The 57671-nt window shown below is 70.1% G+C and carries 47 protein-coding genes, 3 pseudogenes and 1 riboswitch (2 of these 51 cut by a window edge); of the genes and pseudogenes, 27 read left to right on the forward strand and 23 right to left on the reverse strand.

The genetic code is table 11. The annotated features are described in order from the left end of the window. Both ACQPZW_RS15680 and ACQPZW_RS15685 read left to right on the forward strand, forming a co-directional pair. Positions 1-148, forward strand: the final stretch of a protein-coding gene (locus ACQPZW_RS15680) for a M56 family metallopeptidase (RefSeq protein WP_433795606.1). It extends 761 nt beyond the left edge of the window; the window shows 148 of its 909 coding nt (coding positions 762-909); its start codon lies beyond the left edge, outside the window; the stop codon is at positions 146-148. A gap of 123 nt (positions 149-271) precedes the next feature. Continuing rightward, positions 272-418: riboswitch (cyclic di-AMP (ydaO/yuaA leader) on the forward strand. A 16-nt stretch (positions 419-434) separates the two neighbouring features. Beyond that, complete coding sequence (locus tag ACQPZW_RS15685; RefSeq protein ID WP_433795607.1) at positions 435-1424, forward strand: NlpC/P60 family protein; 990 nt, start codon at positions 435-437, stop codon at positions 1422-1424. A gap of 89 nt (positions 1425-1513) precedes the next feature. Here the strand turns inward: ACQPZW_RS15685 and ACQPZW_RS15690 are convergent, their stop codons facing one another. Next, entirely contained in the window at positions 1514-2161 is a 648-nt protein-coding gene (locus tag ACQPZW_RS15690) for a DivIVA domain-containing protein (protein ID WP_433795608.1), read from the reverse strand. A 280-nt stretch (positions 2162-2441) separates the two neighbouring features. On the opposite strand from ACQPZW_RS15690, the gene ACQPZW_RS15695 reads away from it, so the two are divergent. The 3 genes from ACQPZW_RS15695 (at position 2442) to ACQPZW_RS15705 (ending at position 5552) form a co-directional block, all read left to right on the forward strand. After that, a complete protein-coding gene (locus ACQPZW_RS15695; RefSeq protein WP_433795609.1) occupies positions 2442-3782 on the forward strand; it encodes an AAA family ATPase in 1341 nt (446 codons plus the stop codon). Next, positions 3779-4798 carry a tetratricopeptide repeat protein gene (locus tag ACQPZW_RS15700; RefSeq protein ID WP_433795610.1) on the forward strand — a complete coding sequence of 340 codons (1020 nt, stop codon included), beginning with the start codon at positions 3779-3781 and terminating at the stop codon, positions 4796-4798. Before ACQPZW_RS15695 ends, ACQPZW_RS15700 begins: the two co-directional genes overlap by 4 nt. A 67-nt stretch (positions 4799-4865) precedes the next feature. Next, positions 4866-5552, forward strand: coding sequence for an HAD family hydrolase (locus tag ACQPZW_RS15705; protein ID WP_433797549.1), 687 nt, complete (start codon positions 4866-4868; stop codon positions 5550-5552). An 86-nt stretch (positions 5553-5638) separates the two neighbouring features. Here ACQPZW_RS15705 and ACQPZW_RS15710 read toward each other — a convergent pair. After that, positions 5639-6825, reverse strand: a pseudogene (locus ACQPZW_RS15710) (LolA family protein). Positions 6826-6944: 119 nt separating this feature from the next. Here ACQPZW_RS15710 and ACQPZW_RS15715 point away from each other — a divergent pair. The 4 genes and pseudogenes from ACQPZW_RS15715 to ACQPZW_RS15730 all read left to right on the forward strand — a co-directional run bounded on the left by ACQPZW_RS15715 (position 6945) and on the right by ACQPZW_RS15730 (position 10936). Further along, a complete protein-coding gene (locus tag ACQPZW_RS15715; protein WP_433795611.1) occupies positions 6945-7898 on the forward strand; it encodes a 3,4-dioxygenase subunit beta in 954 nt (317 codons plus the stop codon). Positions 7899-7952: 54 nt separating this feature from the next. Beyond that, positions 7953-8633 carry a response regulator transcription factor gene (locus ACQPZW_RS15720; protein ID WP_093615998.1) on the forward strand — a complete coding sequence of 227 codons (681 nt, stop codon included), beginning with the start codon at positions 7953-7955 and terminating at the stop codon, positions 8631-8633. A gap of 41 nt (positions 8634-8674) precedes the next feature. Beyond that, positions 8675-9978, forward strand: a pseudogene (locus ACQPZW_RS15725) (sensor histidine kinase). A gap of 253 nt (positions 9979-10231) precedes the next feature. After that, positions 10232-10936 (forward strand): Pr6Pr family membrane protein, encoded by a 705-nt coding sequence (locus ACQPZW_RS15730; RefSeq protein ID WP_433795612.1) that lies wholly within the window; start codon positions 10232-10234, stop codon positions 10934-10936. A gap of 166 nt (positions 10937-11102) precedes the next feature. Here ACQPZW_RS15730 and ACQPZW_RS15735 read toward each other — a convergent pair whose 3' ends face one another. Next, on the reverse strand, positions 11103-11459 hold the full coding sequence (locus ACQPZW_RS15735; protein WP_433795613.1) for a hypothetical protein: 357 nt from the start codon (positions 11457-11459) through the stop codon (positions 11103-11105). A 225-nt stretch (positions 11460-11684) separates the two neighbouring features. On the opposite strand from ACQPZW_RS15735, the gene ACQPZW_RS15740 reads away from it, so the two are divergent. Next, entirely contained in the window at positions 11685-12380 is a 696-nt protein-coding gene (locus tag ACQPZW_RS15740) for a helix-turn-helix domain-containing protein (protein WP_433795614.1), read from the forward strand. On the opposite strand, the gene ACQPZW_RS15745 is transcribed toward ACQPZW_RS15740, so the two are convergent. Together ACQPZW_RS15745 and ACQPZW_RS15750 are read right to left on the reverse strand one after the other, a co-directional pair. Further along, positions 12354-13037, reverse strand: a complete 684-nt coding sequence (locus ACQPZW_RS15745) for a CHAT domain-containing protein (RefSeq protein WP_433795615.1) — start codon at positions 13035-13037, stop codon at positions 12354-12356. The genes ACQPZW_RS15740 and ACQPZW_RS15745 overlap by 27 nt on opposite strands. Beyond that, the gene (locus ACQPZW_RS15750) at positions 13034-14872 is read right to left on the reverse strand and encodes a tetratricopeptide repeat protein (RefSeq protein ID WP_433795616.1); all 1839 of its coding nucleotides are present in this window, start codon (positions 14870-14872) and stop codon (positions 13034-13036) included. Before ACQPZW_RS15750 ends, ACQPZW_RS15745 begins: the two co-directional genes overlap by 4 nt. A gap of 171 nt (positions 14873-15043) precedes the next feature. Between ACQPZW_RS15750 and ACQPZW_RS15755 the strand changes: the two are divergent. From ACQPZW_RS15755 to ACQPZW_RS15775, 5 genes and pseudogenes are all read left to right on the forward strand, one after another. Then, positions 15044-16521, forward strand: a pseudogene (locus ACQPZW_RS15755) (glycosyltransferase family 4 protein). Between the two features lie 184 nt (positions 16522-16705). After that, on the forward strand, positions 16706-17509 hold the full coding sequence (locus ACQPZW_RS15760) for a 2OG-Fe(II)-dependent halogenase WelO5 family protein (protein WP_433795617.1): 804 nt from the start codon (positions 16706-16708) through the stop codon (positions 17507-17509). Next, on the forward strand, positions 17506-19086 hold the full coding sequence (locus ACQPZW_RS15765; protein ID WP_433795618.1) for a CHAT domain-containing protein: 1581 nt from the start codon (positions 17506-17508) through the stop codon (positions 19084-19086). Before ACQPZW_RS15760 ends, ACQPZW_RS15765 begins: the two co-directional genes overlap by 4 nt. A gap of 9 nt (positions 19087-19095) precedes the next feature. Further along, on the forward strand, positions 19096-19818 hold the full coding sequence (locus ACQPZW_RS15770) for an alanine--tRNA ligase-related protein (RefSeq protein WP_433795619.1): 723 nt from the start codon (positions 19096-19098) through the stop codon (positions 19816-19818). Positions 19819-21004: 1186 nt separating this feature from the next. Continuing rightward, entirely contained in the window at positions 21005-21538 is a 534-nt protein-coding gene (locus ACQPZW_RS15775) for a nuclear transport factor 2 family protein (RefSeq protein WP_433795620.1), read from the forward strand. Between the two features lie 42 nt (positions 21539-21580). On the opposite strand, the gene ACQPZW_RS15780 is transcribed toward ACQPZW_RS15775, so the two are convergent. The 5 genes from ACQPZW_RS15780 to ACQPZW_RS15800 all read right to left on the reverse strand — a co-directional run bounded on the left by ACQPZW_RS15780 (position 21581) and on the right by ACQPZW_RS15800 (position 24426). Then, positions 21581-21868, reverse strand: coding sequence for a YciI family protein (locus ACQPZW_RS15780; RefSeq protein WP_433795621.1), 288 nt, complete (start codon positions 21866-21868; stop codon positions 21581-21583). Positions 21869-22064: 196 nt separating this feature from the next. Continuing rightward, positions 22065-22595 (reverse strand): hypothetical protein, encoded by a 531-nt coding sequence (locus tag ACQPZW_RS15785; RefSeq protein WP_433795622.1) that lies wholly within the window; start codon positions 22593-22595, stop codon positions 22065-22067. Then, on the reverse strand, positions 22592-22828 hold the full coding sequence (locus ACQPZW_RS15790; RefSeq protein ID WP_433795623.1) for a hypothetical protein: 237 nt from the start codon (positions 22826-22828) through the stop codon (positions 22592-22594). Before ACQPZW_RS15790 ends, ACQPZW_RS15785 begins: the two co-directional genes overlap by 4 nt. Positions 22829-22900: 72 nt before the next feature. Further along, on the reverse strand, positions 22901-23164 hold the full coding sequence (locus ACQPZW_RS15795; protein WP_433795624.1) for a hypothetical protein: 264 nt from the start codon (positions 23162-23164) through the stop codon (positions 22901-22903). 173 nt (positions 23165-23337) lie between these two features. Next, positions 23338-24426, reverse strand: coding sequence for a M35 family metallo-endopeptidase (locus ACQPZW_RS15800; RefSeq protein ID WP_433795625.1), 1089 nt, complete (start codon positions 24424-24426; stop codon positions 23338-23340). Positions 24427-24896: 470 nt separating this feature from the next. On the opposite strand from ACQPZW_RS15800, the gene ACQPZW_RS15805 reads away from it, so the two are divergent. From ACQPZW_RS15805 to ACQPZW_RS15825, 5 genes are all read left to right on the forward strand, one after another. Then, positions 24897-26969, forward strand: a complete 2073-nt coding sequence (locus ACQPZW_RS15805) for a BTAD domain-containing putative transcriptional regulator (protein ID WP_433795626.1) — start codon at positions 24897-24899, stop codon at positions 26967-26969. Next, positions 26966-27157 carry an AfsR/SARP family transcriptional regulator gene (locus ACQPZW_RS15810; RefSeq protein WP_433795627.1) on the forward strand — a complete coding sequence of 64 codons (192 nt, stop codon included), beginning with the start codon at positions 26966-26968 and terminating at the stop codon, positions 27155-27157. The genes ACQPZW_RS15805 and ACQPZW_RS15810 overlap by 4 nt, the downstream gene beginning before the upstream one ends. A 141-nt stretch (positions 27158-27298) precedes the next feature. Then, a complete protein-coding gene (locus ACQPZW_RS15815) occupies positions 27299-29764 on the forward strand; it encodes an ATP-binding protein (RefSeq protein ID WP_433795628.1) in 2466 nt (821 codons plus the stop codon). A gap of 194 nt (positions 29765-29958) precedes the next feature. After that, on the forward strand, positions 29959-32436 hold the full coding sequence (locus tag ACQPZW_RS15820) for an AAA family ATPase (protein WP_433795629.1): 2478 nt from the start codon (positions 29959-29961) through the stop codon (positions 32434-32436). A gap of 82 nt (positions 32437-32518) precedes the next feature. Beyond that, positions 32519-33775: an McrC family protein gene (locus ACQPZW_RS15825; RefSeq protein WP_433795630.1), complete on the forward strand. Its 1257-nt coding sequence runs from the start codon at positions 32519-32521 to the stop codon at positions 33773-33775. A 59-nt stretch (positions 33776-33834) separates the two neighbouring features. On the opposite strand, the gene ACQPZW_RS15830 is transcribed toward ACQPZW_RS15825, so the two are convergent. The 4 genes from ACQPZW_RS15830 to ACQPZW_RS15845 all read right to left on the reverse strand — a co-directional run bounded on the left by ACQPZW_RS15830 (position 33835) and on the right by ACQPZW_RS15845 (position 42199). Beyond that, positions 33835-35319, reverse strand: coding sequence for a GGDEF domain-containing protein (locus ACQPZW_RS15830; RefSeq protein WP_433795631.1), 1485 nt, complete (start codon positions 35317-35319; stop codon positions 33835-33837). Positions 35320-35471: 152 nt separating this feature from the next. After that, positions 35472-36944 carry a ricin-type beta-trefoil lectin domain protein gene (locus tag ACQPZW_RS15835; protein ID WP_433795632.1) on the reverse strand — a complete coding sequence of 491 codons (1473 nt, stop codon included), beginning with the start codon at positions 36942-36944 and terminating at the stop codon, positions 35472-35474. A 298-nt stretch (positions 36945-37242) separates the two neighbouring features. After that, on the reverse strand, positions 37243-38586 hold the full coding sequence (locus ACQPZW_RS15840) for a ricin-type beta-trefoil lectin domain protein (RefSeq protein WP_433795633.1): 1344 nt from the start codon (positions 38584-38586) through the stop codon (positions 37243-37245). Positions 38587-38644: 58 nt separating this feature from the next. Further along, complete coding sequence (locus tag ACQPZW_RS15845) at positions 38645-42199, reverse strand: ThuA domain-containing protein (protein ID WP_433795634.1); 3555 nt, start codon at positions 42197-42199, stop codon at positions 38645-38647. Positions 42200-42691: 492 nt separating this feature from the next. Between ACQPZW_RS15845 and ACQPZW_RS15850 the strand changes: the two genes are divergently transcribed. The 5 genes from ACQPZW_RS15850 to ACQPZW_RS15870 are packed head-to-tail and all read left to right on the forward strand — an operon-like array spanning position 42692 to position 48254. Next, entirely contained in the window at positions 42692-44200 is a 1509-nt protein-coding gene (locus ACQPZW_RS15850; RefSeq protein ID WP_433795635.1) for a sugar ABC transporter ATP-binding protein, read from the forward strand. Further along, entirely contained in the window at positions 44200-45174 is a 975-nt protein-coding gene (locus ACQPZW_RS15855; protein ID WP_433795636.1) for an ABC transporter permease, read from the forward strand. The genes ACQPZW_RS15850 and ACQPZW_RS15855 overlap by 1 nt, the downstream gene beginning before the upstream one ends. A gap of 2 nt (positions 45175-45176) precedes the next feature. Next, entirely contained in the window at positions 45177-46160 is a 984-nt protein-coding gene (locus ACQPZW_RS15860; protein WP_433795637.1) for an ABC transporter permease, read from the forward strand. Positions 46161-46169: 9 nt separating this feature from the next. Continuing rightward, a complete protein-coding gene (locus ACQPZW_RS15865) occupies positions 46170-47354 on the forward strand; it encodes a substrate-binding domain-containing protein (RefSeq protein ID WP_433795638.1) in 1185 nt (394 codons plus the stop codon). 3 nt (positions 47355-47357) lie between these two features. After that, a complete protein-coding gene (locus ACQPZW_RS15870; protein ID WP_433795639.1) occupies positions 47358-48254 on the forward strand; it encodes a sugar phosphate isomerase/epimerase family protein in 897 nt (298 codons plus the stop codon). A gap of 319 nt (positions 48255-48573) precedes the next feature. Here the strand turns inward: ACQPZW_RS15870 and ACQPZW_RS15875 are convergent, their stop codons facing one another. Continuing rightward, positions 48574-49344: a FadR/GntR family transcriptional regulator gene (locus ACQPZW_RS15875; RefSeq protein ID WP_433795640.1), complete on the reverse strand. Its 771-nt coding sequence runs from the start codon at positions 49342-49344 to the stop codon at positions 48574-48576. A 128-nt stretch (positions 49345-49472) separates the two neighbouring features. On the opposite strand from ACQPZW_RS15875, the gene ACQPZW_RS15880 reads away from it, so the two are divergent. After that, entirely contained in the window at positions 49473-50225 is a 753-nt protein-coding gene (locus ACQPZW_RS15880) for an RNA polymerase sigma factor (RefSeq protein WP_433795641.1), read from the forward strand. 53 nt (positions 50226-50278) lie between these two features. Here ACQPZW_RS15880 and ACQPZW_RS15885 read toward each other — a convergent pair whose 3' ends face one another. Beyond that, entirely contained in the window at positions 50279-50599 is a 321-nt protein-coding gene (locus tag ACQPZW_RS15885) for a hypothetical protein (protein ID WP_433795642.1), read from the reverse strand. A gap of 206 nt (positions 50600-50805) precedes the next feature. Then, on the reverse strand, positions 50806-51867 hold the full coding sequence (locus ACQPZW_RS15890; RefSeq protein ID WP_433795643.1) for a PQQ-dependent sugar dehydrogenase: 1062 nt from the start codon (positions 51865-51867) through the stop codon (positions 50806-50808). A gap of 288 nt (positions 51868-52155) precedes the next feature. Between ACQPZW_RS15890 and ACQPZW_RS15895 the strand changes: the two genes are divergently transcribed. Then, on the forward strand, positions 52156-53142 hold the full coding sequence (locus ACQPZW_RS15895; protein ID WP_433795644.1) for an SEC-C domain-containing protein: 987 nt from the start codon (positions 52156-52158) through the stop codon (positions 53140-53142). Between the two features lie 68 nt (positions 53143-53210). Here the strand turns inward: ACQPZW_RS15895 and ACQPZW_RS15900 are convergent, their stop codons facing one another. The 6 genes from ACQPZW_RS15900 to ACQPZW_RS15925 form a co-directional block, all read right to left on the reverse strand. Continuing rightward, positions 53211-54185 (reverse strand): Clp protease N-terminal domain-containing protein, encoded by a 975-nt coding sequence (locus ACQPZW_RS15900; protein ID WP_433795645.1) that lies wholly within the window; start codon positions 54183-54185, stop codon positions 53211-53213. Positions 54186-54268: 83 nt separating this feature from the next. Beyond that, the gene (locus ACQPZW_RS15905) at positions 54269-54454 is read right to left on the reverse strand and encodes a hypothetical protein (protein WP_433795646.1); all 186 of its coding nucleotides are present in this window, start codon (positions 54452-54454) and stop codon (positions 54269-54271) included. 117 nt (positions 54455-54571) lie between these two features. Continuing rightward, positions 54572-55045, reverse strand: a complete 474-nt coding sequence (locus ACQPZW_RS15910; RefSeq protein WP_433795647.1) for a hypothetical protein — start codon at positions 55043-55045, stop codon at positions 54572-54574. 359 nt (positions 55046-55404) lie between these two features. Then, the gene (locus tag ACQPZW_RS15915) at positions 55405-57081 is read right to left on the reverse strand and encodes a serine/threonine-protein kinase (RefSeq protein WP_433795648.1); all 1677 of its coding nucleotides are present in this window, start codon (positions 57079-57081) and stop codon (positions 55405-55407) included. 109 nt (positions 57082-57190) lie between these two features. Next, on the reverse strand, positions 57191-57559 hold the full coding sequence (locus ACQPZW_RS15920; RefSeq protein WP_433797551.1) for a CBM35 domain-containing protein: 369 nt from the start codon (positions 57557-57559) through the stop codon (positions 57191-57193). Next, positions 57445-57671, reverse strand: the final stretch of a protein-coding gene (locus tag ACQPZW_RS15925) for a glycoside hydrolase family 43 protein (protein WP_433795650.1). 862 nt of this gene lie beyond the right edge of the window; 227 of the gene's 1089 nt are visible here — the last part of the coding sequence; its start codon lies off the right edge, out of view; the stop codon is at positions 57445-57447. The genes ACQPZW_RS15920 and ACQPZW_RS15925 overlap by 115 nt, the downstream gene beginning before the upstream one ends.

Raw genomic sequence — 57671 nt, forward strand, 5'->3', positions numbered from 1 at the left:
CCGCCTGACCCGTCTGGACGGTCCCGAACGGAGCTCCGCGGTCCTCACCGCGGTCGGGGTGACCGCCGCCGCCGGCCTTCTGGTGCTACCCACCGTGATCGTGGTCGTCCCCTGGTTGGCGCGGGCTCTGCGCAGCTGGCCGTTTTAGACACTGTGCGTATCGGTGACGGTGCGTACAGTTCGGCTGGCTGTGCGACCTTCATTTGCCGTCTTGATCCGAGTACGGTGGTCCCCGGTCCAGCCAGCCCCCCATCGGCCACCCGGCCGATCTGACGGACCACCGCCTAATCGTGTCCGGCCGAACAGCCGGGGGCGAGCCGGGGAACCGAGCACCTGGGGTGAAGCCGCGGCGACGCGGCCGGGCAGACTTCCCGCCCGAACCCGTCAGCTAACCCGGTCGGCGGCTGAACGGGAAGAAAGGACAACGCACCAGCGTGAAACGGATTGGCGCGCGTCGCGCCGGCCTCATGCGCACCCTGCTGTGCGCGGTGGCCGCGACCGGAATCCTGGTCACGGGTCCGACCGTCGCTCATGCCGAGCCCACCCCCGCGCAGATCGAGAAACAGATCGACGAGGAGTGGAACCAGCTCGAGCCGGTCATCGAGGACTACAACGGCACCCACACCAAGCTGGTCAAGCTGCGTAAGCAGCAGACGGAGCTGGCGAAGACGCTGGCCCCGCTGCAGAAGCAGGTGGACGCCGCGATGGTGGAGGTGCGGGGTCTCGCCGTCGACGCGTACATGCAGGGCTCACCGAGCCTGGTGAACGCGATGGTCCTGACCGGTTCGCCGACGGGCATGGTGGACAAGCTCACGCTTCTCGACCAGCTCGCCGTCAACCGGAAGGCGTCGATCGTGGAGGTCGCCAGACTCCGCGACAAGTACGCCGCCGACAAGGCCAAGGTCGACCAGCTCGAGGCGGAGATCGCGGTCCGCGACACCGATCTCGGGACGAAGAAGGTCGCCATCGAGAAGGAGATCACGAAGCTCCAGAAGCTCCGGATCACGGCCTACGGCAAGGCGAACGCCGACGACGGTGAGCTGCGCACCGGCCCGTGCCCGGTCGACTACACGAACGACAAGGGCGGCCGTGCCGCTCAGCGGGCGTGTGACCTGATCGGCAAGCCCTACGTCTTCGGCTCGGACGGCCCGAACAGCTACGACTGCTCGGGTCTGACGCAGGCGGCGTGGGCGTCGGTCGGCGTGCATCTCGAGCACTACACGAAGGATCAGTGGGGCTCCACCAAGGCGGTGAGCCGGAGCGATCTGAAGCCGGGTGACCTGGTCTTCTATTACTCCGACGTGCACCATGTCTCCATCTACATCGGTGGCGGCAAGGTGGTCCACGCGCCGAGCACCGGCGACCACGTGCGAATGGCGACCATCGACCGAGGTCCCATCGCCGGCTATCGCCGCCCGGCTTAGCGAACCCCCGCGGAAGGGTCGCCGTCTCCTCGACGGCGGCCCTTTCTCACTTCGTACGGTCGACGTGACCGCCCCTCCTCCGGCGCTGATCAGGCCGGTGGCAGGGCGGGCGTGCCACCCTCCAGGTCCTGCAGCTGACGGACGACGTGCTCGCCCAGCGCGGACCGGTAGTCCTGGGCCAGTTCGTCGAGCCGCTCGATCTCGGCGACCATCGCGGCCCGGTCACGGGCCACCTCGTCGAGAGCCTCGGCATGCTGCCGGCGCGCGTCGGCCTCGATCGAGTCGGCCGTCCGGACCGCGTCCCCGGTCAGCTGATCGGCCTGGGCCCGTGCGCTGACCAGCAGGTCGTCCGACTCGCGCTGGGCGTCGCGGACGTGCTCGTCGGCCGTCCGGTGAGCCATCCGCAGCACCCGGTCGTCGATCACGGCGCCCGGCCGGGGCTGGACCGCGGAACGGACCTCGTCGTGCGCCCGCTCCAACTGGACCTGCATCTCCCGGGCGTCGTGCTCGGCCCGGGCCAGCCCCTCGCGCATGAACTGCAGGTGAGCGGCCAGCTCGGCCACCTCGGCGGTCATCGTCTCCTCGGCCGCGCCGTTGGAGACCTCACGCAATCGGGCGGTCAACGCCCCGTTCTCGTCGAGCAGGCGCAGCATCTCCTGGCCGGCTTCCTCCAGGAGGGCATTGACCTCCTCCTCGTCGTAGCCGCGCTTGCCGATCGGCGGCTTCTTGAAATCCACGTTATGAATATCTGCGGGAGTGATCGGCATCCTTACCTCGCTTCCCGGCGTCCCTGACGACAGCTCAACGCCCGGGGAACCGGTTTCGGCACGGCGGCACGGAGGTCCGGCGTGGACGGGCGCTGGCGAATCGTATCCGCCGACCGCCACTTCGGCAGGCGGAAGGCGACCCCGGTCACCCTCCCGCGCGCACATAAGACCAGGTGGGGAGCGACTGTGTGGAATTCTCGGTCGATGGCCCCGGCCGGGTGGCGACGCGCGCCGGGCATAATCGCTTGTCATGAGCGATGCCTTGATCAACAGCCTGGTGGCCGCCGTCGAGGCGCGGCCCGACGACCTGACGCTGCGGCTGCACCTGGCCGAGCTGCTCGTCGCGGCCGGCCGTGGCCCGGAGGCGATCGGGCACGCCGCTCAGATCCTGGCCCGCGAGCCGGGCAACGCGGCGGCCCAGCAGCTCATGGCCCGTGCCCTGGGCGGCCCGGCCACCACCGGCGGGGCGACGGGCGCGGACGGGCACGGCGACGGGGCGGCTGCGGGTGGGGGCAGTGCTCCGGGCGTACCGCCGCAGGGATCTCCGGGGGAGACGCCGGCCGATCCTGCGGCAGCCACGCCGGCCGCCGGAGACGCCGTGGGCCGGAGCGGGATCGACTGGGCGGCCATGGAGGAGCAGTTCGGCGATGTGGTGCCGCCGCGATTCGCCCGTGCCGACGGCGAGCCGGACCCGGTGCGGGGCCACGCCGACCGGGCGTTCGACGTCGAGCGCTCCACCGTGACGCTCGCCGACGTCGGTGGCATGACCGACGTCAAGAAGCGGCTCGAGGTGTCGTTCCTCGGTCCGCTGCGCAACCCGAAGCTGCGCACCCTGTTCGGAAAGAGCCTGCGCGGGGGCCTGCTGCTCTACGGTCCGCCCGGCTGCGGCAAGACGTTCCTGGCGCGTGCGGTCGCCGGGGAGATGGGCGCCGCGTTCATCAGCCTCAGCATCACCGACGTGCTGAACATGTGGATCGGCAGCTCCGAGCGCAACCTGCACGACCTGTTCGAGTCGGCCCGCGGGCACGCGCCGTGCGTGCTGTTCCTGGACGAGATCGACGCGCTCGGCCACAAGCGCAGCCAACTGCAGTCGTCCATGCGGACCGTGGTGAACCAGCTGCTGACCGAGCTCGACGGTGTCGACGGCGGTAACGACGGGGTGTTCGTGCTGGCCGCCACGAACGCCCCCTGGGACGTCGACGCGGCGCTGCGCCGGCCCGGGCGCCTGGACCGGACCGTGCTGGTGCTGCCGCCGGACACCCCGGCCCGTGCCGCGATCCTCGAATACCACCTCCGGGACCGTCCGGTAGCCGGCATCGATCTGGACGCCGTCGCCGCCGCCACCGATCACTACTCCGGCGCGGACCTGGCGCATCTGTGCGAGACCGCCGCCGAGTACGCGATGCGTGACTCCATCGACACCGGCGAGATCCGCATGATCAACCAGGCGGACATGCTGGCCGCCGCCCGTGAGGTCCGCCCGTCCACCGACGCCTGGTTCGCCACCGCCCGCAACGTCGCGATGTTCGCCAACGAGAGCGGCGCCTACGACGACCTGGCCGCCTACCTCAAGAAGCGCAAGATCCGATGAGCCCCGCCGCCGCCCGCGCGCGGGCGCTGGCCGGCGTCGGCCGCCTGGAGATGGCCGAGACCGCGGTCCGCGAGGGCCTCGCCGAGACACCCGCCGACGCGGAGCTGCTCGGCCTGCTCGCCGGTCTGCGCCGGCTCCAGGGCCACCACACCGACGCCCTGGAGTTCGCCGAGGCCGCGGTGGCCGCCGCACCCGGTCAGGCCGTGGTCCACATCGAGCGTGCCGAGTGCCTGCTGCTGCTGAACCGCTCCGAGGACGCGCGGGCCGCGGCCACCGAGGCGGTGCGCCTGGCCCCGAACCGCCCGGAGCCGCACCGCGCCCTGGCCCGCTGCCTGGTCCTGCGCCGCGATTTCGGCGGTGCCCGGTCCGCGGCCATCCGGGCGGTGACGCTCGCCCCGCACTCGGTGCCCGACCTGATGACCCTGGCCGAGGTGGAACGCAACGCCGGCGACCGCGACGCCGCCCGCGCGGCCGCGGCCCGGGCGCTGGCCGAGGATCCGGAGGACGCCGAGGGCCGCTGGATGATCGCCCTGCTGGACGCCGAGAAGCTGCGGGTCCGGGAGGCGATGCTCGGGCTGCGGCAGCTGGCCGCCGACCACCCGGACCGGTATGGTGCCCCCGCTCTGACCTGGCCCATCCGGGGCCTGCTGGCCGGACTGCGCCGCGGGCTGCTCGCCGGCGTCCCGCTGGTGGTCGTGCTCACGCTGGGCGGTCGCTGGTGGGCGCCGTCACTGCTGCTGGCCCGCGGTGCCGCCGTCGTGATGGCCCTGGTCACGGTGGGCCTGGCGATTCGGGTACTGACCCCGGCCGGCCGCCTGCCGTGGCTCTGCCTGGGGCTGCTGCCGCAGCGCACCCGCCGGGCGATCGGGACCGGGCTGGTCGCCGCGAGCGGTGCGGTCCATCTCCTTCTCTGGTACGCCATGAGCCCGCACTGGTTGACGTTGACGCTGGTGGCCGCCTCCGTGGCCGTGCTGTTGACCGCCGGAGCCGTCGAGCGGGCCCGGCCGGCGGACTGACCGCCCCCGCTGTGGCCATCCCGCGGCCCCGCGCGGGGACCGCGCCCGGTAGGGTCGCTGATCGATGATGAGTGCGGTGATCTTCGACCTGGACGACACCCTCGTCGACCAGGTGACCGCCTCCGGCGCGGCGGTCGTCGCCTGGGCCGCGACTGTCGGTGTGACCGATCCGGGGGTGCCGGCGCGCTGGGCCGCGGTGTCCGAGCGGCATTACGCGCGTTACCAGAGACGCGAGGTCACCTTCTCCGGCCAGCGGCGCGAGCGGGTCCGTGACTTCCTGGCCGCCGACCTGACCGACGCCGAGGCGGACGAGCTGTTCGCCGGCTATCTGGAACGCTACGAGGCCGGCTGGACGATCTTCGACGACGCGATCCCGGCACTGCGCCGGGTGCGGGCGGCCGGGCTGACCGCGGCCGTGCTGACCAACGGCGACGAGGGCCAGCAGCGCCGCAAGATGGACCGGCTGGGCCTCACCTCCGAGGTGGACCTGATGGTGGCGTCGTCGGCGCTGCCGGCCGGCAAACCGGATCCCCGGGCCTACCGGCACGTCCTGGATCTGCTGGGGCTGGCGCCCGAGGCGGCGCTGATGGTCGGTGACTCGCTGGACAGGGATGTGCGCGGCGCTCTGGCGGTCGGCTTGCCCGCGGTCCTGCTCGACCGGTTCGGCGCCCACCCGGGCACCGACGTGCGCCGGATCAGCACCCTGGACGAGCTGACCTTCTCCGAGCGCCGCCGGGTTGGCTCGGGACCGTAAGACTCGACCGGCTCACCGGCTCACCGGCTGACAGCGAACTGCCGCGCCGGGGCAGCCTGCGCGGCAGTTCGAGCAGGGGTCGGTCCTTACTTGGCGGCGGCCGCCTTGTAGAGGGCCTCCGGGGTGACGGCACCGGCGAGAACCCGGCCGTCGTCGGTCAGCAGGACGGTGAACAGCGAGCCCGACAGCAGCTTGCCGCTGCCCCAGGCGCCGCTGACCGGCTGCAGCGTGCCGAGGACGCCCTCGGCCAGCTGTGACGCCTCGGCGCCCTCGGTGCCCTGCTTGCCGGCCTCCTCGGTGAGCTTGGTCAGCTCGTCGAGGTTCGGGCCCTTGGCCACGGCGATGGACGTCCAGCCCTCGCCGACGACCTTGAAGTCGCCCTTGTCGGCGCCGGCCTCACGGGCGGCCTTCTCGGCTTCCCGAGCCTTGTGCGCCTCCTCGGCGCCGCCCTTCACCGCGTCCTCCGGAACGGACTGCTCGGTGACCTTGGCGCCCGGCGGCGGGTTGAACGCGAACTGCTGGTCGTCCGGAACCGTGAAGTTGATCTGCTCGAACGCCACCCGGATCGCCGGCTTCGTGGTGTTCTTCGCGTAGACGTCGACGCGCAGCGGGATGTGCTCCTTCGCGTCGATCGCCAGCCGCACCTGACCGACCAGCGAATCGGTGTCACGCGGGCTGATCACCAGCTCGTACGCGTCTCGTCCGGCCACCTCGGCCGCGCCGGTCGTCTCCACCTTGGTGGTGTCGTCGATCGCCGCGAGCGCCGCGTCGGCCGCCTGCTGCGGGCTGAGGGCCGCAGCGCTCGCCTCCGGCGCCGCCTCGGGGGCGGTCATGCCCGCCGGCACCTTCAGGTGCGTGCCGGTGTTCTCCTTGCTCTCCCAGATCCACAGGTCGGAGCCGTTGCGGATCACGTCGGTCTCACTGTTGGTGCCGAGTAGCGAGAACCGCATCTTCTCCTCACCCGCATACCACAGGCGAGCGGTGTTGTTGCCGGCGATCAGGCTGGTCAGGTTGCCGCTGCCGCCCGCCGCGTTGCCGAGCAGCCCCGCGATGCCCGGCAGCCCCAGATCGGCGCTCTGCACCACGGTGCCGGAGAAGCCCGACGGCTCGGCGCTCTGCAGGTCGACGAGCAACTGTGCGGCGCTGCGCTCCGGCAGTGCCGGATCCGCGTTCGCCACGATCGTTCCGGCCGCCGCGCCACCCCGATGACCAGTACCGCCGCCGCCGACGGGACCAACCAGCGCAGCGCAGGCCTGGACTTCAATGCAGACACGATGTCCACCTCCCGAATCTCTGCGACCAACTGTGCCGTGGAGCCGCTGTGATCCGGCTGAGAAGGTCCCCTAGGGGATGTCCTCCGGATAACTTTATGGGCGAATGAGGGGGACTTGTATGGATACCTACCAGGGCCGTCCGCTGGCCCGGCCCGGCGAGGAGATCTTCGACCAGGGCCTGGCCTTCGACCTGGCCACCATGCGGCGGCGCCAGGCGCTGCGGGTGCTCGGCCTCGGCGCGCTCGCCCTCGGCCTGGGCGGATGCGCGACGGAGGAGCAGGCGGAGACCGAGTCGGCCGCGCTCGCTGAGATCCCGGACGAGACGGCCGGGCCCTACCCCGGCGACGGGTCGAACGGTCCGAACGTGCTCACTCGGAGCGGTGTGGTCCGCCGCGACATCACCGCCAGCTTCGGCGCCGCCACCGGCCGGGCGCCCGGCGTGCCGATGACCCTCACGCTCAGCCTCAAGGACCTGGCCAACGCGGGTGCCGCCTACGCCGGCGTGGCCGTCTACGTGTGGCACTGCGACCGGGCCGGCGCCTACTCGCTCTACTCCGCCGGCGTCACCGGGGAGAACTACCTCCGTGGCGTGCAGATCGCCGACGACGCCGGCGAGGTGACGTTCACCAGCATCTTCCCGGCCTCCTACACCGGGCGGTGGCCGCACGTGCACTTCGAGGTCTACCCCGACCAGGCGAGCATCACCGACGCGACGAAGGCGATCGCCACCTCCCAGGTGGCGCTGCCCGAGCCGATCTGCGACGAGGTCTACCAGCAGACGGGGTACGAGGCGTCGGTCACCAACCTCGCCCGGGTCACCCTGGACGACGACAACGTGTTCGGCGAGGACTCCGGCGCGCTGCAGCTCGCCACCGTCACCGGCACCCCGGCGAGCGGGCTGGCGGTGACCCTGGAGGTGGGCGTCGACACCGCGACGACCCCGGCCGGCGGGCAGCTCAGCGGCGACGGGGCGCCGTCCGGGGCGCCCGGTGCGCCCCCGTCGGGTGGGCCGGGTGGTCCGCCTCGGTCAGGGGGACCCGGTGGGCCGGGTGGGCCGCCGCCGAGCCGCTGAGAGATCGCTGAGAGCTGTTGCTGGTGACGGGCGCCCGCATGGCAGGGTGTTGATGTGCGGGTTCTGGTGGTGGAGGACGAGGCGCGGCTCGCCGCTGCGCTGCGACGGGGCCTGCAGGCCGAGGGCTTCGCGGTGGACATCGCCGCCGACGGTCAGGACGGCCTGGAGATGGCCCGCCACGGCGGGTATGACGCGATGATCCTCGACGTCATGCTGCCCCGCCTGTCCGGGTACCGGGTGGTCCGGCAGCTGCGCGCCGAGCGCCACTGGCTGCCGGTGCTGATGCTCAGCGCCAAGGACGGTGAGTACGACCAGGCCGACGGCCTCGACTGTGGCGCCGACGACTACCTGACGAAGCCCTTCTCGTACGTCGTGCTCCTCGCCCGACTCCGTGCCCTGCTGCGCCGCGGCGCCCAGGCCCGCCCGGTGGTGCTCGCGTTCGGTGACGTGGAGCTCGATCCGGCGGAGCGCCGGGTCCTGGTCGGCGGCGCCGAGGTCACCCTGACCACCCGCGAGTTCGCGCTGCTGGAGTATCTGATGCGCCGCCCCGGCCAGGTCGTCTCCAAGACCGAGCTGCTCGACCACGTGTGGGACGCCGCCCTCGACACCGCACCGAACGCCGTCGAGGTCTACGTCGGCTACCTGCGCCGCAAGATCGGCCGCGATCGCCTGGAGACGGTCCGGGGAGCCGGCTACCGCCTGGCCGTCGTCGAGCCGGGCACCCCGGTGGGCTGATGCCACGCCGCCTCAAGGAGCTCAGCCTGAGGGCCCGCCTGCTGCTCGTCTCGGCGGCCGGCCTCACCCTCGGCCTCGCCGCCGGCGGTGTGCTGCTCATCGTCGTCCTCGGCTACGCCCAGCTCCGCTCCGTGCACAGCGAGGCGATGACCACCGCCCGCGGCGTCGCCGACCTGGTCGAGCAGAACTCGCTGCCCGACCCGATCGTGGTCGCCCCCGGCGTGCAGGTGCAGGTCGTCGACGAAGCCGGCAAGATCATCGCCTCCTCGGCGACCGCCGACCGGATGACGCCGCTGCTCTACACCCGGGAGCTCGACGGCCTCCAGGACGGCCAGAGCCGGACCATCGACGGCGAGCGCATCGGCTACCGCGGCGAGGCTCGAGTCGTGCAGCTCACCGCCGGCCCGCCGACCGCCCCGCTGCGCATCCTGGTGGCCCGCTCCACCGTGCAGATCACCCAGAGCGTCCACATCCTGCGGATCACCCTGCTCATCCTGTACCCGCTGCTGGTGGCCCTGCTCGCGGCCGGGCTGTGGCGGGCGCTCGGGGCGACCCTGCGGCCGGTCGACGCGCTACGGTCGGGCGCCGAGGAGATCACCGGGGGACCAGGGCCGGGCGGTTGCCCGTACCCGACTCGAAGGACGAGATCCACCGCCTCGCGGTGACCCTCAACGACATGCTGCACCGGCTGGACGCCGCCCGTGCGCGTCAGCGCGCCTTCGTCGCCGACGCCGCCCACGAGTTGCGCAGCCCCCTGACCAACATGCGCACCGAGCTGGAGGTGGCGCAGCACCTGCCGGACGACACCGACTGGCCGGAGCTCGCCGACGACCTGCTGGCCGACGTGCAGCGGCTGTCACGCCTGGTCGACGACCTGCTGCTGCTGGCCCGCTCGGACGACGGCGTGCCCACGGCCAGGCTGGAGGAGATCGACCTCGCCCAGTTCGTCGGCGAGGCCGCGCAGCGCTACCCGGAGGTCGACTTCGACGACCCCGGCAAGTCGTTGCCGCTGCTCGCCGAGCCGGACGCACTGGCCCGGGTGGTGACGAACCTGCTCGACAACGCGGTCCGGCACAAGCGGTCCCGGGTGACGGTGTCGACGTTCGCCGACGGCCGGCACCTGGTCATCGTGGTCACCGACGACGGCCCCGGCATCTCCGAGCCGGACCGGGAACGGGTCTTCCAGCGGTTCACCCGCCTCGACGACGCCCGGGCCCGCGATGCGGGCGGCTCAGGCCTCGGCCTGGCCATCGTCAGCGAGCTGGTGCGCCGGCATCGCGGTTCGGTCACCCTCGGCGACAATCACCCGGGCCTCAAAGTGGAGGTACGGCTACCCGACTCGTGACACGGCAGAGGCGTCGTCGCCGCTGGACCTCATCACGCGGGCCGACCCTGGCCGGTCGGTCTCTCCGGCAGACCCTGGCCGGTTGGTCTCTCCGGTCGGCCCTGGCCGGTTGGTCTCTCCGGTCGACTCCGGCCGGCTGGCCCTTGGAGGCGGGTCCTTATCACCCGTCACCTTTTGATCGCCCGCCAGCGGGGAGTTCTCGCCGGTCTGCGGCAGGTCGTCGTCTCCGCCGGCCCTGATACCGTTCCGCCTCGTGAAGATCGACAGAGCCGCCGCGTCCCGGATATGGCACGGCGTCCTCGCCCTGATCGTGTCGGCGTCGCTGATCACCCAGATCACGCTGACCGCCACCCGCGACGGCGAGCCCGCCTTCACCCGCTTCGAGCGCCTGTTCAGCTACTTCACCATCCAGAGCAACCTGCTGCTGCTCGCCGCGGTGACCGCCCTGGCCCTGAACCCGCACCGCGATGGACGGCTGTGGCGGATCATCCGCGTCGACGCCCTCCTCGGCATCGTGATCACCGGCATCGTCTACGCCACCATCCTGGCCGGCCAGAGCGACCCGCACGGCGCGGCGTGGTGGGCCGACCTGGGCTTCCACTACGTGGCCCCGTGGACGGCCCTGGCCGGCTGGCTCCTGTTCGGACCCCACCCGCGGATCGACGCCCGCACCCTGGCGTGGTCCGCCATATGGCCCCTGCTGTGGATCACGTGGACCCTGGCACACGGCGCCGCCACCGACTGGTACCCGTACCCCTTCACCGACGTCGCCCGCTGGGGCTACCCGGCGGTGCTGATCAACCTGGGCGTCGTCGTTCTCATCGCGGTCCTGATCGGCACCGCGCTGCGCCTGCTCGACACCCGTCTGCCCGGCGGATCATCGGCCCCCGAGGCGACAGCTGCCGTTGTCCCCGGGCCGGGTTCCGGTGCGGAGTCCGTACCTCGCAACGACACGTGACAGCTACGGCGATGGGCTTTCCGTGTGCTTTCACGATCCGGGTCTTGCGGTAGTCGCGAGGTCCAACGACGACGATTCTCCCGGCTTGATGGTCCTTACCGGCGTGGCTTGGGCATGGTTGTGGGCGGCCGTTGTCCACCGTGATCTCGGTGGCTACGGGAATCGTCTATGAGTAGGGGTTGCGTCCAGGTCCGCGTGCCGCCGCAGCCGCGGCCTCGGCAATCTCGGAGGCGATCCCGGCCAGTACGTAGACGCGGCCGGTCGCATGACCCTGTGCTGCCAGCAGGCCCGCCAGCCGTGCAAGGTCATTCCATAGGCGTACGGTCCACTCGTACCGTCGTTGCACGCGCTGTGCCTGGCGATGGTGCGCGGCGAAGGCGAACTTGAGCCAGGGGCGGGTATCGCGTTCGGGCTGGAAGCTGCCGCCCTGCACAGCGCGGACGGCTGCGTAGTAGTGGAGGGTGTTGGTCTGTTCGCCGAGCCATTCCTCGATGAAAGCTCCACTCAATACCCCGTTCGGCACGCCATCGACGATGATCCGTCGACCACTAGTGGTGGCGTTTTCGAGGACGAAGTGGACGCCGGGATCTCTCGGATCCCGTGGCAGGGAACCTGCGTGGCAGGGACGAAGCGGCTTGCGGCATGCTGAGGTTCTGCCGCCTTCGTGAGGATGGGGTTCATGGCCGTAGGGCGTCCAGACCCGGTCGATGTGCCACCGGATCCGAGAAGGGAGCTCCTGGACCTGTTGATGCGGCTGGCCGTCACCAAGGGTATGAGCAAAGCCTCCCTGGCCAGATCCGCGGGACGATCCCGTAGCTATGTCACCGAGATCTTCAAAGGGAAGAAGGTGCCGGCTCCCGACACCGCGGTGTTGCTGGCCGAGACACTGGGCGCCAGCAAGGAGGACCTGGCCTCGGTGCGGGAGTGGGCCGAGCAGGTTCAGGAGCAGCGCCACGATCGGGACAAGACGGCGGCCAGACCCTCGACCACGGCAGCGTCCTCGCCGGACAGGTGGGCGATCTGCATGGCGTACCTCGAAGCGCTCGACGGTGCGCACAACAGGCTTCGCGCCGTGGCCCTGACCGAACGGCCGGGTGACCTGCTGGCGATGGCGAACACGGCGATGGAGGGCGCCGGTGTCTATACGCAACGCGATCGGCTGCTTGCCTCGGGCGCTCCCGACGTGGTTGCGGCGGGTGAGGCCGCATTTTTCGACCTGGTGAATGTGCGTAACGTGATTCGGACAGGTGCGGCGCTCGCCTCGCCCGCGTACCACGCCGTCTACCATCCGTTCGCCGAGAAACTGTGGCACTATCGGCTCGCCGTCCGGGCCGAGTTCGGCGGGCAGCCGTTCACACCGCGCGACGTGCACCGCGAGGACTGGTCGGATCGCGATCGGTGCGCCGAATGTGGCCTGTCAGCGTCCGAGACCGACGGCGCATAGTCCGGCCCAGTCGAAAAGGCCCAGTTCGGGATGCTCGTCACGCAGGTTGCGCTGCGCGATCCGGAGTGCTGCCGTTGGCCGTAGACCATTGCCGCACAGCCGTATGATTGCTGCACCGATGTGGGCGGACGCCTCACTTCCCACCCGACCCACACCCGCGATCACGGTGTCGGCGCCGCCGATGAGGGCACCTACCGCCAGGCTGAGTGGGTCCCGTCCGTAGCGGCTCACGGCCGTACCGCTCCAACATCCGTTGAGTAGCACGAGCCGGGGGAGTTCGGCCGAGGCGAGGCTGTCGAGTGAGATGCCCCGCCGTCCGAACCGCGGTGTGGCACCGGCCGCCGCGCCGTGACCGGAGACGTAGATCGCTGCGGCGTCCCGGCGGGATGCGGCAAGCCCGGACAGTAAGTCGTGTCCCCCCGGCCATCCGTCCAGTGCGGCTCTCTCGACGGCGTGGCCGGGCAGCGTCGCGTCGAGATCACTCAGGACCGGCCGGCCGGGCAGCGGCACGGACGTCACCGGCCGGCGCAGCAACAGCTCCAGGGTCCGCAAGCTGGGCGCGAGCGTCACCTCTGCCACGTCGATCAGGCGCACACCGTCGCGGAGAAGAGCGGCATGGGGAAGATGCCACAGGCGGGGGTCCGGCACGATGATCATCGACCGGGGGTGTCGGCGCTGCCCGCCCAGATCCCCGGCTCCGGCAGGAGGAACCGGCCGAGCCGTTCTACGAGATCGTGCGTGACGCCGCGGGGCGGTAGCAGCCGGCCCCCGGCCAGGCGGTCGACGAGGGGGGTCAGCTCGGGTTCGGCGTGGTTCACCACGGCCTGCCAGTCGCCGTGGCGTTCTCGGGTGACGGTGGCCGACCACCAGCCTTCCCGGCTCTCACCGATCGTGATCATCACGATGAGGTCGGCCATTGTGTCCAGCTCGTGTGTCGACGGCAGGCTTCCGGGAAGCGGCAGCTCCGGGAAGACCTCCGGACGTCGCCCCGACCTGATCGCCTCGGCGGCCAGCCGGCCCACCTCGACGATGCGATGGACCAGTTCAGGGTCTTGACCCGCCGGCTCCAACCGCCCGGACTCGATGGTGACTTCCTTCTTGCCCGACGACGTGCCGAGAAGGTGATTGAGCACGTCCGCCCGGCCGGTCTCGGCGATCTGCGCCGTCGAGGCGGCCTCGGCCAGCTCCGTGCTGATCAGCACTGACGTGGCGTAGACCGGCTCGCTCTCCCCGTGCAACGACCAGCGGCTGGCCGGATCGTCGAGCGAGTCCCGCTGGATGTCCGCGGCGAGCAGCGCGGCACGCCAGACGTCTCGCCACATTCCGTGCGGGAGCGCGTCGGTCGTCCGTAGCCGCAGGAGGTCGTGAAGGGCCAGCCGGGTCCTGGTGAGATCGGCTCGGTCCGGTCGCGTGGCGATCTCGAGGGCGGCCGCGAGATGACCGGCGGCCGCCGTTGGGTCGCCTTCACGATGGATCAGGTTCCGGGCGACGTGCCGATGCCAGCGCACCGACTCGAGTGTTGTCGATGACGCGTAGTACGCCTCGACCTCGGCGAGCGCGACTGCCACGCCGTCATGGTCGCCGAGTTCTTCGAGCACCTCAGCGCGCTCCAGCATCACCTGACCACGGTGGTAGGCGGAGCCGCTGGCGCCACGGAACCGTGTCGCCAATTCGTCGGTGATCGCGAGTGCCTCATGCCGTCGGCCGAGCGCCCGCAGACAGAAGACCTCACGCAACCGGACCGTGGCGACGTTCGCCTCGCTCAGGCCCTCGAAGGCGTCAGCGGCACGGTGGAACGCGTCGAGCGCTACGTCGGGCCGGCCGAGAACGACCTCCAGGCCGCCTTCGCGCAACGCGACCAAGCCTTGCGTGAAGGAATGCACCTCGTCGTGGTCGGCCAGTTCACGGGCATGGTCCAGCGTGCCGCGTGCCGCGGCGAGGTCCCCCTGCTGGCGTTCGAGCACCGCCCGTTGCAGCAGCGCCTTGATGTGCGGGTCGCGGATTGCGGCAGCGTGTTGATATCGCACGCAGACAGCTATCGCCCGGTCGCAGGTGATCCTTCCCTCGGCGTACCGGCCGGCTACCTCGTGCAAGGCGGCCATCTCGCGCCACATCCGGGCGTGGAGGGGTGCGGTCGACTCGTCCAGCGACTCGCGGAGCACTTCGAGGTACCAGTGCTCGGCCGCGACGAATCCCGCGCAGAGCCGGTGCCGGCTGGCGAGAAAGGCGACAGCCTCGCGGTAGCGATTGCGGTCCGGCAGGCGCAGTGCGGTACGGCTCTCCGCGAGCAGCAGCCGGAGCGCCTGGTCGCGCTGCCGGCCTTTCCAGGCCGCCTCGCCGGCGCGCTTGTAGACCGAGGCGAGCGTGTCCCACTCACAGGCGGTGTGGGCGAGCCGAGCATCCGGAGCGAGCGGGTCCGGGGGATGGAGGGCGAAGGCGACGGCCGGATCGACGAGGAGATCGAGAATCGCTGCGGAACGGTTCGGCCCCACGACACACCTCACGCCTCGAGATCATCCGTTGCTGCCATCATCGATACCATGGTGAACCCTGCACCAGCGCGGACCATTGTCAACTTCGACGTGGCAGTCGACGCCGCAGCCCGCGTCAAACTGCTGTCGGCCCTGCACGACCGCAGTCTTGCGCCGAGGGCCGGCTTCGACATGGGCGAGCGCGGGCCACTCTCTGGCCTCCCGCTGCGAGCCGTGATCACCGTTCTGGGTGACGTCGCCACCGCCGCGACGGCGGCCAGAGAGTGGCTTCTGGACCACTTTGACGACGGCTACGTCGAGATCGTGGCGGAGAAGAACGGGGCCACGGCCCGGGTTCGCGGCCGTGACCCGGAGTTGGCGACCAGAACAGTCGAGGCGGTGTTGTCCCGCCTGTCGGCCGGGTCGCCGATCGAGTGGCGGAGCGGCGGGTGGGCGCAGGCCGATGAGGACGAATCAGCGGAGAGATCACGGGCCGGCGACGCGCGCAAGCCGCGGCTGCTACTGCTGGACACTCACTGGTTCTCCGCGAAGGGTGGCATCAGCACCTTCAATCGGGCGCTGGCGACCGCCCTGGTCCGCATCGGCGCGGATGTCGTCTGCGCGGTGCACAGCCCGACCACCGACGAGCTCAGGCATGCCACTGAGGCTCAGGTGACGCTGGTCGGCACGCCCGAGGTGCGGCACGGTACGCGGATGCTCCGGCCGCCGTCGCTGCCGGAGGGGTGGGAGCCGGACATCGTGGTCGGGCACGGCCACGTCACCGGCCCGGCCGCAGCGGCCCTCTGCGCCGACTACTACCGCGGGGCAGCACGCGCGCACATCGTCCATACCTGGTCCGACCACATCGAGCAGTTTCGGCCGGACAACCCGGACGCGGTGGCGATCGCGGAGCAGCGGTGGACGCTGGACATCGACCTCGCGCGGACGGCCGATTTCTGTTTCGCGGTCGGTCCCCTGCTGCATAATGCGCTCCGCAAGTCGCTGAGCCGTCCCGGCGATCCCGTTCCGGTGCGTCTGGACCCCGGGTTCGACGGCGATGACAGCGACCCACGCATGATACCCGGGCCTGGCGAGCGAACGATCATGGTGATGGGTCGCCTGGACGACTGGAAGGTCAAGGGTCTGGACCTCGCGGCGAAGATCGTCGGTACGGCGGCCCAACGGGTTCAGCCCTGGGCCGAGCTGGAGTTGCTGCTGCGCGGTGTGCCGGCCGGTGAGTACGGGGAGATCCGCACACGGGTGTCGGAGTGGTCCGGAGATGCGGAGTTGCAGGTGACCCCCGGGGTTTCACGGCGTCCACCACGGAACTCCACGACGACCTCCTCCGATCGAGCCTGGTGCTGGCGCCCGCCCGGGCGGAGGCGTTCGGGCTGGTGGGACGCGAGACGATCGTCGCCGGCACACCGCTGCTAGTCGCGGCGAAGAGTGGCCTCGCCCAGCTTCTGAAGGAACATGTTCCGGAATATGTGGACAAGTTCGTCCTGCCGGTCGGCGACCAGCACGTTGAGACGTGGGTCAACTTCACCGTCGGCGTCCTCCGCGACGAGCGCGGCGCGTTCGCCATTGCGGAGGAGGTACGCCGCCTGATGGCCGAGAAGGTGACGAACGCGGCGGTCGCCCGCGCACTGCTCACCGAGTGTGGCTTCTGACCAGAGAACTGTCCCCTGGTGTTCGCTGGCGAACACCGCACCGGGCGGATGAACGCCCAGTTCAGCGCATTGCCGCCAGCTCCGGCCAACGGTAGTTCGCCAGCGAACCAACTCACGTCCGGTTTCGTCTTGAATGGGTCTTCCGGCGCAGTCACCGCCCGAAATCCTGTTCCGAGGAGACCGCATGTCCCTACTGACGTCGTCCCTGCTCGACCCGTTCTTTGTATCCGTGGATGCCGCCTCGTTGACGTCGTGGCGGATCGGCAGCCTGCTCTCCGGCCGCACGGCGGTGCTGCGAATCCCTCACATGATCGACTCGGAAAGCTGCGACAAGCTCGTCGAGCGGCTGGACGACCTCACGCTGGACCTCTACGACGAGCAAAGGGTCTACCCGCCGATCGCCCGGTTCGGTCCGGCGATCAACGACTTCCGCCGGGACGGACGCCTCGACGACGGCTACTGGGAGCACGCGTCAAGGGCCGCGCGGGCCTGGTCGGAAGTGGACTTCGAGGGCGACCCTGTAGCCCTCTCGATCCAGGCGTTCCGGCAGGCTTGGCCGGGCTCGGTCGAGGTCGCCACCGTCCAGGGGCGTCCCCTGTTCGCCGGAATGATCCGTGAGATCAATGGTGGCGCGCACGCCCACTTCGACGACGTGGTACGTGAGTTCCCTGCCGGCATATTCGACACCGAGGTCGTGGCCCAGCTCGCGTTCAACCTCTACCTGTCCATGCCGGAGACCGGCGGGGAGACGTCGGTCTGGCGTCGCCGGTGGCAGCCCGCCGACGAGCGATACCGGCACAGGTACGGGTACGACCGCGAACTCATGGCGAACTGTCAGAGCATCGTGGCCAAACCCGGAGCCGGTGACGTTCTCGTCTTCGACCCGCGGAACTACCACGCCGTCGAGCCGGGCGACGGTCGCCGCCGTATAGCGGTTGCGTTCTTCATCGCCCTCAGTGCCCGGGGCGACTTGCTTATCTGGTCGTGACGGATTCCGGGGACGAGGTCAACCGTATGTACCGGTCGGCGAAGGAGCTGATCGACGAGATCAACAAGCTGCATGAGGAAATGTTGTCGCTCTTCGCATCGGTGACGCTGGCTGACCGCGTCCCGGACGATGGCGGGGACAGCGAAACCGTCTGCGCACCTGACGACGCGCAACATGCCCGGGCCGTAGCCCTGCTGGACCGGTACCTGTCCTGGTCACGGGTCGTCGTCGCGTTCTTGCGCCGCGCCGACCCGGTGGCGGCCACCGCGTTCACTGCCGTCACGAAGGATCTCGGCACCTACTTCCTGCTGCGGCGCACGGGTACCGGCATCGGTCACGACATGTGGCGCCGCCTCTTCGCCTACGAGTCGCGCCGACTGCTCCAGGACCAGACCGACATGATCGAACGGCACGCCGACGAGCTGACCTTCACCGCCGTCAATGCTGTGAAAAGCGTCGATCTCGACGTCACCATCGGCGGTGGCCGAGATCGGTACACGATCGACTTGCGGTCGATACTCGGCTCGGCCACTGGGGAGTTCATTCTGCCCTACGGGCCGCGCGACATCGAGAACTTCGTGCTGCGTCATTGCCGGCCGCGTTCGGGCACACGTCATGTGGTGCCGAGCGCCGTGTCGCCGTTCGCGATATTCGGCAAGGGCCTGTTCGACGCGCTGATGGCCGGCGAGGCCCGCGACATGTTTCAGGCGCTGCGGGCTCACGCACGCCACAACGATGTCGGTGTACGACTACGCCTGCGCCAGTCGGCGGTTCCGGAACTCAACCGGGTGCCGTGGGAGTTCCTGTTCGACGGCAGTGACTTCCTCTGCCTTGAACCGAGGTTTTCGATCGTCAGGCACTCGGACCGGACCCTCGCCCCGCCGCCGTTGCGGGTCCGGTACCCGCTTCGCGTACTCACCACGATCTGCTCTCCTGGAGACCTCCAGCCGCTCGACGTCGAGGAGGAGAAGAAGCGGCTGACGACCGCGCTCGCCCCCTACATCGAGATGGGCTGTGTGAATCTCACCTACACCCGCGACGGTCAACTTCCGACCCTGCAGCGCACGCTTGCGCAGGCCGAGCGCGCCGGGCGGCCCTTCCACGTCTGGCACTTCATCGGGCACGGCGCCTTCGACGAGCGGGAGCAGATTGGTCACCTGTACTTCGACACCGAGTTCGGCAGCCGGCGGGTGACCGGGTTCGAGCTGGCCACGCTGTTCCGCGACCACGATCCTCTGCGGCTGATCGTCATCAACGCCTGCGAGTCGGCGACGACCGACGACAGCGACGCGATGTCCGGGATCGCGGGATCGCTGGTGGAACGGGGCATCCCCACCGTCGTCGCGATGCAATTCCCGATCTCGGACCGGGCCGCGCTGGTGTTCGCCGGCGAGTTCTACGCGTTGATCGCAGCGGGAGTCCCCGTCGACAGCGCGATCACCGAGGTCCGTCGCTCTCTCTTCCTCCAGGCACATTACGGCGAATGGGCGACACCGGTCGTCTTCACCCGTGCCCACGACGGCACCCTCTTCACCGTCGTCGCCGAGCCCGGCGGCGATCCGCATGACAAGCAATAAGGAGCGCACGTGTCCACCACACTCATCTACCTGGACGAGCCGGACCTGAACCAGGCCGACGCCACCGTCATGCGTGCCGACGCCGGACCCGCCGGCGATCTGACCATCGTCCTGGACCAGACGATTTTCTATCCGCAGGGCGGTGGCCAGCCCACCGACCGTGGGCGCATCGAGACGGCTGGCGGCACGGCCGAGATCGTGCGGGTCAGCTTCGCCGACGGCGAGGTGCTGCACCACGGCTACCACAGCCGGGGGAGGGTCGCCGTCGGCGAGAGGGCAGGTCTCCACATCGACCCAGGGCTGCGCCGGGAACACAGCCGCCTGCACACCGGCGGCCACCTCGTCATGACTGCGGTGGACCGGTTGATCGGCCTGCCCGCCACCAAGGGCTACCACTTCCCGGACGGCCCGTACGTCGAGTTCGCCGGCGTCGTCCCGCCGGAACGGCGCGAATCGGTCGCCGAGCAGATCCAGGCCGAGCTCGATCGCCTCGTCGCCGAGAACTCCGAGGTGACCTGGCGCTTCGACTCGGTGGAGAAGCTGCGCGCCGCCGGGGTGCACATCCCCGCCGAGATCCCAGACGGCAAACCCACGCGGGTGGTGATCACCGCCGGATACCACTCGCCTTGCGGCGGCACCCACGTACCCCGCCTCGGAGAGCTGAAGGGACTACGGGCCAAGAGCGTGCGCTTCAAGTCAGGACGCACCCGCGTCTCGTACGACCTGGGCTGACGGGAACTGCAACCGATTTGGGCTGGCCCGGCCACCATGCCTGGGTGCGGGTCGGCGATGCCGGCGCAGGTGCGTGAGTAGGGCCGCCATCTCGGCGGCCGTCCGCCGTACGAATACCCGTTGGTGGATGCGAGCCGCACCCGACAGAGGTTCACGCGAACTGGGGCCGGCGTCAGCATGGCCCGGAACCCTGGATCCGCTGACGGCCCCGCATGTGCGGTGGATCTTCGTCCGACGGCGAGCACCGCGGGGATCGCGCATGTTTTGAACGAGCGGCGGAGGCCGTCGCCGGCTGCGTATGGCCGGGCGCGGAACCAGCATCGAGCAGGTAGGTGTGGACGTTGCGGACGGTTGCGGTGATTCTGGCGAACCCCGCGGTACGCCGGCCGGGAGGTGTGGAACCGGCAGTTCACCGATCATCGAGAGGTGGTGCCCGAGGACCGGCGGACCAGTCTAGGTCCGGTGCGGGTGTGGAATCCGTGGGAGGAGTGGGCAATCTCCCCGCAGCGGATGCACCCGGCGGATGTCGGGGCATCGGCTGCGGCGGGCGGCGTATCGGTGCCGACATGGGCACACCACTGCGTACCTGCCGACCAACCGGACCCGGGCGGGATGGATGTTCACCCTGGCCGTCTGCGGTAGTCCCGAGGTCTGGCGACGCTGGTGGTTTCGTCGGCCGGTGCCTCCGGCTTTGCCCTGGGTCAGGCCACGGGATTCTGGACGGCGGTTGGACTGGGGACCTCGCCCCTGGTCGAGGTCCAGGGCCGGCCCACTGGATATTCGAGTGCAGCACTCCGTAGAGCGTCTCGCCGCTGACGGACGAGGGATCATGACCACCGCCGGTCCGCTGAGGCCGTAGGTCCAGCCGAGTCATGGTGGTGTGTCGGGGCGGAGATCGACCCAGAATTGCCAGGCGGTGACCACAGGCCGCGCCAACCGGTCCAGCGGTTGTCGAACAGGGCATTGAGGGGGCCGAGAACCAGGTTGTCGGCCCGGCCGTAGAAGGGTCGGTCGTAGGCGGTGAGGCGCTGCACCATGTGCAGGTCGCTCCCGAGGAGCAGCAGCAGAACCGGACGGCGGGACAGCCGCCGGTCCTACACGACCTGAAGTCGTCCGTCGAAGGTGTCGTCCTGCTCGTGCCGGAGGCGGGGCAGTCGAGCCGGGCTGATGTCGTTAGGGTGCTGCGATGAGCGCCGGCCCCTCGGACTCGGGATCCGGCCGCCTCGGAGTGACATTCACCCGATTGAAGGGGACCGGCATGGGCAGCCCACGCGAAACCTTCCTCCGACTGATAAACGGCGTTTGCAGTGGTCCGTACGAGGAATTGAGCGAACTCTACGCCGAGCGGACTCATGTCACACATCCGTTCCATCCGCTCGACCCGTCGCCGCTGCGTAGCCGGGCCGACCTGCACGAGCACTTCGTCGCACCGCCGCCGGTTCCTCGAACGTTGAACCGTAGACCGGTCGATGTGAGGATCCACGAAACCGCCGACCCGGAGGTGATCGTCGCCGAGTTCGCCTATCAGGGGCAGGTGGTCGAAACCGGCGAAGAGTTCACCGTGCCGTGTGTCTTCGTCATGCGAATTCGCGACGGGCTCATCGTGGAGTCGCGAGACTACATCCACCACATCGCGAGCGCGCGGGCCTGGGGCCAGCTCGAAAGCCTCTTGACCGCACTCCGTCCGCAAGAAGGCGCCCCCATCGGGGACGCACCCTGATCCCGCCGGCGGAACCCGACAGGGCGGCGAGCATCCGCTCGGTCAGGGCAGAAGCGACTCGAATCCCTGTGCGGTGCGGGACGGAATGAATTCGGTCACCGCGTAGTCGGCGAGGCCGTGCCGCCGGAACGGATCGAGGTCGAGGCGTTCCTCCAACTCTGCGGGCGTAACGTCCTTGGCGAGGATGACACCACCGACTCGGGGGATCCTCCGGCCCGAAGCGAGGAACACGCCGTCGGCGTACTGCTGATCCAGCCAGGCGACATGGTCCTGAAGCACCGCGTCGATCTTCTCCAGTCCAACACGGTAGGTCAGGATGATCACGAACATTCGATGAGCGTATGGCATGTTGCGCCACTCACCTCAGCTCGGGGGTTTGGTAGGCCGTGCGCTCGCTGCTTCTCCTGCCCGTCACACTGGATCGGTGAACGACCGTGAGCTCGTCTCCTACCTGCGCCGATGCAATATGGAGGACAACCACGCATACGCCGAGGTTGCGCATCGTTTCGCAGGAATCGTAGGCGGGTCACTCTTCGGCGGCCGGACCGGGAGTTCGGTCCTGAGGCCGAACCCATCGGCGATGGAGCGGCTTCGTCTCGGTGGGCTCCGTCTCGACGAGGCCCATCGCGAACGGGAAGAAACGGATCTCGTACCGGCGGCCCTCGTGTTGCTCCGTGACTGCAAGGACCTCGATGACCTCGAGGAGACGGCTGCGCTGCTCGTCGGGTAGCTCGGCGAGGAGGTAGGCGGTTCCCTCCTGGAGATTTCCCGCCACCCATTCGTCGACATCCTCGTCCGAGCAGGTGTCGAGCCACCAATTGACGTCCACTAGTAGACCGATGGCACGCTTGAGCGTCTCGTCGCCAGAGCCCTTGGTCAGCCGTGGCGCGCGTCGGCCGTCGGGACGCTGGCCGGTGGCCCGGCCGATGTCTCGCTCTATCGATGCCACCGCGCTCCGGTCGACTTGCTCCTCGGGGTAGTCGCTCAACCACATGAAGAGATCGGTGACGTGGCGGTGAAGCAGAAGGGCGAGCTCGGCATCACCACGATCGGTCATGGGTTGGCAGTGGCCTGGATGTACGACAAGACCCGTGGTAGGACGTAACGGAATTCGCTCCCGCCCCATGAGTCCACGAGGCCACCGGCTCGTTCCATCGCATCCCAGAACGGCTCGGTCGACCGGATGATGTCTTCCGCGGTGGCGGTATCGACATCGATGGCCGCAGCCACGGCCGCCGCCAGTTCCGTCCGGGCCCGTGCGGGGATGTCATCCAACGGATCACGATGCATCGGTAGAAGCTACCTTCGGCAGATCAGTCGTCCTTCACCAGCCGCCGTCCGCGCTCCGATCGGCCGGCGCCGTCACGACCGGTGGTCGGCGGTGACGGACTCACGTCTTGTCGTGCCCCGCTCGATCTCAATGAAGCCATCCACCGATTCCGGCTCGGGGTCGTCAATCAAGACCGAGATAGGGCCTGACCAGGCGCTGCCATCCGGGTCGACGAACGCGTCGACGTTGGCCACCGAGTCCACGGTGTCCGTGTAGGGATGGAGAAGGAACCGGGCCACGAATGTCGACTCGGTGATGATCGTGTATGGGTCATCGGCGCCCATGGCGTCAATCATGAGGGGCAGCATGCATCGCCCGGATTCGCCGCCGTCCGCCCGCCCGGCGACGGGGCCGCCGAGGTGCGTGAGGTTGTGCGGCGGCGGCCCGTTCCAGCGGTGGCGTCGTAGATTCGCTACGTCGCGCGGAGAACGCCGGAACGGGCTGCCGGTCAGGGCGAGCCGGCCGTGGGTCAGCGGCTCTCGGCGAAGTACTCGTAGTTGTCGGCGTTGTCGACGGCGTTGCTCGGGCTCGACACGGCGAGTTGCTTGGCCGCTGTCTGGCCGTATGCGTGGTCGTCGGTGCCGCCGTTGACGGTGAAGTGACTCGACTCGTGGATCAGTGTTCCGGCCTTCGAGTCGGTACCCGTGGCCGGCGCTGTCCAGAACGCGTTGCAGAGGTAGATGACGTAGGGCTGGTTCGGGTAGACGTAGGCGTAGTAGTCCTCGTTGCTGGTGCAGTCGAGCGTCAGGGCCTTGCTGGTCAGCTCGCTGGTGATCTTGCTGTATGCCGACGTCACACGCGTGAACCGCGACGAGCTGTAGGTGCCGAACCAGGTGGTGTAGGCGCCTCCGCCGGACGGGTTCGCCGCGAGCCAGGCTTGGGACTTCTGCGAGTACGTTGCGGCGTTGGTGACGGCCGTCTTCAGTGCGGTCTGCTCACTCGTCGTACAGCCGCGGTAGGTGATGCTGACCGCAGCGGCGGCGAGTTTTACCTGCTCAGTGGTTGTCGGTGCGGCGCTGGACACCCTGCCGGCGCTTCGGATGCCGACGCTGGTACGGACGGTGGCGCGACCGGCGTCGACCCGGAGAGTGTCCTGGACGGCTGCGGTCGCCCCCTTCAGGGCCCGTACCCGGGTCGATGCCAGAGCGACGGTGAAGGTTCCCGGCTGTGACAGGTCGTAGTCGTCCGCCAGGTCCACGGTCGCGGTGTAGGCACCACCTGCGGGAATGTGCGTGTAGTCGGCGGCTGTCGGCGCCGCGAGCTTTGCCAGCCTGCCTCGATAGGGCACCGGTACGCCGTCCCTGGTCACGGCCAGGACCGCCGTGGACTGGCGTGCCTGCGGCAGGTCCCGGGAGAGAACGTCGACCGCCGACGATGACGTGTTCCGCACCGTGACACGCACGGTGAGGGCGCTGCCGGTCACCTGGCCGATCTGGACGGTCGTGGTGAGGCCGGTGGTGGCGGCGGCCACCGCGCTCGCCCCGGCGGCGGCGCCTGTCGGGATCGCTATCCCGACAGCGAGGCACGCTGCCCAGAGCGGACGTCGAGAGATGCGCACGTGGTTTCCCTTCTCGGCCATCGACTCCCATGGGGGACACTCCAGAGGGCAGGAGCGAGGGAGCCGAAGCCAAAACATCGACAATTCTCTATTTGTACGATCATCTCCTCGCGCCGGTGAACTTCTCTCATCCCTGGTGGGTCATATCGCGACGCTCTGTGATCTCTGACCCACCCGTTCCGGCGGTGCCGAACCGCTCCGCCGGTGCAGGGCAGGACCGCCTCCGCTCGCCGGACCGAACCGTCGACATGCGACTGACGACGGAGAATTCCCGGGACCGTGACGATTGTCGCGTTCCCGACGCTGTCCGTTCCGGAAACGAGAACGATTCGCCAGTACGCCTAAGATCTCCGAACGAACCGGCCCGCAGTGACTCTGCGTCAGGTTCCGCTCGGCGTCTGCCCGACCGACGGTCACCCGCCGGACCGGTCGGCGAGGTGCGATCGTCGCGGATACGGAGGATGGGGCGGATGCGAACCGAGGTACGTGTGCTCGGCCCGCTGGAGGTGCTGGTGGACGGGCGTCCCGTCGCGCTCGGCGGCCGCCGGCAGCAGGCGGTGCTCGCCATCCTGGTGGCGGCGCGCGGCCGGACGGTCCCGGCGGAGCGGCTCATCGCCCAGGTGTGGGCCGACGACCCGCCACCCCGGCCGTTCGCTTCCCTCCAGGTGTACGTCTCCCGGCTCCGCAGCGTGCTGGAACCCGATCGCAGCCCCCGCGCTGCCGCCCGGGTCCTGATCAGCGACGGCGGCGGTTACGCCCTGCGGCTACCCGTGGACGCCGTGGACGCCTGGCGTTTCGTCGCCGAGGCAGGTGGCGCTCCGGACGCCCCCGATTCGGCGGCGCACGCGCACACCGTCCTCCGCGACACGCTGGCCCGCTGGCGTGGCATGCCCTTCGCGCCGTTCGCTGACGAGCCGTGGGCACGCCCGGAGATCACCCGCCTGGCCCAGGCGCACCTGCTCGCCCGGGAACGCGACATCCTGGCGCTGATCCGGCTCACCCACACCGGCGACGCGGTGCTGTTCGCCCAGGATCTGGCCGAGTCGGAGCCGCTCCGGGCCTCAGCATGGCGGCTGTACGCGCTGTCGCTGTGGACGGCGCACCGGTCCGCCGACGCCCTCGACGTGCTCCGCCGGCATCGCCGCCTGCTCAACGACCTGGGCCTCACTCCGGACGAGTCGATCGCCGAGATGGAACGGGCGATCCTGGAGCAGCGGCAGTCGTACCTGGACGAGGTGGTCGGGACCGGTGCCGGCGAGACGAGTGTGCTCCCGGCCCGGTTGCCGCGGGCGCAGCCGGGGTTCGTGGCCCGTGACGCCGAACTGGCGGAGATGGACCGGCACACCGACGGTCTCGTGGTGATCACCGGCACCGGCGGCGTCGGCAAGACCCGCCTGGCGATCCACTGGGCGCACCGGGCCGCCGGCCGCTTTCCCGGCGGCTGTCTCTACGCCGACCTGCGCGGTTTCGGCCCGCAGGACACGCCGGCCGCCCCCGCCGAGGTGCTGGCCGCCTTCCTCACCGCACTCGAGGTGCCGGACCAGCGCATCCCGCCCGGCGAGGCGGCACGGACCGCGTTGCTCCGCAGCCTGCTCGCCGGCCGCCGGGTGCTGATCGTGCTGGACAACGCGTACGACGCGGAACAGATCCGCCCCCTGCTGCCCGGAGAGGGCTCCAGCCTGGTCGTCGTGACCAGCCGCAACCGGATGACCGGCCTGGCCGTCTCGGACGGCGCGCACATCGTGCCGCTGGCCGTCCTCGACGCCGAGGAGTCCCGCGACTACCTGTACGCGATGATCGGCGAGGACGCCGTCGACGGCGAACCCGACGCCCGGGACACGATCGTCGCCCGGTGCGGGGGCCTGCCCCTGGCCCTGACCCTGGTCTGTGCCGGGGACCGCGGCACCCCCCTCGTCACCATCGCCGAGAAGATGGAACACGGCCCACTGACCGACCTGTGGCCGGTCTTCTCCTGGTCGCTGCGGCGGCTACCGGCCGCCGACGCCGAATTGTTCCGGCACCTGGCCCTGCACCCGGGCCGTCACGTGACCCCGGCAGCCGCCATGAACCTCTCCGGCCGACCCCGGGCGGTGACCAGGGCGGCACTGAGCCGGCTCGCCGACGTGCACCTACTCGACGAGCGCCGGCCCGGCCGATTCGCCTGCCACGAGTTGCTCCGGACCTTCGCGGCACAGGCCGCACACCGCACGGACCCGCCGGAGATCCGCGACGACGCCCTCCGCCGGCTGATCGAGTATTACCTGTACTCGGCGACCGAGGCGGCCGCACGGTTCGCGGCCCCCGTGCCTCCGGCGGTGCCCGGTCCGGCACCGGACGACATCACCCCCGAGCAGTTCAGCGACGCCGAGAGCGCGCTCACCTGGATGGCCGACGCCTACGACGACATCCTGGCCCTGGCCGCCACCGCCCCGGAGCGGTATCGGGGACCGCTGGCAGCCGCCCTCCACCCGTACCGCCGGAATCTCCGTTTCCACGCGGGTGACTGCATCGCCCTCTTCCACGAATGGGACGTCGCGGCGTGATCGAGATACGGGTCCTCGGCCCCGTGGAAGTCCTCGTGGACGGCGAAGCGGTGCCACTCGGCGGGCCACAGCAGCGGGCGGTGCTGGCCATGCTCGTCGCGGCGCGCGGCCAGACCGTCCCGGCCGAGTCGATCGTCGAACAACTCTGGCGCGGGACGCCACCTCCGCGACCGGCGGCATCGCTTTAGGCGTACATCTCCCGGCTCCGTAAGCTTCTCGAACCGGGACGCGAGCCGCGCGGCGCAACCGGCGTCCTGGTCGGCGGCCCTCCGGGGTACGCCCTGAACCTACCCGTCGAAGCAGTCGACGCCTGGTCGTTCGAGGCCGAGGTGCACAGCGTCCAGGAACGCGCCTTCGAGCTGACCACCACGATGGCACTGCAGATCCTGCGCCGGGGCCTGGCCCGCTGGCGTGGCTCCCCCTACCAGCAGTTCGCCGACGACGCGTGGGCCCGCGGCGAGATCGCCCGGCTGGAGGAGGCACGACTCGTCGGTCTCCAGCGCCTGGTCGCCTGCCTGCTCAAACTGGGACAGACAGACGAGGGCATCGAGACCGTACGGGAACTGGCCGTCGCGCATCCACTGCGAGGCGTCTCGTGGTGGCTCTACGCGCTCGGGTTGTGGTCGGCGCACCGGCCCGACGACGCCCTGGCGGTACTCGACCGGCATCGCCGCGTCCTCGCCGACGAGCTGGGTCTCGACCCCGAACCCGCCCTCGTCGAGCTGGAGCAGGCGATCCGCGACGGACGGCAGGAGACGCTGGCCAAGCACCTCCAGTTCGGTGAGGAGGCGGAGCCGTTCGATGTGCGGCCGGCCCAACTGCCCCGTACCCCGGCGACGTTCTTCGCCCGGGAAGCCGAGCTGGCGCAACTCACCGCGCAGATCGGTGGCGTCGTCGTCATCACCGGCCCCGGAGGCGTCGGCAAGACCGCACTCGCCGTCCGCTGGGCCCACCAGATCGCCGACCGCTATCCGGACGGCCGGCTCTACGCCGACCTGCGCGGATTCGGCCCCGACGAGAACCCGGCCGCCCCCGCCGAGATCCTGCTCGGCTTTCTCGTCGCGCTGGGCGTGCCGGAACGCCGGGTGCCGCCCGGCGAGCCCGACCGCCGGGCCCTGTTCCAGAGCGTCACCGCCGGGCTGCGAATGCTGGTGGTCCTCGACAACGCCCACGATGCCGCCCAGGTGTGGCCGCTGCTGCCCGCCGAACCCGGCTGCGCCGTCGTGGTGACCAGCCGCAACCGTCTCGACGACCTGGTCCGAGCCGGCGGAGCCCGCCCGGTGCCGCTGCGCGGATTCGACGACGACGAGGCCCTCGCCTACCTGCGCCGCCGGCTGGGCGCGGAAGCCGTCGACGCGAGTCCCGAGGCCGCTGCCGCAATCGTGGAGCGGTGCGGCGGCCTGCCGCTCGCGCTGGCCGTGCTCTGCGCGCGGGTCGGCCGTTTCCCACTCGCCATGGTCGCCACCGAACTGGCCGAGGAGGAGGGGCTCGGCGCGTTCGCGCTGGCCGGACACGACCTGCGGACCGTCTTCTCCTGGTCGTACCGGCGGCTGCCGGACGACGCCGCCGAGCTGTTCCGCCAGTTGGCGCTGCACCCCGGCCCGGACATCCCGTTGAACGCGGCGGTCAGCGCCGGCGGCCGATCCAGGTCGGCCACCCGGGTACTCCTGCGGCTGCTCCACGACGCCCACCTGATCGACGAGTACCGGCCGGGCCGCTACGCGTTTCACGACCTGCTGCGCGGCTACGCCCGGGAACTGGGGCATCCGCCCACGGAGGTGCTGCACCGGCTGATCCAGTATTTCCTGCGCTCAGCCGTTAACGCCGCAAACGTCTTCTACTTCGTCGAGCCGCCACCGCAGCTGCACGGCCGGCCCGGGGTCCGCCCGGAGGAGCTCACCGATCACCGGGCGGCCGTCGGCTGGCTCGACACCGAATACGCCAACCTGACCGCGTTGATCGACCTGTGCCGGCAGCCGCTGTGGCGGGACACGCCGGAGCTCTATCTGGCCCGGTTCGCCCACACGCTGGCCTGCTACCAGCAGGACCTGCGGTCGGTTCAGTACGAGTCGATCGCGCTGGCCCGCGACGCACTGGCCGGCACCGGCATCGAGGACAGCGCCTGGTGGACCGGCAATCTCCTCTTCGCGGTCGGGCGTGGACTGCTCGTGCTCAACCAGATGCGGGAGGCCCGCGAGCCGCTGGCGCGGATGGTCGAGGTGATCCGGCCGACCGGCGACCGGCACCTGCTCGCCATCGGTCTGACCGGCCTGTCCATCGCGGTGATCGGCGGACTGTGGGACACCCTCACACGCGAACAGGTCGAGGCGGCCTACCCGTACGCCCGGGAGGCCATGGAGAGTTTCCGTGCGGCCGGCGGGGAGGGCGGCGAACGTGGTCAGGCCAGTGTGCTCCCGACGATTGCCTGGCACCGGTTCTACCACCCCGAGGAGGGGCTTCCCGCGCTCGCCTGCTTCGAGGAGGCGCTGAGGATCGTACGCAAGTGGAACGACACCTTCCACGAGGGCAACACGCTGAATTCGACGGCGGCATTGCACCTGGCCATGCAGGACGTCGCCGCCGCCGAGGCGTGTTACGAAGCCGCGCTGGAGTGCTATCGCGAGATACCCCAGATGCACATCGAACCGCTGATCGGTCTGTACCGGTGTCACCGGAGCGCCGGTGACGGCACGGCGGCTGAACGAGTGCGGGCCAGAGCCCTCGAACTGGCCGAGACCGCCCGCCACCCGGACCTCGCCAGGCTGGCGAAGGTCTTCGGCGTTCTCCGCGGCTGACGGGTCGATCGGTGCACCGCTTCCGCCGAGCGCCGACACCGGGCGGCACAGTCTCGGGTGTTGCGCCGGCAGCCGCCTCATCGCTAGCCGGGCGCCCGGTAAGCTGCGGCTTCTGCGCGTCGTGGGCTCGTTCAGGCCGGCCCTCGTGGGGCTACGGCGTGCTTCCGTGGAGTGCGACCGGAGAGGCAGCCTCGATGCTTCAGGTTACCGAGGGTGAGCGGCCGGACAGCAAGGAATGGCTTGCCCGGGCTGCCAGCGAACGCGAGCAAATCCTTGACCATTTTCCGCTCAGTCGCTGGCCGGAGTTGGGACTCGCCGAGTATGCGCTGGGTACCGGTGCCAAAGATCCCTACTGCAAGGTGCTCGAGTTTTGGAGCCCTCATCTGGGTAGCATCCGCGGCGGCAGTGCGAAGAAGCACATCATCTTCTTTCGACGACATGACGACGAGTGGTGGCTCTCCGGGACTCTGGCTGATACCTCTGCCGAGGAGGCCTGGGAGCGCCTACGTGGTCAATTCGTCGAGGCCTTCGCCGCAGCGGGCGCCGGAGATTTCGACCGGCTTGACGAACTGGAACTTCTGGCACACGGTCCCGCACTGGTCACCAAGTCGCTCTCCGTCTACTTCCCGGACGAGTTCTTGCCGATCTATTCGGCCGCCCACCTCCGCAAATACATCGCCCTGTTAGGTGCCGACCCCGAGACTGGTTCCGCCTGGCGACTCAACCGCCAACTGTTGGCGCTTGTACGCGCCCATCCCGTGCTGCAGGCATGGCATCCGCTCGAGGTGATGCTCTGGCTGTACGACCGTCACGTGCCCGCCGGCGCCGACCCGGTGTGGAAGATCGCACCGGGGGAGCGGGGCAAGCTGTGGGAACAGTGCCTTGCCGAAGGGTCCATCAGGGTGGGCTGGCCGAAGGTCGGTGACTTGGCCCAGTACGCGACCACCGAAGACCTGGAAGTGATTTTGCATCAGGTGTATCCGGAGAGTGGGCAGGCCAACCGGCGTGCCGCACGTGACCTGCTGCGTTTCCGGGACCTGCAGCCGGGCACCCGGATCCTCGCCAACCGCGGCCAATCCGAGGTCCTTGCAGTCGGGGAGGTGACCAGCGAAGGCTACCGGTTCGACGAGGACAGCGAATATTGCCAGGTTCTTGGAGTGGAATGGGACCTTTCGTACGCTCAGCAGCTGGACGGGCGACAGGGCGGCTGGGTGTCCACGTTCGCCCCGGTGAGCGCTCAGCTCTGGAACCGGATCCAGAAGCGCCGAGACAGCCTCCTGGATGCCGGCACGCCCGAGGCTGTCGTCTTCGTTGAGCCGCCGCCACAAGTACTGCGTATTCGGGACCTGCTCGACCGCAAGGGCCAGGTCATCCTTTACGGCGCGCCCGGCACCGGCAAGACTCGCCTGGCCCTCGACGTGGCACTCGCCCTTACCGATCAATCCGATGCCATCACCGCGCCGGCCGCCGTCCGCCGCGATCGCATCACGGAAATGCTGCAAAGCGCAGCGGTGGATGCCCGTAATACCTGGGTCTTCGTGACCGATCCCAAACAGTGGAGTTGGACGGAGCTGCGGAAACAGCAGACGGTCGAGTTCCGCCGTGGCCGCCTCGAAGCCAACTTCGACAGGATGCGGATCGGTGACCTCGTTGTCGGCTACGAGGCCAGCCCGGTGAAAAAGGCGATCGTTCTGAGCCGAATCGTTGACATCGACCGTGGAAAGGAGCGGCCGGTGACCTTGCAGTGGGTCACCGACATCGACGGGCCGTCCTACGAGGAGTGGCGCTCCGATCCGGTTCTCGGAGCCAGCGAAGCGGCCCGGAATGGGATGCGTGGCACGGCATTCCACCTGACGCCGGAACAGGCCGAGATTCTCCTCGGTGACGAGGCGCCCGCGGTCGAGGCCGATATGCCGCAGGTGAGCATGCTGACTTTTCACCCGTCGTACGGCTACGAAGACTTCGTCGAGGCGTACAAACCAACACCCGTTGCCGTCGGTGGGTTGGCGCTCACCTTGACGGACGGCTTCTTCTTGCGGCTTTGTGCCGCCGCGCGGGCCCGCCCCGGCCGCATCTATCTGCTGATCATCGACGAGATCAACCGGGCCGACGTACCGCGGGTGTTCGGCGAGCTGATCACACTCCTGGAAGCCGACAAACGGGGCCTGAACGCGGTCCTGCCTGTCAGCGGCCGCCTGTTCCACGTCCCGTCCAATATCAAGATCATCGGTACGATGAACACGGCCGACCGTAGCCTCGCCCACCTCGACAGCGCTCTGCGCCGCCGGTTCAGCTTTGTTCCGGTCGTCCCGGACCCCGACGTGCTGTCCGGGCTGGTCGGCCCGGTCGACCTCGGTCTCCTGCTGACCACTCTGAACGCAAGGATCACGGAACACCTCGACCCGGATCACATGCTGGGCCACTCCTTCTTCCTTCGCGACGACTTGCCGATCACCGCGGAGAACGAGTTGCACTCAGCGTTCTACGACGACGTGGTGCCCCTGCTCGAGGACTTCTGTCTCAACGATCACGCTCTGCTCACCGCGCTGCTCGGAGGCCACATCGTGGACGCGCGGACTGGCGGCGTGACGACGCTGGACCCGGAAGAACTGCTGGTCGTCCTGGCCCGCGAATACCAGCTGGGTGCGCCGGATGACGCTGTCGAGGCGTGACGACGTTCAGATCCGGGAGCACCGTTCCACACTGTTGGAGGGCTCGAGGCTGACCCCAGCGGACCACTTGAAGCTGGCACAGTTGGAGAAGCTGAGTGTCGTGGCGGTGCGAGAGGCCGGTGCCGGCCGGTACGAGCTCTGCGTCAACTCTTACGTCGGCGTGGTCGCCCTCGACCACGTGCGCCTCACCCTGTATCCCAAATTCGGTCTTACCGGTGAGCAGCTCATGGGATGGCTACGCCATGCCGACGGACAGCGGCCCAGGCAGGCACCGATGCGCCGTGGCTGGCAGGCCGGCCAGGCGGGCGTCACCGACCTGATGGCCGCCGCGATGGTGGATGCGGCCAAGCAGATGATCCGGCAAGGGCTGCGCCGCGACTACCGCCCGCATGACAAGCTGGAGACAGTCCTACGCGGACGTCTCGACGTCCGTCAGCAGGCCACCCGCCGGTACGGGATGGTGGACCGCCTACACGTACGTACCTTCGACCGGCACCTCGACATCTGGGAGAACCAGGTTTGCCATGAAGGTCTGCGCGCCTGCCGGCGGCTGGCCTCGGACCCGGCCCTGGCCCGCGAAGCCGCCCAACTCGCCGAGCACTTCCCACCGCATCCACACGGCGCCCGAGGTGCCGTCACCGCGCTGCGCCACGCCACCTACCACCGGATGAATCAGACCTACCAAGAGGCACACACCTGGGCAAGGCACATCCTGGGCGGCAATCAGCTCAACGACCTGCTTCGCGACGAGGGCGTTACGGCCGGAAGCCTACTCATCGACATGGACACGGTATGGGAGCGTCTGATCCAGCGGGTCGCTGCTGAGGCCGCCGCCCTCATGGGCGGAGGGGTGCAGCCCGTTCGAGGCGAGTACGAGCTGCGGGTTTCGGGCGATGGAGTGCCCAGCCGCGCGCTGACACCCGATGTACTCATCCGATATGGCAGTCCGGAGCGTCTGCTCCCGGTCGACGCCAAATACAAGATCCCGAGCATCAAGGCGATCAGCCGTGACGACCTCTATCAACTTCTCACCTATGCGGCGGCCTATGCGGACCGCGATCGGCCGCAGGCTGTGGCTGTTCAGCCCACGATGACCGGCTGGAATCGGCGTTCCGTGCGGGTCACCGGCCCGCGCGGTCTTCTCGGCGAGGTAAGCGTGGTCGGTGTCGACATCAGCCGGCCGCCGGAGGAATGGTCGGCACCACTGCGGGACCTGCTCGTGAACCTCTTGGAGCTCGATACCTGTCTCCCCAGCGGATCGCCGACCGGGTCCGGAACGACTTCCATCGTGGCGCGCTCACGTCCTGGCGAGAAGCCCTTGCCACGCCACGACAGGTGATGTCCTCCGTCGCGCTCAGTCGTGCGCAACCGGAGCGGCGGCCACGGTGGGCGCGGGGATTACCGGTCCGGGCCGGCGAGGCGCCGGCGCGGGTTGGGGGAGGCCCGCTGCGCGGTCTTGTGGCGATACATGTCGGCGTCCGCGGCCGACATCAGCTCGTCCGCACTCGTGTCCGCGCCACTGCCGTACGCGACCCCGACGGTCACCCCGAATGACAGCTCATGGCCCTGCCATACGGCCGGTGCCGATGTCGCGTCCTCGATCCGGCGTCTCAGCACCTCCGCGTCGCCGGCCGTGGTGCCGGTGCCCAGGATCAGGAACTCGTCGCCGCCGATCCGGGCCGCGATGTCCTCGCCCCGCAGAGTGCTGCGCAGCCGGTCGGCGAACACGCGCAGCACCTCGTCGCCCGCTTCGTGGCCGTACTCGTCGTTGATGGCTTTGAATCTGTCGAGATCGCAGTAGAGAACCGCCGCCCCGGTGCCGGACCTGACCGCCTCCTCCAGCAGAGCGAAGAACCGGCGGCGGTTGACCAACCCGGTCAACTCGTCATGGTGCGCCTGGTAGCGCAGCGCCTCCTGGCCGGCGGTCCGTTCGGCCATCAGCAGCCCGATCCGCGAGACGACCAGCGGGATCACCAGCAACGTGCCGAACGTCAGCAGCAGGTTGTCGGTGGTGCCGCCGAACAGTTCGGGAACGCTGCCGACGATCGGCACCATCGCCAGCACCAGCCCGAGATGCGACAGCCGCACCGGCCGCAGACGGCTGCGGCGCCACCCGGCCGGCTGGGTGAACTCGGTGGAGCTCGGGTGCAGCGCCGCGGCGGTCAGCCCCAGGTAGCCGATCATCGCGAAGAGATCCACGAGCGGCGAGTAGTAGTCACTTCCCGGTCGGGTCGACAACAGCGACGACACCACGCTGACGACGGTCGCGCCCATGCTGATGAAGAAGTAGATCAACGAGGTGCGGGCGGTGCCGGCGGTTCGCGAGATCCGCATCAGCGCGCCGAGAGTGCCCATCAGCAGCAGCATCTTCAGCAGATAGATCCCCTGGCTGAGACCCGACACATCCAGGTCGAGCAGGTGCGGGCGCAGCACGAACTCCCACACCGGGGTGATCAGGCCGACGCCGAGCAGGGTCGCGTCGATGATGCCGCCACGGTCGCCCTCGCCGTGTTTGCGGATCACCTGCAACGCCGACAGCATGATGCTGCCGTAGGCGAGGACCTGGAGCACCAGGTTCGCCGGCCCGTCGGCTCCGACGTCCCGGCCGAGACCGAGCTCCACGAACCACAGGTAGTTGAAGGCCGTGAACAGCGTCGACGCCGCGAGCAGCAGATACCAGGCGGTGCGGTTCACGATCCGGTTGATCCGCATCCCGACGGCGATCCCGGCCACCGGGAGCGCCCCGATCACCGTCACCACACCGAGTCGTACGGCCAGGCCGCCGAACGCCCACGCGGCCACCGCGACGACAACCAGCACGACGAACCCGGCATGCACCAGGTCGCGGTGCACCCTCGCACCGCGGTGCCGCCCGATTCTCATGATCTGCACCATCGGCCGGCACCGCCCCGACTTGAGAAGCCGTTCACACGACAACCGTGGCGACGCGGTCGCCGGCGGTCAGGGGAGCGTCAGAGCTCAGCCCGGTGGGATTCCGATCACCTGCCACCCGCCGCCCGTTCAGCGCTGCAGGGCTAGGCGCGTGACCATGCCTGGTTGGATCCGCCGTTGCAGTCCCACAGTTGTATGCGGGTGCCGTTGGCGGTGCCGTTCCGGGTCACATCGAGGCAGCGCCCGGAGGCCACCCCGGTGATGCTGCCATTGCTGTTGATGGTCCACTGCTGGTTGGCGCCGCCGTTGCAGTCGTAGATGACGACCGCCGTGCCGTTGGCGGTGCCCCTGGCTCGGGCGTCGAGGCACTTGTTGCCGTAGACCCGCAGCTCCCGGGTGGAGGTGCCGGTCCACTGCTGGTTCGTGCCGGTGCCGCAATCGTGGATGGCGACCTGGGTGTTGTTGACGGTGCTGATCCCGGGAACGTCGAGGCAACGGCCCGAGCCGGTGTTGCGCAACCGGTTGCCGGGTACCGGGTCGGGGCTCGGGTCGGTGCCGGTACGGCCCCAGGCGTACCGCAACCGTCCGGCGCCGGAGGCGTTGGGGGTGGTCAGCGTCAGGTTGGTGCCGCTGCCCTGCAGCTTCTGCATGGCGTACCAGTCGTCGCTCTGCCCGGCGGTGAGCTTCCCGCCGATACCGGGCCAGTAGACCGAGCCCATGCCGAGCTCGCGGAGCACCTGGGTGGTGGCGCGGAGATAGCGCACGAAGTTGTCGGTGCTGTCGGCGTCGTCGTAATCGAGGCCGGTGTCCATGGGCGCGCCGAACTCGTCGATGACGGTACGGCCGGCGCAGTCGCCGATGGCGTCTCTCAGGTAGGTCACCCACGCGTCGTACGTCTTCGCACCGCTGAAGAAGGTGTAGTGGTGTAGAGACAGGTAGGTTCCGTCGAAGCGGCTGTCCGCGCACACGGTCCTGACGTCCTGGTTGAACCCGGATCCGCTGATGAAGATGCGGTTGCGGGGCACCGACGGCCGCGCGGCGAGCCACCCGGCGGCCACGTTCTTCCAGTCGGTGGCGCTGTAGCCGTGCGGCTCGTTCATCGGCTCGAAGTGGACGAGGGAGTTGGAGCCGTACCTGTCCACGACGGTGTTCCACATGGTGTTGAAGGCTGCGGTGTCGGTGAGTCGGCCACCGGTGGAGGCCCGGCCGTCGTCCCAGTAGGACAGGATGACCTTCAGGCCACGTGCGGTGGCCGAGTCGATGACGCCGGTGTAGGAACTCCACCAGGATGTCCCGACGGAGTAGGTGTTGATCGGCAGCCGGACGGTGTTCGCCCCGAGGTTGCCCTCGAAGCCGGCGAAGACGGCGTCGGCCTTGGCCCGGACGGTGGCGTAGCTGTCGGTGCCGCTCAATCCGTAGAGGACCAGCGGCCCCGCATGGAAGTTGTCGCCCGCGCGGGCCCAGTTGACGCCCTGGAACTGGTTCGTCGCCGCTGACGCGCTCGGTGCGGCGGCCATCAGGGCCAGGGGGATCGCCGTGAGGGCCGCCACGGCGCCGGCCAGTGCCGAGAAGACCCGGCCGGCCGTGCGCGAACCGGGACCACGCCGTCGGATCACGGTGCTTCTCGTCGCGGGCCGCAGAGCCCGGCTTCGACGATTTCCATCGATGGAAAGCATATTCGGTTCGCCAATACGATCAGGCCGTTCTGGCCTTCGCGGCCGGAGCGGGGTGGTTGATGGGGTGACGTTGTGCGCATTCAGATATGCGACTGGCCGCGACGCTTCTGCGTAACACTTTTACGACCGTTGTTTTCTGCGCATTCGTCGCGGGGGCGGGTATTCGTGCGGCTCGGGGCCGACGAGGTGGCCCCACCCTCTCGGGTGAGGGCCACCTCTTGCGTGATGTGGTTGTCGGCTATGCCCGTGCCCACCGCTGGTTGGCGGCGGTGTGGCAGCCCCAGACGACCACGGCGGTGCCGTTGGCGGTGCCGGCGCCGCTGACGTCCAGGCACAGCCCGTTCTGGGCGTTGCTGATCGTGCCGTTGCTGTTCAGGTTCCATCGCTGGCCGGTGCTCGCGGTGCAGTCGGAGATCTGCACCCGGGTGCCGGCGGTGTTACCGGGCACGTCCAGGCACTTGCCCAGCACCCGCAACTCCTGCCCGTTCTGGCTGAACTGCTGGTTGGCGTTGCTGTGACAGTCCCAGACGATCATCTGGGATCCGTTGGCCGAACTGGCGCCGTTGACGTCCAGGCATCGTCCGGCGGACTCGCTGCGCAGCCGGAACCCGGTCGGCCCGGGGCCGGGGCCGGGATCGGTGGTCTGGAACTGGGCGAAGAAGTTCCACACCACCGGCCGGGTCCAGGACCGCTCGCCGGGCTCGAAGTCGCCGGCCGAGCCGTCCACGGGGCCGGGCGTGTGACCGGCGTCGTAGGCGGCCCACACCACCGGATATCCGGAGCGGCACCCGGAGTACGTGGTGACGGTGTGGGTGAGGCTGCCCTGTGCGGGTTCCGGCGGGTTCTGTGGTGTGCAGCCGTTGTTGCGGACGAACCGGTCCCGCAGCGACCGGCCCTGGGAGATGTTGAGCACCGGGTCACGAAGTCCGTGCAGCCCGATGTACGCGATCGGCTCGGTGCCGCCGGTGCACCCGCTGAGCTGCCCGCCGGCGTAGACCGCGACCGCCCGGAACACCGTCGGGCGGGCACACGCCAGGGCGTAGCTCATGCCGCCGCCATAGCTGAACCCGCCGGCGAAACGCTGGGTGGTGTCGACGCACAGCCCGGCCTCGATCTCCCTGAGCATGTCGTCGACGAAGACCAGGTCCGCGCCGCCGCTGTTGGCCCACCCGTTGTTCAGGCCCTGCGGCGCGACGAAGATCGCGCTGTTGCCGGACAGTGCCCGCAGCCCGTAGTACGACCACGGGTAGCCGCTGGTGCCGCCCGAGTCGACATCACCGGCGGTGCCGCCGTTCCAGTGGAAACCGAAGACCAGGCGGTACTGGCGGTTGCTGTCGTAGCCGTCGGGGACCCGCAGGATGTAGTTGCGGCTCCGGCCGCCGCTCTGGATCGTGCGGGCTCCGCTGGTCAGCGTGGGCGCCTTGCCGCAGCCGGCGCTCGCCGCCAGGGTCACCGGGTCCGGGTCCGCGGCCGCCGCCGCGGACACCGACGGGATGCCGGTGACACCGGCAGCGGTACAGAGGACTGTCGTGGCGACCGCGAGGAGTGTGCGCCATCGTCGGGAACGGGGTTGTATTCGCATGGGGGCTTGCTTCCTTCCTGATGGTGGTGCGCAGTGGCGGCGGGGATCCCGCGACCGGTCAGGCCGCGGTGAACCGCCACTGCTGGTTGGTTCCGGTGTGACAGCCCCATTGCAGGAGCCGGGCGCCGTCGGTGGTGGCGGCACCGTTGACGTCGACGCAGAGCCCGCTCGGGACGCTCTTGATCGTGTAGACCCCGGTGGTGGCGGCCGGCGCCACGAGGAACTTCTGCTGGTTGCTGTTGTTGCAGGTGAGCTGTTGCAGGAACGCGCCCTGCGCGGTGGAGCCGCCGATCACGTCGAGGCACTTGTTGCTGTGCAGCGCTTTCAGATAGACGGCGCCACCACCCGCGTCGACCGCCTGCCACTTCTGGTTGGAGCCGCCGGTGGCCGCCCACTGGACGATCTGTGCCCCGTCGGCGGTCGACGCGCCGCTGACGTCGACGAGCTTGCCGCTGTGCTGGGCCGTGACGGTCCAGGTACGGCCGGCCACACCGCCCGGATCGGGTGCGCCGGTGCCCACGCCGGCGCCGGCGAAGGTGAACGAGTCGACGTCGAACGCGCTGGCGGAGGAGCCCCTGAACACCATGTAGAGGGTGTGGGTCCCGGCCAGGGCGGTGGTGTTGACCGCCGGTGTGGACTGGTAGGTGTCCCAGCCGCCGGTGCTCGACACCGGTGTGGTGGCCAGCAGCGTGCCGGTCGGTGAGTCGGCGCGCAGTTCGATCGAGCCGCCACTGTTGGGTGACGACACCCGGTAGCTGACGCTGGTGATGCCGGACAGGCTCATCGGGTTGAACGCCAGCCAGTCCCCGGCGGAGATGTCACCGATCCGTTTGCCGCTCTCGGCCGCGGCCTGCTCGACGACCCGTACGCCGGACTGGCTGGTGAAATACTCCGCCTGCTTGTGTTTGGGTTGCAGGATCGCCTGGGCGTAACCGGTGAGCGGGGAGGCGCCGCCGGCACCGCCGTCGTCGGTGTAGCGGGCCCGGAGGACGTAGTACAGGTTGGCCCCGTCGGGGTGCCCGCCGAGCAGATCCGTGGAGATGGTGCCCGAGCAGCCCGGGTAGTCGGTCGTCTCGTGCTGGTGGTCGTCGTGGCCGAGGGCCGGGTTGACCAGGACCTTGGTGCAGTCGATGGCGGCGCCGCCCGGGTCGGAGACGGTGACCGTGTAGGGGACCCGGTCGCCGAAGTTCAGCATCCCGCCGTTGGGCGGCCCGGTGATGGTGACCACCGGTGCGGTGTTGCCGACGGTGATCTGCACGTTGGCGAACGACGTCCTGCCGGTGTTGTCGGTGACCTTGAGCTGCGCGGTGTAGTTGCCGTTGGCGGTGTAGACGTGCGACGGGCCGGCCGCCGTGGAGGTGGTGCCGTCACCGAAGGTCCACAGGTAGCTCAGGGTGTTGCCGGTGTCGGGATCGGTCGTCCCGGCACTGCTGAACTGCACGGTCAGTGGTGCGGTCCCGCTGGTGGGTGTCCCGGTGGCCCTGGCTATCGGGGACCGTCCGCCCTGGATGTAGTCGACGCGGTACAGGCCGGAGTCGTTGTTGCCGCCGCCGAAGTTCGAGCCCCATTCCAGGAGGTACAGCGAGCCGTCCGGGCCGAACTCCATGTCCATCGGCTTGACGAAGTTGCCCGCGGGCAGGAACGGGTTGGTACGGGTGACCGCGGATGCCGCGTCGAGGTGCACCTCCTTGATGTAGTTGCGGGTCCACTCGTAGAAGAAGTGCACGCCGTCGTAGTACTGCGGGAACTTCGTGGCCGACGGGTTGGCGGCGTTGTAGCGGTAGACCGGTCCGCCCATCGGGCCCGACCCGCCGGCGCCCAGCTCCGGGAACGTCGGCGAGGTGCCGTAGCCGTACCACATGTTCGGGGCGACGACCGGCTTGAGGCTGGTCAGGCCGGTGTTGTTGGGCGAGTTGTTGACCGGCGCGGAGCAGTTGAACTTGGCGCCGACGACACCGGTGTCCGGGTTGAACGGCGCGTAGGGCAGGTTGTTGCCGTGGCAGAACGGCCAGCCGTAGTTGCCCGGCGTCTTGATGACGTTGAGCTCGACGAGTCCCTCGGGGCCACGGTTGGTGGTGGCGCCGCTGCGGTCGGGGCCGTAGTCGGCGAGGTAGACCCAGCCGTTGGCCGGGTCGATGGAGAAGCGGAACGGGTTACGGAAGCCCATCGCGTAGATCTCGGGCCGGGTCTGCGCCGTACCCTGCGGATAGAGGTTTCCGGTCGGGACGGTGTAGCCGCCGCCGGCCGAGGGCCGGATCCGCAGCAGCTTGCCGCGCAGGTCGTTGGTGTTGCCGGCGGAGCGGGCGGCGTCGAGGTTGGCCTTGCCGGACCGCCAGTCCAGCGGTGCCCAGCCCTGCCAGTTCGGGTCGAGGTTGGGCGGGGTGTCGTCCCCGGTGCCGATGTAGAGGTTCCCGTCCGGCCCGAACTCGATGTAGCCGCCGGTGTGCCCCGGTTCCGGGAAGGTGCGGTCCCGGTAGGCCGGGATGTCGATGATCGTCACCTGACTGGACATGTTGAGGGTGTCGCCGGTGAGGGTGAAGCGGGAGACCCGGTTGACGTCGGTCGTGCTGCCGGCCGGCGAGTGGTACAGGTAGACGTAACCGTTGGTGGCGAAGCCGGGGTCCAGGGCCAGTCCGGTGAGCCCGTCCTCACCCCCGGTGTAGACGCTCAGCGTGCCGGCGGTGACGGTGTTGTTGGCGGCCGGGCGGAAGATCTTCACCTGGCCGCCGCGCTGGACGTAGAGCACCCGCCCGTCGGGAGTGACCGCGAGCGCCATCGGGTCGGCGGTGTTGTCGTCGAGCGTGCGCTTCTCGAAGTTGCTCCAGACGGTGCCGCCGCACTCTCCGGGTTCGTTGCCGGCGGCCCATTTGACACCGCCCAGCACGTGGTTGCGGAAGCCGGACTCGCTGTAGGACGCGATGGAGTGACCCATGCCGGTCGCCCAGACCCGCCCGCCGGCGGTGTTGCGGCACCAGGAGATCGGGTGGTCCGGTCCCATCGCCCGCGAGCCCGGGTTGTAGGTGCGTTCGTCCGCGGTGACCAGGACGTGGACGTCACCGCGCGGGTTGCGGTCGAAGTTGTACCACTCCTCGCTGCGGTTCCAGCGGTCCGGCAGGCCGGCCGTGGACGGGTGGGACCTGTCGGCGACGACGGCGGTGCCCGCCAGCACACCGGGGGAGTGCTCCGGCATGTGGGCGCCCGCGTTGACGGTCTGGTCCCACCACGGGTACTCGTTCTCGATACCCATGTCCACGGCGTTGTGCACGGCGACGACGCCCTTGCCCGCGGCGACGAAGCCCTCCACCGCCTGGCGCTGGGCGGTCGTGGTCCACACCATGCCCGAGGTCTGGAACATGATGAGCACGTCGAAGGTCGCCAGGTTGGCGGGGGTGAAGACGGTGGAGTCCTCGGTGTGCACGAGCTCGAAGTTGTTGGCGGCGGCCTGCTCCTGGAACATGGCCACGCCGGCGGGGATCGAGTCGTGACGGTAACCGGTGGTCTTGGTGAACAGCAGGGCGCGGAACGCTGGGGCCGCGGACGCCGGTTGAGCGACGACCGCGAACGACAACAGCAGACCCGCGATCGCCCCGATGATCAATGCACTGCGACGCATGCCATCTCCTGTACTGCCGGGGGAAGGGGCTGAGGACCACGGGCACGCGGGGGGATGCACCTGGGTACGAGCCGGGCAGTGCCGGGCGTACCGAAGGCGTGCGTGTGCCGATCAGATCGTCATGCCGTCCGCCGTGACGGGCAGTCAGGTCCCTCGGGAGATGGCGCAGCGTCGTGCCGAGCGCCGTTCGTTCCCGTGGTCTGCCCGGCCAGCATGCGTTCGGGAATCGCTGTAAGTCAATACGACTATCGCCGGACAGTTTTCGTTACACATTTTCGAGGGTCTGATTTTCGTCGATGTTCTCGGTATTTCTGGCGTTGTCAGCGGTTCTCGCGACATCTACGCTGTCGTCCATCGTGAGCCTGATCGCCACGGGTCGACATTCCAAGGGAATTCGGTGGAGGCACGCCGGCGCGTGCAGTCCTGCGCGCATGGAATCGATTCGCTCATCAACGATCCAATTCTGCTGACCACGCATCGTAGGGGCCGCTGATGTCTGTCGCGCTGCCGTCGCCACTGCTCACACTCCGGGGCATCGGCAAGTCGTTTCTCGGTGTCCGTGTACTCGGCGAGGTGCACCTCGACGTCCTTGCCGGCGAGGTGCACGCCGTCGTCGGCGAGAACGGCGCCGGCAAGTCCACGCTCATGAAGATCGTGTCCGGTGGGTACGCGCCCGACGAGGGCACGATCGCGCTCGACGGCGTGCCGCGGCGGTTCAGCGCCCCGCGCGACGCCCAGCGGGCCGGGATCGGCATCGTGCACCAGGAGTTCAACCTGCTGCCGGAGCGCAGCGTCGCGGAGAACGTTTTCCTGGGCCACGAACCGGTGCGCCGAGGGCTCGTCGACCGCAAGGCCATGCTCGGCCGCACCGCCGACCTGCTTGCCTCCCTCGGCGAGAGCTCACTGCCGCCCGGAGCCCCGGTGAGCCGTCTCGGCGTGGCACAGCAGCAGATCGTCGAGATCGTCAAGGCGCTCGCCCTCGACGCACGGCTGCTCATCATGGACGAGCCCACCGCGGCGCTCGCCGACACCGAGGTCGAGCGGCTCTACGCGCTCGTCCGGCGGTTGCAGCAGCGGGGGATCGGCGTGCTGTACGTCTCGCACCGCCTCCAGGAGGTCTTCGACCTGGCGGACCGGATCACCGTGCTCAAGGACGGCCGGCCGGTGACCACCCTGAACACCGCGGACACCGATCCGGACCGGCTGGTACGGCACATGGTCGGCCGCGACCTGTCCCACTACTACCCGCAGCGTGCCGGGCCGGACGAGCCCCGCCCGGTCCGGCTGACCGTCCGCAACGGCGGCAACCGGACACTGCGCGGCGTCGACCTGCGGTTGCGTGCCGGTGAGGTGCTCGGCGTCGGTGGCCTGCAGGGTTCGGGGCGGTCGGCGCTGGCGCGTGCCCTGTTCGGCGCCGCGCCCTTCACCACGGGCGATGTCACCCTCGACGGCGCGCCGATCCGGCTGCGCTCGCCGCGCGCCGCGATGCGCGCCGGTATCGCCTACCTCACCGAGGACCGCAAGGGCGAGGGCATCGTCGCCGGGGGGTCGGTGCTGGACAACGCGCTGCTGGCCGGTCGTGCCCTGCGTCCCGTCTGGCGTGGCCGCGCCGCCCGTACCGCGCGGGTCCGCGACCTGCTCACCGCTGTCGACGTGCGTGCCGCCGCGGAGGACCAGGAGATCCGCTTCCTGTCCGGCGGCAACCAGCAGAAGGTCGTACTGGCCCGGTGGCTGGCCCTGGACCCCGGGATCCTGCTGTTCGACGAGCCGACCCGGGGCATCGATGTCGGCGCGAAGTCGGCGATCCACGACCTGGTGCGCCGCCTGGCCCGCGACGGCGCGGTGGTGCTGATGATCTCGTCGGATCTGCCGGAGCTGCTCGGGATGAGTGACCGGATCGTCGTGATGCGTGACGGCCGGATCGCCGGGGAGCTGTCCGCCGGCGCCACCGAGGAGGACGTGCTCGCCCTCGCCCTCGGCACCGTACCGGCGGCGGCCTGATGACCGCCGCGCTCACCCTGCCGACCAGACGGAGCACGCCGGGCGTGTTCGTCGCCCTGGCCGTCACCCTGGCGGTCGGCTGGCTGGTCGTCACCGTCGACGGCGGCCGGCTGTTCAACCAGTCGACGACGGTGAGTCTGCTGCACGTCGCCGCCGGGCTCGGACTCGTCGCGGTCGGGCAGACCGTGGTCGTCATCGGCGGCTCCCTCGACCTGTCGGTGGCGTACGTGGTCAGCCTCAGCACCCTGGTCGCGGCGGAGGCCATGCAGGGCAGCGACGCGGCACTGCTACCGGGTGCCGGGCTGGCGCTGCTGGCGAGCGCCGCGATCGGGTTGCTCAACGGCCTGCTGGTCACCAGGGCCGGCATCAACGCCTTCATCGCGACCGTGGGTGTCGGGCTGCTGCTGAAGGGCTATCTCGACAACGGTTACGACGGCCCGGCGGGCCGGACCGCACCGGCCCTCGTGCAGAGCCTCGGCTATCAGCGTGTCGGCCCGGTGCCCGTGTCGTTCCTGCTGCTGCTCGCTGTCGCCGCGGCCGTCGGGATCGTGCTGACCCGGACGCGGTTCGGTCACCACCTGATCGCCGTCGGCGGTGACCCGCAGGTCGCCCGGCTCTCCGGCGTACGCAACGACCGGGTGCTCGTCATCGCCCATGTGCTGTGCTCGCTCTGCGCCGGTCTCGCCGGTGTCTACCTCGCCGCCCGGCTCGGCTCGGGTGCGCCGAGGGTGGGCACCGAGGGCCTGTACGACCTGGAGTCGATCGCGGCCGTGGTCCTCGGCGGCACCGCCCTGGCCGGTGGACGCGGCGGTGTGGCCGGCACCGTCGGTGGTGTGCTGCTGCTCGCCAGCATCGACGCCATCCTCAACCAGCTCGAGGCCGACGCCTTCGTCAAGCAGGTGATCCGCGGCGTGATCATCATCGCGGCGGTCGCCGTGCACGCCCGGCGCACTGTCCGCAAGGCGAGGTCGTAGCCATGCCGATCACTGAACGCCGTTTGATCACGGCACGACTGCACCGGCCGGGCACCGGTGGTCTCGTGCCGATCCTGGTGGTCCTCGCGATGCTGCTGGTGCTGCTGACCGTGCGCCAGCCCGACTTCCTCGCGCCGTCGTCGCTGATGTCGTTCCTCGGCCGGTCCGCGCCGATCATCGTGCTCGCCGCCGGTCAGTACTTCGTGATCGTCGCGGGGGAGTTCGACCTGTCCGTCGGCTCGCTGGTCACCGCGCAGGTCGTGGTCGCCGCCCGGCTCATCGACAGCGAGCCCGCCCGCACCTGGCCGGTCGTCGTGCTGCTGCTCGCGTCCGGGGCGGCTGTCGGGCTGGTCAACGGCCTCGTCACCACCCGGCTGCGGGTGTCCTCGTTCATCACCACCCTGGGCATGTACCTGATCCTCGTCGGTGCGGTCTACCTGTGGTCGGACGGCGCCCCGAAAGGCGGGCTGTCCGAGCAGTTCCGCCGGTTCGGACGGCGGGCGTTCGAGGACCTGCTCCTGGTGGGCCGCCTGCCGTACGCGGTGCTGGTCCTGCTGGTCGTGGCCGTGCTGGCCGTGCTGCTGACCCGTTCGGACTTCGGCCGGACCCTCGTGGCCGTCGGCGGCAACCCCCGGACCGCCGAGCTGAGCGGGGTGCGGGTCCACCACGTGAAGACCATGGCGTTCGTGCTCAGCGGCCTGGCCGCGGCCGTGGCCGCGATCCTCATCGGCGGGTACAGCGGTGTCTCCTTCCAGGCCGGAGCCGGTCTGGAGTTCGGCGCCATCACCGCGGTGGTCCTCGGCGGGGTAGCCCTGGGCGGCGGCCGCGGTTCGGTCGCCGGCGCCATGCTCGGCGCCCTGACCCTCGAGACGCTCTTCACGCTGATGAATTTCTACGGCGTACCGGGCGCCCTCAGAACAGCGGTTCAGGGCGCGATCATCCTGCTCGCCGTGGCCGTCCCGGCCCGGCGTGCCCTTCGCAGATAAGGGGATCTCGTGAGACCTTTCCCAGCAGCCCTGGCGATCGGTGCCCTGCTCGCGCCGGCCGGGTGCGCCACCGACACACCCACCGTCCTGCCGTCGGCCGGCGCGTCCCCGCAGACCGGGGCGGGAACCGGTGAACAGTCGAAGTTCTTCGTGCAGGCGCAGTACGACAGGGAGCTCGCCCTGCTCGGCGCCACCCCGGCCGGGCCCGCCGGCAAGCCGTGGGAGCAGGTGCTCGATCCCCGGATGGTGGAGACCACGAATTTCAAGAAGCCGGGACCCTACAAGATCTGCTTCTCCAACGCGGGTCTGAACAACCCGTGGCGTCAGGTGGGCTTCAAGACCATGCAGGCCGAGGTGGAGACCCACGGGAGCCAGATCAAGGAGTTCGTCCACGTCGACGCCGAGGGCAAGGACCAGAAGCAGATCGCGGACATCGACGATCTGCTCGGCAAGGGATGCGACGCGCTGATCGTGTCGCCGAACACCACCGCCACCCTCACCCCGGCCGTCGAGGCCGCCTGCCGGCAGGGGCTTCCGGTCGTCGTCTTCGATCGCGGCGTCGACTCGACCTGCCCGGTGACCTTCATCAACCCCATCGGCGGGTACGGCTTCGGGCACGTCGCCGCGGAGTTCATCACCGCCCGGATGAAGCCGGGCGGCAAGGTGCTGGCCCTGCGGATCCTGCCCGGCGTCGACGTGCTGGAGACCCGCTGGTCGGCGGCGAAGGTCGCCTTCGACAAGGCCGGCGCGGACCTGGTCGGTGTCGAGTTCACCGACGGCGACCCGGCCAAGACGAAGAAGATCGTCAACGACTACATCCAGCGGTACGGCACGATCGACGGTGTCTGGATGGACGCGGGTGCCGTCGCGGTCGCCGCCGTCGAGGCGTTCGTCGACGCGGGCCGGCCGGTGCCGCCGATCAACGGCGAGGACCAGCTCGACTTCCTGAGGCAGTGGAAGGAACGCAACCTCACCGCCGTCGCGCCGACCTACCCCACCTATCAGTGGCGTACGCCGGTCCTCGCCGCGCTGCGCATCCTGAACGGCGAGCCGGTGTCGAGCCCGTGGAAGCTGCCGCAGCCGACCATCACCCGGGACGACCTCGACGAGTACATCGACGCGGACATGCCGCCGCTGCACTATGCCGTGTGTGGCTGCAGGGACCTGCCCGGCTACCCCGAGCGCTGGCGGTAGCCGGTGTACGCCATCGGGGTCAATCCCTGGGTGTGGGCCTCGCCCGTCGACGACGCGGCCCTGGCCGAGCTCGTTCCCCGGATCGCCGCGTTCGGGTTCGACGCGGTCGAGTTGCCGCTCGAGCAACCGGGTCACTGGGATCCGGTCCGCACCCGGGATCTGCTGGCGTCGCATCGGCTGGCCGCAGCCGGCGTCTGTGCGGTGACCCCGTCCGGGCGTGAGCTCGTGGCGGCGCCGGCCGGGGTGGTCGCGGCCACCGCGGCGTATCTGCGGACCTGTGTGGACAACGCGGCGGTCCTCGGGGCGCCCTGTGTCGGCGGCCCGGTCTACGCCTCGGTGGGCCGGACCTGGCGGATGTCGGCGGCGGACCGTGCCGCCTGTTACGCGGAGTTCCGTGAACGGCTGGCGCCGGTTGCCGACTACGCCGGTGAGCGCGGTGTGAGCATCGGTGTGGAGGCGCTCAACCGCTACGAGACCAGCGTGGTGAACACCGTGACGCAGGCGCTCGACCTGATCGACGGCCTGCCGGCGAACGTCGGTCTGATGATCGACACCTATCACATGAACATCGAGGAGTCCGATCCCTACGCGGTCCTCGCCGTTGCCGGTCCCCACATCAAGCACGTCCAGGTCAGCGGTACGGACCGCGGTGCGCCGGGCCGGGACCACTTCGACTGGCCGCGATTCTTCGACGCCCTGCTCGCGACCGGATACGCCGGCGCGGTGTGTCTGGAGTCCTTCACGGCGCTGAACGACACGATCGCCACCGCCGCCTCGATCTGGCGCCCGCTGGCCCGCTCGCAGGACCTGCTGGCACTGGACGGGCTGGCCCACCTGCGAGCGGTCACCCGCCCGCTGTATAGACGGTCGTCGCTTGACGTGGGCGAAACATCAAATTAACGTCATGGGTAATACATCATACGTCTTATGATCTCGCGCAGCGATCGCCGGGCGGTCACGCCGACCCGGCCGGTGATCGCTGCGCTCCAGCCGGCGCCGCGGGACTCAGGCCCGCTGCGTCCCCACCGCACTGCGCCGTCAGTGCCGACCGTCCACGTGAGGAGCTGCCCGTGTTGGTGTCCTCGTTGTCCACACCGCGCCGGCGTAGCCCGGCCGATGCCGCCCACCAGAGCCGGACCCGCACCGCGGGTGGGCAGCCGACGATGCCGGGCAGCGGCACCCCTCGGCAGCCGGCTCCGTGGTGACCGGCCGCCGGGTGTCAGCGCCGCAGCCGGACCGGCTCGTCCGGCCCGCTGCGGCGCACCACCCACGCCTCGGTGATGTGGATGAACATCGCGTCGGCCGCGCCCTCGGGGTCACCGGCCGCGATCCGCTCGTAGATGCGCCGGTGGCCGCGGTTGGAAGCCACGCACAGCGCCCGCTCGGTGCGTCCGACGTAGCGGGCGGTGTTGACGACCTGGCTCTCCAGCGACCGGACCACGGCACGGGCGATGCGGTTCCCGGAGCACTGCATGACCGTGTCGTGAAAGGCGCGATCGCACTCGTGGTAGGTGACGGGGTCGTCGACGAGCTCGTCCATCCGGTCGACCAGCGTGCGGAGCCGTTCGACGGCCGCGTCGTCGGCCAGCCGGGCGGCGACATCGGCCATGTCCGACTCGAGCAGGCGGCGGGTCACCACGAGGTCGTCGAGGACGGCCAGGGTGTCGTCGTCGGCGATGGCGGCACCGAGGACGAGCTCGTCGAGCATGTTCCACATCGCGGGGGCGGTGACCATGGTGCCGGCGCCCTGGCGGACCTGCACCAGTCCCTTCTCCTGGAGGACCTTGACCGCCTCGCGCACCACGGTGCGGCTGACCGAGAAGGTCGCGCAGAGCACCGGCTCGGGCGGCAGTGTGGAGCCGGAGGGGTGGACCCCGCGGACGATGCGCTGCACCAGCTCCGCGGTGACGGCCGTGGCGAGGTTGGCCGGTCGCCGGGCCCGGGCGGGCGGCCCGTCGACGCCGAACACCGACTGCGCGCCTGCCGTCACATCACCCTCCGTGGCTAGCGGGGACCGCGGGAATCCCCGCACTATACGTCAGTCCTTTCGTCGTACGTCATATGAATTCGCCTGGGGAGCGTGAGGGCCGACCGCCCGGAGAGGCGGGCGACCCGCGCGTGATCGTCGCCGCGCAGGCCGGGGACCGGCGGGCGCTCGACGAGCTCGTCGCGGCATGTCTGCCGCTGGTGTACGCCACCGTCCGCAGGACCCTGGGTGGACATCCGGATGCCGATGACGTCGTGCAGAACACCCTGCTGCGCGCGTTGCGTAACCTGCGCACGCTGCGTACCCCGGAGAGCTTCCGTTCCTGGCTGACGACGATCGCGGCCCGCCAGGCCGGCACCCACCTGCACCGGCGGCAGGCGGAGCTGCGGCGCACGATGTCGCTGGACGAGGCGGTCGATCTGCCCGACGCCGCCGTGGAGGAGCTGACCCTGACGCAGGTCGAGTTGTCCGGCTACCGGCGACAGGTGGTACGCGCCGGCCGCTGGCTCGACCCGGCCGACCGGGCGCTGCTGGCCCTGTGGTGGCTGCAGGCATCCGGCCGGCTGACCAGGAACGAGCTGGCGGAGGCGCTGGGAACGACGGTCGCTCACGCCGGTGTGCGGGTCCAGCGGATGCGCCACCGGCTGGAGCTGAGCCGGTCGGTCGTCGCCGCGCTGCAGGTCCACCCGCGGTGCGCGCAGCTGGCCTCGGTGCTGTCGGACTGGGACGGGGTGCCATGCCCACTGTGGCGCAAGCGCGTCGCGCGGCACACCCGGTCGTGCCCGGTCTGCTCCCGCGCCGCCGGCGACCCGGTGCCGCCGGCGGGTACGCGCTGCCGATGGGCCGATGACCGGGGGGAGGCCGGCCGTGTTCGTCTGTGGTAGTCCCGAGGCCGGGCGACGTATCGGATGCGCCGGTCGACGTCCGGACCGGCCGGTCATGGGTCTCCGGCTCCGAGGTCGATCGCGTGAAGGCCGCCGGGGCCGGCGGCCAGCAGTGTTCCGGAGGCGCCGACGGCCAGGTCGTGGACGGAGCCGCCGAGATCGAGCGATCCGGCTTCGGCGCCGGTGAGCGGGTCCCAGACGCGCAGCATGCCGTCCTTGTCGCCGGAGGTGAGGCGGGCGGGACGGCCGGGCAGCGTCACCAGCGTGTGGATCTTGCCGCGGTGGCCGTTCACGTCGATCGGCTCGCCGAAGCTCTGCCCGGTGGCCTCGTCCCATCGGCGGACGGTCTGGTCACCCTCTCCGTAGGTCGCCACGAGGGCGGGCGCCCCGTCGGCCGAAACCCACGACGGCGCGCCTGCCGGGAGCGCCGTCCCCGATTCAACACACGACCGTCAACCGTGGACCACCGGCCCCGCCGTCTCCGGTGTCGCCGGCCGGCAGGCGCACGGGCTGCCCGGCCCGGTCCTGCTGAGGTGGCACTCGGCCTGACCCGGGCCGCGGACCCGGGTCAGGCCTCGTCTCACGGCTTCGGCGGGAATCGCAGGATGCGGTCGTCGGTCGCCGCCGGGGTGCCGCGGCCGTCACGGTTGCTGGTGGTCACCCACAGGGCGCCGTCGGGGGCGCGTTCCACCGTGCGCAGCCGTCCGTACCGACCCTGGAGCAGCGCGACCGGGGTGCCCGCCCCGCCGGCGCCGTCCAGCGGCACCGACCACAGACGCTGGCCGCGCAGAGCGGCGACGTAGAGCGTCCGGCCGTCGACGGTGGCGCCGCTCGGTGACGCCTGAGCGGTGCTCCACACCACGATCGGGTTGCGGAAGCGGGTGTCGCTGCTGTTGCCCTCGACCGTCGGCCAGCCGTAGTTCCCGCCGGCGACGATCAGATTGACCTCGTCCCAGGTGTTCTGGCCGAACTCGGCGGCATACAGCCGGCCCTGCTCGTCCCAGGCGAGACCCTGGGGGTTGCGGTGGCCCAGGCTGTAGACCAGCGAGCCCGGGAACGGATTGCCGGTCGCCGGGACGCCACCGTCCGGGCGCATCCGCAGGATCTTGCCGTTGCGACTCTGCTGGTTCTGCGAGCTCGACGTGACGCCCGCGTCACCGACACCGGCATACAGCATGCCGTCCGGCCCGAACGCGATCCGGCCGCCGTCGTGGATGCTCGCCTTGGCCAGGCCGCTGAGGACCACCTCCTGGGTGCCCGGCGTGTCCAGGCGGAACCGGGTGATCCGGTTGTCGGTGGCCGAGGTGAAGTAGACGTACACCAGATCGTCCTGCTCGAACGTCGGCGAGACGGCGAGGCCGAGCAGGCCGGCCTCGCCGGTGGGGGAGACGCCGGCGATGGTGGTGACGGTGACCGGTGCACTTCCGGGGCGCACCCGCAGCACGCGGGCGCTGTTGCGCTCGGCTACGAGCGCACTGCCGTCGGGCAGGAAGCCCAGCCCCCATGGGACGGTGAGCCCGCTCGCCACCACCTCGGGAGCGTCCAGGTCGGGTTCCAGCGCGGTGGCGGCATGAGGGCCGGCCAGCAGGGCGGCGCCCAGAGTGATCGCGGTGAGCGTGCCGCCGATGATCGTGCGGTACATGTACACCTCCTATCAATAGGCAAATATCAATCTACTTCGCCTATGGCCGACTCGCGACTCGGCCGCGGGTCGCCGGTGCGGGGCGGCCCCGGCTCCGGGTGGGCCGATCGCTGCGTCGCCTATCGGACAAGGCCGGTCGGACCGCGGCACCGGGCGCGCGGGTTTGCGCTGGTGAGGGCTCTCCAGTCGGTCTGGCGGGAAGACCTCGTCGTGTCGGCCGCCGGAACCGCCGAGTCGAAGTGATTCAGATCAACAGCGCTGCGCGGCCGCCCGCAGTAGCGTGGCGGCGTGTCCTTGAAAGCAGATCTGACCAGCGCCGACCTCAACGAGATCCGGCAGTCCGCTCTCGGCGCCGCCGACCCGCTCGGTGTGGCCGCCGACCTGGCCGAAGCCGCCCGCGACGGGCGGCTCGCCGACCCACAGGATGCCGGCCTCGCGCTGACACTCGCCGCGGAGATCGCCGAGAGCCGGTCCAAGCTCGACGCCGCGCTGCGATACGTCGACGCCGCCCTCGACGCCTACGGCAAACGCGACGACAGCCCAGCCGCCGGAGCCCGGGCACTGCGAGCGCGGATCCTGTTCCGAGCGGGCCGTGGTGACGAGGCGTTCGCCGAGGTGGAGCCGCTGCGCCCGCTGCTCACTCAATACCCGGACGCGCCCGCCTACATCACGGCTGCCCTGGCGGTCGGCGGTCGCGGCCGCGAGGCGGAGACGTGGCTGACCGAGGCGGTGCAGGAGGCGCTGGCCGAGCGGGGCACGCCGGAGCCGGCCGACGTCGACGACGCCGGGGTGCTGTTCTTCCTGCTGCAGCAGCGGCACCGTCTGCGCCACGCGCTGGGCCGTCAGCACGACACCCACGACAACCTGGCCGAGCGTCTGGAGACCAGGCTCGCGAACGCCGCCACCCGCCCGGCCACCGCCGCGGCGGCGGATCTGGTGTTCTGGCCGCAGCCCGAGTTCGACCGCCTGGTGAAGCAGACCGACGTGTATGGCACGACCTGGGCCGAGCACCGTTCCCGCCTGGAGCACGAGCTGGTCCGTCTGGCCGCGACCGGCCGTGCCGACCTGGCGGTGCTCCCCGGCTCGGTCGACGCGCTGACCAAGCAAGCCGGCGTCGGCGGCGATCCGGTGACCGCGGAGAACCGATCCGCCTACGCGACCACGCTCTCCACCGGCACCGCCCGGATCCCGTGGCCGCCGGAGCGCAACGGCGCCTGCTGGTGCGGCTCCGGCCTCAAGTACAAGAAGTGCTGCCTGCCGCGTTCGCGCGGCTGACCTCTCCTCGAAGCGACGGCCCGGCCCACCCCCCCCCCCCCCCGGGCCGTCTGCTCGTCACCGGCGTGTCAGGCCCGGCTGCCGGCGGGGACCGGGGTGCGTGTGGCGAGCGTCGGCCCGCCCACGGATCGCAGTACCCGAGCGGCACGCGTACCCGGATGGGCGGTCAGCGCCCGCAGCAGCGAAGCCGTGTCGTGCGGCCGGCCCGGACCGCCTCTGAGCAGGCTCTTGAGCGGCACCTCGTCGTCGCCGGTCTCGGCGGCGGCCGCGGCGGCCAGCTCGGCCCGGTCCACGTCGGCGAGCAGGGCGCGGGTGCCGTCGTAGAGGTCGGCGGCGCCGCCGGCCAGATACGGGTACGCCTCGGCGACCTCGAAAGTCGTCACCAACGCGAGCAGGACGTCATCGGTGCGGGCCGGACGGCCGTGCCGCTTCGCCGCGTCGTCGGCCTCCAGTGACGCCCAGAGGACCGGCTCGGCCGCGTAGTTGACGCTCTGCCTGGCGAACAGTGAGACCAGGAAGTCCCGGGGGCCACGCCCGCGGTACTGCCGGCGGCCGATCAACCTGTCACGCACCGGCCACAGCGCCCCGGGAAGCCGCTCCGAGCGGGCCGGCGGCCGGCCGGTCCGCAGCGCGCGCCGCACCGCTTCCACGTCGGCGCCGCAGAACCGCAGCAGGGTCACCGCCCCGGTCCCCGGATCGTCGAGAATGGTGGCCAGCAGCTGCTTCGAGGTGCGGTTGCCCGAGTGGTAGGCGGCACACCGCACCAGCGCGGCCCGCAGCCCTGCGGTCAGCGCCAGCGACTCGTGACCGCGGATGACGGCCGCCACCGGCGGTGCCGGGCCGTCACCGATCACCCGGTCCCGCAGCACCGCGCGGAGCACGGCGGGCGTGATGTCGAAGACGCCGAGCAGCGCCGTGATGTCGGGTGCGGCGCCGGCCATACCCACCAGCAGATGCACCGTGCCGAGCTCGTCGCGGGCCGCGGCCCGGGCGGTGGCGAGAACTGCGGGGAACCGGTCATCCCCGGTGAACGTGACAGCCATGCCGAGAAGGCTATGGATCCCGGACGGCCGGCACTTCTGTCTGCGAGCCGAACTCGCCTCTACCAAAGGGCATAGTCGCCGGATCACTTCAGGAACTGCTGAGCCACCCCGGCGGTCGCGACGGCCGCGGTCACTCCCGCGAAGACTCCCTCACTCCAATACCCGATTCCGCCCACGGTCGCGACCGCGAGCACGACGAGGAGCCACTGCCACGAGGTCGATCCGTCATGGTTCTCACGTTCTTCACGCTTACCACGGAGTCTGGTCACTGCGCACCTTCCTCGCATGAGCCGGGTCAAGGCGCCACGGACGGGCCTATGTCCAACATGCACGGTGATTCGCCGGCGCGACATGGTTTCCAGATGGAATGCGGAAGGGAAGAGCGGTCAGCCGCGGCAGCGGTATGCCACCTGGGTGCCGACCTGCAGCGGGGACGGTTCGAGAAGGTTGACCGTCGCGGTCTCGGTGGCCGTGCCGGTTCCGCTGAACGTCCACTTCAGGGTGAGCTCGGCGGTGCGCTGGCCGCTTCCCACCTGCTCGGTGAGGACCGCGCCCGGCGGGGCGTCCGACCGGAACCACTGGTAGCGGATCACACCGCCGCGGCCGTTGGTGCGTACGGTCGCGACCACGTTCACGGTGACATCGCAGCGGTCGCCGGCGGGCTGGGGCACGGTGACGGTGACCCCCTCCACCTCGAGCGGGCTGAGCCGCTGCCAGATGTAGAAACCGACCACCCCGACCAGCACGAGGGTGAGCAGGCTGGAGACCAGAGAGACCAGCCGGCGCCAGAGCGGGCGCCGGCGGCGCGTCGTCGTGGTCGCCCCCGGCCAGGCGGGGGCACCCGCCGGAGCCGCCGGCACGCCGGGCCCGAACCGCAACTCGTTCTGGGCACGGACGGTGGGCGCCGATCCGTCCGCGCCGCCCGCCGAGCCGAGGCCGACGGTCGCGCCCGGATCGAGATGACCGGAATGTGCCGTGGAACCCCCGAGTAGACCGTGGGCTGACCGAGGTTGACCGTGGGCTGGCCGAGGTGCGCGGTCGGCTGGCCGAGGTTGACGGTGGGCTGGCCGAGGTACGTGGTGGGCCCGCCGAGGTGGACCGTCGGGCCGGGCTGGTCGGCCGCCGCCCACGGATGGCCCGCCACGGGCACCGTGCGGTCGTCGAAGGGCTCTTCCGGACGGGTCACGCCGCCCCTCCCCAGGTCGTCACCAGCGCGCTCCTAGCCGGGGGTGCAGTAGTTGTTGAGAGTCACGTACGCCGTCGACGCCGACCGGCCGGTGTTCTTGGCCGCGTCGACCGCCACGACGGTGATCGGGATCCGGGTGGTCGTCCGCGGGCCCGGCAGTGGGCCCAGGGTCCCCTGGAAGCGTCCCCGCCCGATCGACGTCATCACGCCGGATGAGGTGGAGCCGTTGAGGGTGTAGCGGAAGGTGACGGAGAGATCGCCCGCCGGGCTCACGTCGTCGGTGACGGTGACCGTCACGGTGCTGGCCCGGGAACCGTACGGGCAGCTCTCCCCCTCGATCGACGTGGGGCTGGCGCTGACCGTGCCGACCGTGGGTGCCGTGGTGTCCGAGGGAGTGGGGGAGGTGCTCACCGACGGGCTGGGCGACGACGACGGTGCGGACGACGTCGACTTGCTGGGCCTCACCGACGGTGACTTGCCGGGTGTGCCCCCGGTGTCGGCCGGCCGCGTGGAGGTGGGCGTGTCCGAGGGAGTGGCCGTGACGGAGGCGCTCGGGCCGGCCGGCGCGACCGGGGGCGTCACCCCGGACGGGCCGCCGGTCACCGGAGTCGCCGCGGCGGTGACCGGGACGGTCGGGCCGCCCGAGACGACCGTGTCCTCCTCGGCGGCGGACGCGTACCGGTAGCCCACCCCGCCGATCAGCAACGCCACGACCACGGCGCCCCCGGCCACCGCGGTCCAGGTGCGGCTGCCACGGGCGCCGGCGCCGGATGTGGCGCCGCCGGATGTGGCGCCGAGCGTCGTCGTGGCGACGGCGGTGGCACCCGCGTTGCCGTCCGGGAACGGCCACAGCGCGGCGAGCAGCGCGGCCCGCCGGGCGAGCTCCTGCACGCCACGCTCTTCCCAGTCCTCGCCGTACGCCGCACCGGCGACCTGTTCCAGGAGGGCGAGGAACGCGAGCGCGTGCGGGGGCCGGTCGGCGGGTTGCTTGGCCAGCCCGTACCGGAGCAGGTCGTGCACCGGCTCCGGGGCCGGGTCGGTCGGGATGGGCGCGTTGGTGTGCTGGTCGTGCAGGGCGAACAGGTTCGCCCCGTCGTACGGCGGCCTGCCGGTGAGGCACTCGAAGAACGTGGCGGTGGCGGCGTAGATGTCGCACGCGGGTGTCGCCGGGGCCCCGGTCCACTGCTCGGGGGCCATGTAGCGGGGTGTGCCGGTGACGACGGTCCCGGTGCCGTGGCCGACCGGCGTGGCGATGCCGAAGTCGGCGAGTTTGCTCAGCCCTTCACCGGTGACCAGCACGTTCTCCGGCTTGTAGTCGCGGTGCACGACACCGTGCGCGTGGGCCGCCGCCAGCCCGGAGAGCGAGCCCTTCAGCACGGCCAGCGCCGACTCGGGGGTGGTCGGACCGTGCTCGCGCAGCATGTGCCGCAGCGACACCCCGTTGACCAGCTCCATGACGATCGCCGCGCCGTCGGCGGACTCGACGTACTCGTAGAGCCGGGACACGTACGGATCGTCGATCTCGCCGAGGAGCTGGGCCTCGCGCCGGAACGCGGCCCGGAACGAGGCCTCGTCCCCGAGGGTCTGGGTCAGGTACTTGATCGCGACCGGGGTGCCGGTCTCGTCGTGGGTGGCGAGCACGACACTGCCCGACGCCCCGGCGCCGAGCCCACGAACAGTCGTGTAGCCGGTCAGCTCCCAGCCGCTCATCAGACGAAACCCCACCCTCGATGGCGGATGCCTACCTCCGCCGCGCCGATCATTCTGGTCGTGACCAGGCTAGTAGGCATCCGCACATCGGGTGTTTTCGATAGGCCGGTCAGGCGACGTCGATGGCGTCGATCTCGGCGTAGAGCGCGCCCTTGCCGTACGAGACGAGGTTGTCTCCCGCCTTCAGAGTCACGGACCGTTCGCTGACCTGCCAGTTGTCCCACCCGGTCACCGGATAGTCGACCGCGCCGGAGGCGACGCCGTTGACGGTCAGGGTGTGGCTCGCCGCGCCCCCGTCGGACCCGTTGGCGAAGCGGGTGAAGAGCCGGTACTCGCCGGCCCGTGGTACCCGGACGGTGAAGGTCACCCGGCTGTCGGCGAAGTCGATACCGCCGACCACCACGCCGTTGCTGGCGCCGCCGGCGGCGTACCGGGCGTTGGCGCGGGCGAAGTCGGCGTCCTCGGCCTCATAACGGATCTTGGCGCCCTCGACGACGGGCCGCCCGTCCAGCCAGTCGAGCCGCCGCGTGTACATCGCCCGGTAGTCGAACCCGGCGTTCCAGCCGTGGAAGACGATCCGGTCGCGACCG

This window comes from Actinoplanes sp. CA-252034, assembly GCF_050956125.1.
In the GTDB taxonomy this organism is placed as follows: domain Bacteria; phylum Actinomycetota; class Actinomycetes; order Mycobacteriales; family Micromonosporaceae; genus Actinoplanes.

What these genes read in the sequence shown, in the direction of transcription:
- ACQPZW_RS15780 (WP_433795621.1), bottom strand. Translation starts at nt 21,868, where the DNA reads ATGTTCGTGATCATCCTGACCTACCGTGTTGGACTGGAGAAGATCGAC.
- ACQPZW_RS15715 (WP_433795611.1), top strand. Translation starts at nt 6,945, where the DNA reads ATGGATACCTACCAGGGCCGTCCGCTGGCCCGGCCCGGCGAGGAGATC.
- ACQPZW_RS15830 (WP_433795631.1), bottom strand. Translation starts at nt 35,319, where the DNA reads ATGAGAATCGGGCGGCACCGCGGTGCGAGGGTGCACCGCGACCTGGTG.
- ACQPZW_RS15860 (WP_433795637.1), top strand. Translation starts at nt 45,177, where the DNA reads ATGCCGATCACTGAACGCCGTTTGATCACGGCACGACTGCACCGGCCG.
- ACQPZW_RS15705 (WP_433797549.1), top strand. Translation starts at nt 4,866, where the DNA reads ATGAGTGCGGTGATCTTCGACCTGGACGACACCCTCGTCGACCAGGTG.
- ACQPZW_RS15785 (WP_433795622.1), bottom strand. Translation starts at nt 22,595, where the DNA reads ATGACCGATCGTGGTGATGCCGAGCTCGCCCTTCTGCTTCACCGCCAC.
- ACQPZW_RS15700 (WP_433795610.1), top strand. Translation starts at nt 3,779, where the DNA reads ATGAGCCCCGCCGCCGCCCGCGCGCGGGCGCTGGCCGGCGTCGGCCGC.
- ACQPZW_RS15855 (WP_433795636.1), top strand. Translation starts at nt 44,200, where the DNA reads ATGACCGCCGCGCTCACCCTGCCGACCAGACGGAGCACGCCGGGCGTG.
- ACQPZW_RS15775 (WP_433795620.1), top strand. Translation starts at nt 21,005, where the DNA reads ATGAGCGCCGGCCCCTCGGACTCGGGATCCGGCCGCCTCGGAGTGACA.
- ACQPZW_RS15740 (WP_433795614.1), top strand. Translation starts at nt 11,685, where the DNA reads ATGCGGCTGGCCGTCACCAAGGGTATGAGCAAAGCCTCCCTGGCCAGA.
- ACQPZW_RS15795 (WP_433795624.1), bottom strand. Translation starts at nt 23,164, where the DNA reads ATGATTGACGCCATGGGCGCCGATGACCCATACACGATCATCACCGAG.
- ACQPZW_RS15915 (WP_433795648.1), bottom strand. Translation starts at nt 57,081, where the DNA reads ATGAGCGGCTGGGAGCTGACCGGCTACACGACTGTTCGTGGGCTCGGC.
- ACQPZW_RS15805 (WP_433795626.1), top strand. Translation starts at nt 24,897, where the DNA reads ATGCGAACCGAGGTACGTGTGCTCGGCCCGCTGGAGGTGCTGGTGGAC.
- ACQPZW_RS15890 (WP_433795643.1), bottom strand. Translation starts at nt 51,867, where the DNA reads ATGTACCGCACGATCATCGGCGGCACGCTCACCGCGATCACTCTGGGC.
- ACQPZW_RS15820 (WP_433795629.1), top strand. Translation starts at nt 29,959, where the DNA reads ATGCTTCAGGTTACCGAGGGTGAGCGGCCGGACAGCAAGGAATGGCTT.
- ACQPZW_RS15850 (WP_433795635.1), top strand. Translation starts at nt 42,692, where the DNA reads ATGTCTGTCGCGCTGCCGTCGCCACTGCTCACACTCCGGGGCATCGGC.
- ACQPZW_RS15845 (WP_433795634.1), bottom strand. Translation starts at nt 42,199, where the DNA reads ATGCGTCGCAGTGCATTGATCATCGGGGCGATCGCGGGTCTGCTGTTG.
- ACQPZW_RS15760 (WP_433795617.1), top strand. Translation starts at nt 16,706, where the DNA reads ATGTCCCTACTGACGTCGTCCCTGCTCGACCCGTTCTTTGTATCCGTG.
- ACQPZW_RS15745 (WP_433795615.1), bottom strand. Translation starts at nt 13,037, where the DNA reads ATGATCATCGTGCCGGACCCCCGCCTGTGGCATCTTCCCCATGCCGCT.
- ACQPZW_RS15840 (WP_433795633.1), bottom strand. Translation starts at nt 38,586, where the DNA reads ATGCGAATACAACCCCGTTCCCGACGATGGCGCACACTCCTCGCGGTC.
- ACQPZW_RS15900 (WP_433795645.1), bottom strand. Translation starts at nt 54,185, where the DNA reads ATGGCTGTCACGTTCACCGGGGATGACCGGTTCCCCGCAGTTCTCGCC.
- ACQPZW_RS15790 (WP_433795623.1), bottom strand. Translation starts at nt 22,828, where the DNA reads ATGCATCGTGATCCGTTGGATGACATCCCCGCACGGGCCCGGACGGAA.
- ACQPZW_RS15695 (WP_433795609.1), top strand. Translation starts at nt 2,442, where the DNA reads ATGAGCGATGCCTTGATCAACAGCCTGGTGGCCGCCGTCGAGGCGCGG.